Below are 57,671 nucleotides of genomic sequence, written 5' to 3' on the forward strand. Positions count from 1 at the left end.
CCGATTCTTTGCTATTGACTTGGCCCTTGATTCCTTTCTTATAAGCCCAGTGTGCCGCAACCCCGTACTCAGCAACCTCGTGCATTTCCTTGGTACGGATCTGGAACTCGATGGGACCTTTTGGTCCGTAAACAGTGGTATGGATGGACTGGTAACCATTGGCCTTGCGATTGGCGATGTAGTCCTTGAAACGGCCTGGCATAGGCTTCCACAACTCGTGGATATAGCCCAGCATGGCATAGACGTCACTTGGTGATTCTAGGATACAGCGAATGGCAATCAAATCATAGATTTCATCAAAGCGCTTCTTCTTATCCTGCATCTTGCGGTAGATGGAGTAGATATGCTTAGGACGACCATAGATTTTCCCGTAGAGGTGGCGTTCTGCCGCATAGGACTCGATCTTTTGGACAACTTCTTCTACCAAGGCTTCCCGCTCGCGACGCTTCTCCTTCATCATATGGGAAATTTTATAGAACTCGACTTCATTCAGATAACGGAAGGATAGATCTTCCAATTCCCACTTGACGCTGGAAATCCCGAGACGGTGGGCTAGCGGCGCATAGATTTCCATGGTCTCCTGGGAAATCCGTTCTTGCTTGTCCTTGCGTAAATGCTTCAAAGTCCGCATGTTGTGCAAGCGGTCTGCTAGCTTGACCAAGATGACACGGATATCCTGAGACATGGCCATGAGCATCTTGCGGTGGTTCTCTGCCAGCTGCTCTTCATGGGACTTGTATTTGACCTTCCCGAGCTTGGTCACTCCATCAACAATCACTCGGACATCGTGCCCAAATTCACGTTCTAGATCATCTAGGGTCGCGTTTGTATCCTCGACAACGTCGTGCAAAAAACCACAAGCAACCGTCACAGCATCCAACTTCAATTTTGCCAAAATGCCGGCAACTTGAATAGGGTGGATGATATAGGGTTCACCTGATTTACGGAATTGCCCACTATGGCAGTCGACTGCATAAAGGAGAGCTTTTTCTACAAATGCAACATCCTCTCCCGACAAGTATTTTTTGGTAAGGGCAATAACCTGGCCCCCTGTTAAAGGTTCTTCTTTCGGCATCTAGTTTTCTCCACTTTCTTGCCTTCTATTCTATCACTTTTAGCTCTATATGAAAACTAGTCCGATTGACTTTCATGCTATTTGAAGAGCTTTCCAGCACTATCAGCCAGAAATCCCGAACTTAGGTTCCCTTTTTATACAAATACTCCATTTTTTATAAAAAATTCATTAATTTGTAATATATAAAAAATAATAAAACGAATAAATTCTGAATAAAATAAGATATAAAAGAAACGCGTGAAGATCTACCTTCACGCGTTTTTCATTAATTCTGTGACAACACTCACTGCGCTAAGGGCATAGAGTGGGGCGGTTTCTGCACGGAGAATCCGAGGACCAAGGCCTGCAAGGACTGCTCCTTTAGCTTCAAAACTTTCAATTTCAGCAGGTGAGAGACCTCCTTCTGGACCAAAGATAAAGAGAACCTTGCTCCCTTTTTCAAGACCACTTACAACTTGTACAAGAGCAGCGCTTTCGCCTTCTTTGGCCGACTCTTCATAGGCCACCACGATGCGGTCAAACTGGTCGAGTTGGGCTAGAAAGTCTGCCTTTTTCTCAAAAAGGGCAATGCTTGGAACAAGATTCCGCTTGCTTTGCTCTGCTGCTCCAAGGGCAATTTTTTCTAGTTTTTCAACCTTTTTACCCAATTTCTTGCCATCCCACTTGGAGACGGACCAATCGGCAGGAAAGGCCCAAATTTGACTAGCACCCAGCTCTGTTACTTTTTGAGTGATAAACTCCAGCTTGTCTCCCTTGGGAAAGCCTGAAGCGATGGTCACTTGAATAGGTAGTTCCACATTGTCAGCTAATTCTTTGATTAGCTCCAACTGACGAGTCTCTACATTTACCACGCGCGCCAAGCGCTTAATCCCATCATCAAAAACTAAGGTAACCTCGTCATCCTCCTTCAGGCGCATGACCTGAAACATGTGCTTGCTGGTCTCCTTGTCCTCGATAGTGACAGGTGAGCTAGCCAAACCTTTTACAAAATACTGTTGCATGCTAGCCTCCAATCACACCAGAGATATCCTTAGTTTTTTTGAAGACACAGGCATTCCATTCCCCTTGGATCATATGGGTTTCAAGGAAAAATCCAGCTGCTTCTGCTGACTCACGGACCATGTCCCACTTGTCCTTGATAATGCCACTCATGATCAGATAGCCTTCATCCTTGACCAAGCGATAAGCATCATCCGTCAGATGAATGAGGATATCCGCCAAGATATTGGCCACGATGACATCTGCCTCAACCTCAACACCCTTAAGCAAGTCTCCTGCTGCTACATGGATGTTTTCCATACCAGGATTAAGTTCAATATTTTCCTGAGCGACACGAACCGCCACATCATCCAGGTCATAGGCAAAAATTTCTTTAGCACCAAGTAGCGAGCTGGCAATAGAGAGAACCCCTGAACCAGTCCCCACATCCAGCACCGTTTCCCCACCACGAAGAACCTGCTCCAAAGCAAAAAGGCTCATCTTAGTGGTTGGATGCGTTCCAGTCCCAAAGGCCATACCTGGATCCAGCTTGATAATCTTTTCTCCAGCAGTCGCCTCATAGTCTGTCCAAGACGGCACGATGGTCAAATCATGAGTAATACGAGCTGGCTCATAGTATTTCTTCCAATTGTCCGCCCAATCTTCCTCAGCCAAGGCAGTTGTACCCATCTTGACCTCTCCCAAATCCATGAAGTCTGTCAATTCTGCTATGCGAGCCTGCAAGTCCGCTTCAACTGCTGCTACATCAACCGTTTCAGGGTAGTAGGCTGTCACCACGATTTCTTCCTCTTGCTCAACCTCTGGGAAAATCTCGCCAAAGCGATCGACATTTCCCACATAGTCCATGCTATCTTCAATTGCTACCCCTTGGGCGCCCAGCTCAATCAAGAGATTGGAAACTAATTCCTCTCCCTCACGCTTCACTGTAACTTTTAACTCTTGCCATGTTTCCATTTTATTAATACTCCTCGTCATATTCTAATCCAAGTTCCTGAAATATGTAGAAACGTAATACCTCTTGACACAATGTACGAAGGTCATACATTTCATTGAAGTCTGTCACTAGATTTTTATATTTTGATTTCTCATCTCCATGAATATAGTAGTTACGACTGTCATACAACTTTTGAACAATACTAGAAATGGAGGCCTCAGTAAGTTTATTCTTCCCTATTTTTCCTGGGACATTAGTAAATAAATCCAGTAATTTCTTTCTCAAGTCATTATCCTGTCTCTGATATTTTAACCTATTTCTAAAGATATTTTTAAAACGATCATCAATATTTTTATTAATAAAATCAAAAACTCTTTGTTTATTTATTTCTTCTTCTTTAGAAACATCAGCTCGTTGTTCACCGCGAAAATTTCTAGCGAATACTTCTAAATTACGAATAGAATCAATAAAACTATCTTCAAGATAGGGAGCCCCATGCAAATTGGCAGTAAAACTTCGAACAATAAATTCTAATTGCTCACTTTTATCGAACCAATTATTTATTATAACTTCAAAATTATCATCAAGTTTATTCAATGAAATTTTGTGTAGTTTATGCTTATCCCATTTAATGTTTTTTCTTGAATGTTGTACAAAATATTTCCCTTTAATTATAGGCCAGTTGTTATCCTTACGTTGTTTACATAGAAATTCAATGGTTAGAAAAGACAAAGGCTTTTCAGACAATATCTCGACTAATTCTCTAATTCTTCTCGAAGCCTCATAGCATTTCTGCAAAGAGACCTTTTCATTTTTAGCAGAGGATAAACGAATTTTATAAAATTGTTCTAAGCTTAATGCGTCATATGAAAAGGTATAGCTTGCTACATCTTCAAACTTTAAATTTTCTGATTTTATCAAAATTTCCGTAGATTTATATCCAGAAACATTTACAGCAATATTAAAATTTTGCTGTTCGAAATCACGTTCCGCGCTTATAATTGATTTGCCAATCCAATCTTCTAAATGATCAAAAGAGAATTGATAATACTGGACTTTGGTATCTTCCAATTCGTCAATCAATTCAACTATCAACTCTTTGAAATTATTCTTAATTGGAAGCCATTGATATTTTATTTCAAAAATTTTAAAATTCTTTATCCTATATTTTTTCATTGGGAATCCCGAACTACTATCTGTCCCATACGGACTGCCATAAGATTCCAAAATTAATAGATTCCCTGAGGAATCAAATCCATATATTTTATCAACAGGATTACCAAAATTAATGGATATAGCCTCATCATTTGGAAATTCACCAAAAATTTCTAATATAATTTCATTTGGTGAATATGTCAAAATTCCACTATTTGCTTCATGGTCAACTACTTTTGATTTATCATCGGAAAAATAACCTTTAATTTCAAATTCTTTATCCCACGAATATGATTTATATGATAGTTTACTCATATCTTGTAGTTACTCTTTCCTTCCACATAATCGCGCACTCGTTCTTGCAATTTGGGAACGACCTGATCTAAAGTAAGAAATTCCTCAATATTCATTAATTTGAAGCTCTGCCCCTCATCTCCAAAGACAATACTGTCAAACTGTTCCTTCGTCAACTGCCCAACTAAAAAGACGGAGTTTTTGTTCTCATCTAACATGCTGGGGTAGATCCAAGACCAAACTATATCATCTTTCAATAGTTGGATGCTCAATTCTTCATAGACTTCACGCGCTACACACTCAAAAGGACTCTCGTCCCCTTCGCGGCCACCACCTGGCAACTCCCACAGATTAGGCCAAGGAATGGTTGGTTTGTCATCGCGTAAGATGGTCAAAATTCGCCCATCACAAATCAAAGCAATCTTACAACCCGTAAAATCCAAGTGTTTATCCAATAATTCCATGATGATGACCTTTTCTTATCATAACTACTACTCTATAGAAAACCCCTAGCTAGCTTTCTTCGATTACTTTTTTGCACTCTGCATCCCAGTATGCTTGCCATCTGCCATGTTTTTTCGCAAAATAAACCGTAAACTCATCGTTTACATAATCTGCAACATAGCGAAGATTAGGCGGGTTTTCCTCACCACTTAATATCCAAGGATGGAAGTAAAAGGTTTTCTCCCACCTCTTCTGAGTATAGCCGAGATCCTTGGCATACTGAGGGATGGGTTGTTGCATCTCACTTTCCAAATAGGACTGAATAGCATTGTCAATACTATTTAAACGAGCTAATAGTTGCTTAAACTGGTCTTCCTCTTCCGTATTAAAACCAACTAGAAATTCAAATTCCGCAAAGGCTTCAGGAAATTCAAGTTCTGTGACTGTACCATCTTTTGCATAGCGCCCCTCCTCATCGACAAGGCGACGAGTTCCAGACTTCAATATTCGCTCGAAATCTAGATCCGCAAAGCGATTGCGGGGAAGAATATCAACTGACGGCTCAGTTTTAGCTGACCTTCTCCTGAAAAACTGTTTGACTTTTTCTAGCATAGTCTCCCCCCTTCTCCTTGAATTCATTATTTAAAAATGTCCACTTAGAATCTTTTCTAATACCTCGGATAAGGATAAAAAGTGCTCTCTTCCAGACCGACTTTCCCTTCTTCAAAGACTTCTTGGTTCCAGACGATCTCAAAGCTCTCTGCTTCTTCGTCTGCTAAAAAATCCATAAGGTCATCCAAGGCTAGCTCGGCTGTATCTTTGAGGAAGGTCGCAAAATAAGCTAGAAACTCTCGAGACAAGCCTTTTTTCGGCTCATATGGAAGGGCTGTTAAATAGGCATCTTCTTCCACATGCGACTTGGCTGGATTGTAGAAGATGACGGCTTCTTCAAAGAAGATATCCTCGTCAGACTCCTCCCCCGACTCATCGACTAGGGCTACCCCTCCTGTGTTTTGCACTTCCAAGAGAAAAGCCACTTCTACCGCATGGTTCTTCTTATCCCAATTGATCTCAAAGTCAAAGGGAAAGACCTTTTCCATTTCCTCTTCCAAAACATCCAAAAATCCATATTTAGACATCGTGTCCTCTTTCTAATTTCCCACTCTTAGAGCGGAATATGATACAATAGTTACTACAATCTTACCATAAAAACTGCCTCATTTAAAGGAGACAAAGCTAGAAAGGAGACCCTCATGCCGGACAATCTCGCCTTACGCATGCGTCCCAAAACCATCGATCAGGTCATCGGACAAGAGCATCTCATCGGGGAGGGGAAAATCATCCGCCGCATGGTGGAGGCTAATCGTCTCTCGTCCATGATTCTCTTTGGCCCACCAGGGATTGGCAAGACCAGTATTGCTTCTGCCATCGCTGGTACAACCAAGTATGCCTTTCGAACCTTCAATGCGACTGTCGATAGTAAAAAACGCCTCCAAGAAATCGCAGAGGAAGCCAAGTTTTCAGGCGGCTTAGTCCTGCTTTTGGATGAGATCCATCGCCTCGATAAAACCAAGCAAGATTTCCTCCTGCCTTTGCTCGAAAGCGGTCTGGTCATCATGATCGGCGCAACGACTGAGAATCCTTTCTTCTCCGTGACGCCTGCCATTCGCAGTCGGGTACAGATTTTTGAGCTGGAACCCTTGACCAATGAACAGGTCAAAGAGGCTATCCAGTTGGCGCTGAGCGATCCAGAGCGGGGCTTTGACTTTCCTGTTACCCTCGACGAGGATGCCTTAGATTTCATCGCTACTTCGACCAATGGAGACCTTCGTTCCGCCTATAATTCTCTCGATTTAGCCGTCCTCTCTACCAAGGAAGGCGAGGATGGCGTCCGCCACATCAATCTCGGAATCATGGAAAATAGCCTCCAGCGGAGCTATATCACCATGGACAAGGATGGAGACGGCCACTACGATGTCCTCTCTGCTCTTCAAAAATCTATCCGCGGATCCGATGTCGATGCTAGTCTCCACTATGCGGCTCGTTTGATTGAAGCCGGCGATCTACCCAGCTTAGCTCGTCGCTTGACGGTCATTGCCTACGAAGATATCGGCCTAGCCAATCCAGATGCCCAGATCCATACGGTGACAGCTCTCCAAGCAGCGGATCGGATCGGCTTCCCCGAAGCCCGCATCCTCATCGCCAACATCGTCATCGACCTGGCCCTTTCACCTAAGTCCAACTCGGCCTACGTCGCCATGGACAAGGCCTTGGCTGACCTTCGGAAGTCGGGCAACCTTCCCATCCCTCGCCATTTACGGGATGGCCACTATGCCGGAAGCAAGACCTTGGGGAATGCCCAAGATTACAAATACCCCCACAATTATCCTGGCAATTGGGTCCAACAGGACTATTTACCAGACAAGCTTAAGGGTGTCTCCTATTTCACTCCTAATGAAAATGGCAAATACGAGCGAGCCCTAGGAGCGACAAAAGAGAAGATTGATCAACTCAAGAAAAGGTGATATCGGTTCCAAAAATTTGAGATTTTCTCTTGAAATTTTTTTGAAATATGGTATCATATACATATAGAAACGCTGTGGTGTACGACTTCACACTTAAGTGTTGACCGACTATTTTTTGTATTATTAGGGAAACAAAGGACTTCTAACAGCATGCAGGCCGTATCACGCGGAAGCAGCTACAGTTAGAGCAAGTTGCCCACCTGCTTAATTGCGCGGGTTCAATACAAACCGTGAAGTTTCGGCACCAATACAGCTTTTTTTTGCCTCCTTAGCTCAGTTGGTAGAGCAACGCACTCGTAACGCGTAGGTCACAGGTTCGATCCCTGCAGGGGGCATCTAAATCAACAGGAAAAAGCCTTGATTTTAAGGCTTTTTTTGCTTGTCATTTTGTTTTTTGTACCAAATTTTGCACCAAATAATTTATATTCACAAAATAAGTGAGTCTCATCCAAAGACTCGCTATTTATCCAACATATCGTTTTCATCGAAAAAACCACCGCGAGGGTGGTTCTTTTTTATCAATCGTCAAACACTCCGCCTGTAAGTTGGTACATAAGGTAGATGTGCTCCAAGGTTTTTACTTTCTCCATGTGATCTACATCTTTAAAGCCTCCCAAAGCTAGCAAAGGAACAAAACCGAAACATTCATCGTAGGCCAATTCACCATGTTTGGCAACAGCTTTTTTGTAGAGTGGAATATCGAAATATCTTAAAACATATTCATCATCCAAAAAATTCAAAAAATGTGACAGACGCTTAATTATAATGTTACAATCCTGAATATTATATTGGACAATCAATACATAGGCGTTCTCCTCCCAAGTAATAACATCTCCAAATGCTGTTACGAACATAGGAAAAGCGATATCTCCTCTGAAATAACTATCTTGGAGAAGCTCTAGATAATCGTCTGGATTGATGACTTTTAGATAACCATCTAAGAATGTTCCTAGGCCATCCTCTTTCCAAATTTGAATCAGCTCAGCAGGGACTTGGTCCTTGTATTTTTCAATTACTTCTTGGGGCATATCTGCCACTTTTACAAAGTTTTCTAGCATGTTTTCCTCCGATTTAATTTCCTATTCACGTTTCACCCTGCCTCTAGTATACCACATTCCATATGTATCAGAGTCTACTTAACAAGAAGAATAACAGTCTCATAGGCATTTAAGTATCTAAAGGAAAGATAATAAGAATAATGTTTTTGAAACACTCTACCAAATATCAGCCTCCTATTATCCTCCCACTTGTGGTATGATGGTATAATATGTTTAGGTGCCAAGCTACTTGAGCACCTCCGTGCCAAAAGGAGAACGAATATGAAAATCGCATGGAATGAAATCAAATACCAACCTAAGAAGTTTATCCTGATTGAACTCCTCATTACCATCCTCATGTTTATGGTGGTGTTTTTGTCCGGACTGACAAATGGACTGGGGCGTTCGGTATCGGCCCAAATCGATAACTATGGGGCCCTGCACTACATCCTTTCGACGGATTCAGAAGGGATTATCCCCTTTTCAACCATTACGGCGAAAGATTTAGAAGAGATCCAAAAGATAGAGGGAATGGACTATTCTGGCTTGTCGATCCAGCGGGCAACTATCTCAAAAACAGAGGATTCCAATACTCTGGACATCACCTACTTCGCAACCGACCACAATGAAGAAGAGATCCTCAATCCAATCATGGAAGATACAGACCTCAAGATCTCCGACTTAAAGAAAAACGAGGTCATTCTGGACCATTCTTTCAAAGAGGATGAGGGAATCCAAGTCGGCGATCAAGTGATCGATAAAACTTCTAAGCAAAAACTCAAGGTCGTGGCCTTTGCGACAAATGCTAAATACGGCTATAGTGAGATTGGCTTTATCAGCTCGGAGACCTACACAGGCATGCGGCAAAAAACAGATCCAAGCTATCAATGGCAAGCTCAAACCCTTGTGACCAAGAAAAGCATCACTTCTAGCAATCTAGCCAGTAACTTAATGGTGGCAGATAAGAAGCAAGTGATCGATAAAATCCCTGGCTACAAGGCTCAAAACCTGACGCTACGGATGATTACTTGGGTGATGCTACTCGCTTCTTCTGCTATCCTTGGGGTCTTCTTCTATATCCTCACCCTGCAGAAGTTGAAACAATTCGGCGTCTTAAAGGCCATTGGCATGTCCATGAGCCAGATCACCTATGTCCAACTATCTCAGCTCACCATCATCTCCCTCATCGGAGTACTGCTGGGGCTTGGCCTGGCAACTATGATGGCGCCATTTTTACCCAATAGCGTCCCTTCCTTTATGACCCTGAAAGACAACCTCACCATCTCGGTTAGCTTTATCCTGACCTCTATCTTGTGTGGTGCCTTGTCCCTTGTCAAAATCAAAAAAGTAGATCCAATCGAAGTCATTGGTGGAAATGGAGAATAAGATGGCCATTATCGCATTAGAAAATATCAGAAAATCCTACGCCGATGGCAGCCAGATGCACCATGTCCTCAATCAACTGAATTTAAGCGTCGAACCCAACGAATTTGTCGCGATCTTGGGCCCTTCAGGATCCGGTAAATCCACTCTCTTAGCTATCGCTGGTTTACTCTTATCAGCGGACGAGGGGCGGATTTCTATCGCTGGCCAAGACCTAACCGGCCTCAACCAAGGCCAGTGGACGCAAAAACGTCTGGAATTGCTCGGCTTTATCTTTCAAGATCACCAGCTCCTCTCCTATATGAAAATCGGTGACCAGTTAGAACTGGTAGCCAAATTGAAGGGGGAAAAGGACAAGAAAAAACGCCAAGAAGAAGTCAAAGCCTTGTTGGCAGATCTGGGCATCGAAGCTTGTTACCACCAATACCCGAATCAGATGTCCGGTGGGCAAAAACAACGGGCAGCCATCGCTCGGGCCTTCATCGGAAATCCGCAGGTCATTTTAGCCGATGAACCAACCGCTAGCCTAGACCCAGATAGAGGGAAAGAAATCGCCCAGTTGATCCAGAAAGAAGTCAAATCCAAAAACAAGAGCGCCATCATGGTGACCCATGACCGCTCCATCCTGACCTATGTGGATACCATTTATGAATTAAAACACGGCCAATTACTAAAGGTCGAAAAAGTTGATTAAATACAAAAAGAGGCTGGGACAAAAGTCCTAGCCTCTCAATTGTCTTTGCATTGTCGAGCAAGACGCAGTGGTTGAGTGGGTTCTACTACGCTGATTTCATCAGCTTTTATAGCCCTACTCAACTATGCGGAGGTGGGACGACGAAATCGAATTCTAACGAATTACCGATTTCTGTCCCTCTCTCTATTTTTTTATTCTTGAGGATCTTTGGGCAGTTCCATACGGAAGCGCAAGCCCATAGCCGTTTTATCAAATTGGTAGGCCAGTTCTTCATGGTCTAGCAAGTGTTGGACCACGAAGAGTCCCAAGCCGCCTTCCTTCTTCTGGCGACTAGCGGTCATTGGAATTTCAGCGGTCTCTACCATTTCCTGGCTGGTATTTTCAACCGCCAAGTGCGTCCCTTCTTCTTCGAGACGGAGCTGGATCTCTCCACCGGCATCCGAATGCTTGACGGCATTACTAATGACATTTGAGAGGACCAATTTCAGAATGGCTGGGTCCATATAAACTGCTTTGTCAGGGATTTGATTGTCAATCGTGAGCGCGCGGGATTGAGCCAAGACCTTGTACTGGTCGAGGATCTGCTCTAAGACTTGATCCAGCTGGATCCACTCCTTGTCTCCGGCTAGTTCTTGGACAGAGGACAGAGATAGAATTTCCAGGACAATCTGGTTCATCTCATCGACGATATCGAGAGAGACCGACAGATAGCGGTCCCGATCCTTGTAGCGGCCGATCTTATCCCGCATATTTTCTAGGATAATCTTCAAGCTGGCCAGAGGAGTCTTGAGCTCATGCGAAGCCCCTCTTAGAAATTCGACCTTCATCTGCTCCAACTTCAGATTTTCCTGTTTCTGCTGCTCTAGATTGTCGATCACCTCTAAAAGATGGTGATAGAGGTCGTTGATCTGTTGCTTGAGAACGCCGATCTCATCCTGCGAATGAATGGGAAGACTAGCTGTCCGATCCAGCCGTTTCATTCGTTTGGTCATCTGCTTGATCTCCAGGATCGGAGCAGAAATAAGGCGGGCATAGAGATAGGAGGCAATCAGTGACAGAACAAAGGAAGCAAGGAGACTATAGGGAAGAAAGCCCAGACTGATGTCCCGCGCTTCCTTTTGCGAATCGACGGTCGCGAAGAATTGCAAGGTTAAGTCTTTCCCTTCCTTGGTCTGAATCTTTCGCTCTTCAATGACCAGGGAATTGTTCTGGCTATCAGGGTTCAGGAGCAGGTCATCCTTGACCTCTAGGGCATTTTGTTTTTGCTTTCCTTTGATAGACACCTTGATATCATTGGTCTTGGAATAAAGGTCGATGACTGACTCAATGGTCCCTTCTTCCTGGCCCTGGAAACTCTTAGCCAGGGCTTGTGATTTCTTCAAAATCGTCTGGCGCTGGGACTCGATATAGGTCGATGGAAAAATAAAGTAAACCGAAGCATGTAGAAGGATGACTAAGCTACTAAAAAGGGCAAAGGTAATCAGAAAGATTTTTGCAAAGATACTCCGTTTGGTCATGGTCTCTCCAATTTATAGCCGACATTGCGTACCGTAACGATACAGTCCAGCTCCAGTTTTTTTCGTAGTTCCTTGATATAGACATCGATCACCCGGTCAAAAGGAATCTCCTCCGTCTCCTTCCAGACGGCATCGAGGATTTGAGAGCGGGTCCGGGCCTTGCCCTCATGCTGGAGCAAGTATTCCAAGATTTCCAACTCCTTGGCATTCATGGAAATGGCTTGGCCTGCTAGGCTGGCTGTGTAGCTCTCAAAATCCACCCGTGCCTCTCCATAGGTGAAGACCCGGGAAGGTTGAAGCTTTTTAAAAATAGCTTCGATACGGACCTTCAAGAGGGACAAGGAGAAGGGTTTTTCCAGGTAGCCATCTGCCAACTCTCCAAAGGCTGTCAACTTATAGTCTTCGTCATGGAAGGCCGTCAGCATAAGGACAGGGACTGAGCTGGTCTTCCGGATGATCTTGAGCACTTCCAAGCCATTGAGGATAGGGAGCTGGATGTCCAGCAAGACCAGATCTGGTATCTCTCTGAGAAAGAGGTCCAGGGCCTCCTGCCCATCACCTGCTTCAAAGACCTCATAGCCACATTCCATGAGATAGTCGCTCATCCCTTCGCGGATCAGGACTTCATCTTCTACGATTAGTATCTTCATACACTTTCCTTTTATCTAAGAAACTTCTTCTACCTCCTATTATACCCTATTTCTATTTTAGGAAACAATCTCTTATTCGACATCCACCAAGAGTTCCTTTGGTTTCTTATGCAAGAGCCATTGAGAAGAAAGGATGGAAACCAGGATCAAGAGGAGCCCACCGACCAAGACAATCACCAACAATTGGCTCGGTTGGATATCCATATGGATATCAGTCAGGGTCTTACTGAAGCTTTCTGCCTCAGCTCCTCCACCAAGGTTGGCTGCAGAGGATTCTTGAGCCATTTGTTTAGCAATGCCACTGGTTACGTTCTTAAGCACCGTATCTCCGACTCCTTTGGCAAGAAGTCCTGCAACTCCATAGGAGAGGAGGAAGGCTGGGATGGAAATCATGACTAATTCTGCCACGAATTGTCCCGCAATCTGCACCTTAGAAAGTCCTAAAGCCAGCAAGATACCCACTTCTCTGCGACGGGCATTGAGCCACAAGACGAGGAGAAGGGTGAGAAGCAAGCTAGCAAAGATGAGGCTACCGATAAACAAGTAGTCCGCCACTTGGAACATGCTGCTGATCGATTTTTGCAAGGCTGGGTAGTTGGAAGAGCTCTTAACCAAGTCAAAGTAATTCCATGGGATATCCAAGGCTTTGATTTTTTCGATTAATTTATCGAGGTCTTGATCCCCTTTGGCAAAGAAGGTCGCATCCTCATAGGTAGCTGTTTGGACAGTATTGCCATAGAGCTTGGCAGCTGTATCTAGGTCAGAAATGAGGGTATCTTCATACAATTCTTGGGCGTAAGTTAGAGGAGCTTGGTTCTTCCCTGAGAACAGACCTTTAATGGTTACTTCGACAGTTTCATTAGCCCCTTTTTCATTGTCAGCATCGTAGAGATTGGACTTGAGACGCACCTTATCGCCCACCTTGAGACCATTCTTTTTCGCCAAATCTTCGTGCATGAGGATTTGGTTTTTGTCCTTGTCTGTCAGGTGCTCTCCTTGGACCAGCTTGTAGGCTCCAGAGACAAACTTATCTTCTTTAGAAGAGTCATTGACCCCTGTCACCATCAAGGTGTTCTTAAAGTGCTTGGCCCGCTCTGGAGATTGATTTTGCAGGGTTTCTTCAGTCTCAATAATCTCGTGGTCTAGGATATCTGCGATGGCATTGATCCGCTTGATGGAGGAGGTGATCCCCTCTACCTGGCTGATTTTTTCGATATCCTCTCCTCTGAGATTCCCTGCTCCCCGAGGGGTTCCTGGATTGGTCCTGCGGTTAATTTGCATGGAGAAGCTATTGGTGATGGATCCCAGGCTTTCCGATGAAGCTTGTTGGGTCGCTCCTTTCATGGAGAGTCCAATCAAGCTCAAGGTCCCCATGAGGAGAATGATGGCAAAGAGCAAGAGAGACTTGGGCCATTTACGTGTGATATAAGCAAAAGCATTGCGCAACATAGCATTCCCTCCTTACTTGCTCTTCTCAACGAGGCTACGGCGACTCAATTCCAAGACCACATCGGAGGCCTCTGCCACTTCCTTACTGTGGGTGACGACAATGACACATTTTTGGCGTTCCTTGGCCAACTTCTTCAAAATGGCAATAATGTCACCGGCTGTCTGTTCATCTAAGTTTCCTGTCGGCTCATCTGCCAAGATGACAGGTGCTTCTGAAACGAGCGCACGCGCAATGGCCACCCGCTGTTGTTGTCCTCCAGATAATTGCAGGACATTGCGTTTGATTTGCGTTTCGTCCAATCCCAATTCCAAGAGAATCTCTTTCCCAGCCTGTTTGTTAACCAGACGGACATTTTCCAGTGGCGTCAAATAATCGATTAGATTGTAATTCTGGAAGACCAGGGAGACATGGTGCTTGCGGTGGTAGCTAGACCCTTTGGTCTGGATGTCCTCCCCATCAAAGAGAACCTGACCCTTCTTGGGATTGTCCAGACCAGCCAAGAGGGAGAGGAGGGTTGATTTCCCAGTTCCTGACTGACCAATAATACTGTAAAATGTCCCATTTTCGAACTGATAGTTCACATTTGAGAGGATATCTTCACTATAGCTTTGGTAACTATAGGCTACATTCTTGAGTTCTAACATATGTGTCATTTCTCCTTAACTCATTTTTGTTAATATTTCTTTTGGGGTCTTGCGCCAGATCATGCTGGTCGTTACACCGAGCGACAGAAGGATCAAGCACAAGAGGCTAGCATAGGCGATTCCTAAGGAAAGGCCTTGAGGGACTTGGTTGAGCAAGTCTAGGGTCTGCTGTTGACCCGTCTGTCCGACAAACTGCTCTAAGAAACGATGGCTGACCATCCGCCCGATGAGAAAGGCTGGGATCACTGCTAATAAGGATACCAGCACCACTTCCAAGAGGAACTGTCTAAAGATCCGGCCCTTGCTCTTCCCAATGGATAAGAGGACTCCGATTTCATGGATCCGCTCCCGTGTCCAGAGACTGAGTAAGAGCGATAGGGCACCGGCTCCCGTCACCAGGAGGACGATCATCATGATCCGCACCAGGCCTTCTAGGGTCTGAGAGGATTCCTTCATCTGGTCAAAGGCCTTGCGATCTTCGACCACGCGTAGAGACTGCCAATCCAGATCCAAGCTTTTGACCTGCTTCAAGAGGGCATCGATTTTCTCAGGATCTTTGACCCCAAAGGTGACCTGGGTCACTTCTTGCTGACTGAGACCAAGGAGCTTGGTCGCATCCTCATAAGGGAGGTAGACTTGATTTTCACTCAAATCAGAGGTCATTCCTGTGAATTTTTCCTGTTTCTTACCCGAAAAGATCCCTACGATTTCAAATGTTTGCTCTTTGGCGGGAGTCTCTCCCATCTGAAAGCTGGATAAGGTCAAGGAATCTCCGACCTTTAGCTTGTTCTTCTTAGCCAACTCTTGGTGGATCAAGATCTGGCCGCGAGCCTGATCGGATAAGTGCTTGCCTTGCACCAGTTGGAAACTGCTACTCCGGAAATCCAGGTGCTGGTCTGTCTTCTGGGTGAAAACAGCGCCTAGCGCTTGCTTGGCTTCCTGACCCAAATCATCCCGCTCCACCGACTGCTGTCCCGTCACCGCTTCTTTACCAAGAATGCGAACGGGACTTTCATATTGAGGAACCATGCCTCCCACCCCAGCTAGTCGCTGCACCTTTTCAGCCTCCTTCAGCGCAAAGGGAGTATTCCCCTGCTTACTGGTCAGGGCAAAACTGGTCCCAGCCGACTGTTTGATATGTTCCTCCAGCCTTCCTCCTACTTGCATCAGTGAAAAACAGAAATACAAGCAAGAGAGGATCAAGAGGAGAATCAGAAAGAGAACCAGATTCCTCGTTCTTTTTCGAGTAATATAGGCAATTGCCTGTTGTAAGAGCATGAACTCACCCTCCATTTCAAAGCCCACAGCAATACAAAATGGGCGCTTTCATCATTTGTTATAGTTATTATAGAAAAGAAATGTGAAATGTTTATGAAATAGAAAAAAACTCCCCCAGAAAAATCTGGAAGAGCCTTAGCAAGGGGTGGATGAAAAAGTTTAATATGAAAAAGGTCGATAAAAATTAAGAATCAAAAAGTTTTAATTTATTCGATCAAGTTTTTGTCTTTAGACATGTATGTGGGAAGTATTCCCCCCTTGCTCTAGTGTAGAACATTTATCTACTTCCTATATTTTAACGCATCTTTGTTACAAAATAAAGGAATTTGTATTGCATTTTTGTTCCAAATATCGAACAGGCAGGTCACTTCAAAATACCAACTATCTATCCACCAGCTTCAAAGGTTATTCTTCCCTTAACATCACTATATGTAAACAAAAATCCGCACCTCAAATAACTGCTCTGATCCTCATCGGATTGATCTTAGTTTCTTCAAGAAAGGAAACCGAACTGTAGAAAAAACAGGCTTCAGCCAAATTTATTTCACAAACTTTCGTAATATATATAAATATGCATCCTTCTGCCACAAAGAAAAGATTAGAATAATCAGTTCATCCAATGATTGATTGAGGATTGGAGACTTGCCAACCTCTTTGAGCTAGTAAGATGATTAGGCACTTTAGTACCAATCTTTTACACAGGTTACGACGCGAAAAAGGGAGGAACGATACTTTCCTCCCTTTGAGCTAGTAAGACGTTTAGCCAAACCGCCTGATAGCGGTTGGCGTCAAATGATTAGAGGCATAGTCTCAATCAAACACACAGATTACGACAGAAAATAAAGAAGGCCGATAATGCCTTCTTTGTTTTCTTAGTAAGATGATTAGGTAGACCGCGACATAGCGGCTACCGTCCAATGATTCGGTGCTTTAGCACCAATCATTGGTATCAGATTACATCATCCCACCCATCATGCTTGGATCCATAGCTGGTGCTGCTGGAGCTGGTTCTGGTTTGTTGGCTACCACTGCTTCGGTCGTCAAGATAAGGCTCGCTACGGAAGCCGCATTTTGAAGGGCTGAACGGCTCACCTTCACTGGGTCGATAATTCCTGCTTCAATCATGTTGACCCATTCACCTGTTGCAGCATTGAAGCCTGTTCCGACTTCTGCATGTTTCAAGCGATCGATAACGATTGATCCTTCATAGCCTGCATTGTGAGCGATTTGACGTACAGGCTCTTCCAAGGCGCGAAGCACAATGTTGCGTCCTGTCGCTTCGTCCCCTTCCAATTCAAGGGTTGCAACTGCAGAAATAACATTGGCAAGGGCCGTACCACCACCGGCAACAATTCCTTCTTCAACCGCTGCGCGTGTCGCATTGAGGGCGTCTTCGATACGGAGTTTCATTTCTTTCAACTCTGTTTCGGTTGCAGCTCCGACCTTGATGACTGCAACGCCACCAGACAATTTTGCCAAGCGTTCTTGGAGTTTTTCACGGTCAAATTCTGAAGTTGTGGTTTCGATTTGTGATTTGATCACAGCCACACGGTTAGCGATAGCTTCAGGATTTCCTGCACCTTCTACAATGACTGTGCTATCTTTGTCCACTGTCACCTTACTTGCTTGACCGAGCGCCTCGATGGTCGCATCTTTCAACTCAAGACCAAGATCTTCTGTGATAACAGTACCACCTGTCAAGATCGCGATGTCTTCTAGCATAGCTTTGCGACGGTCTCCAAATCCTGGTGCCTTAACAGCTACGACATTGAAAGTTCCACGAATCTTGTTCAAGACAAGCGTTGGGAGGGCTTCTCCATCCACATCATCCGCAATGATCAAGAGTGGACGGTTGCTTTGAAGGATACTTTCAAGCAATGGCAAGATTTCCTGGATGTTTGATACCTTCTTGTCGGTGATCAAGATATAAGGATTTTCAAGGTCTGCCACCATTTTTTCATTATCAGTGACCATGTATTGAGAGAGGTAACCACGGTCAAACTGCATTCCTTCAACGACTTCTAACTCGGTTTCCATTCCACGAGATTCTTCAATCGTGATCACCCCATCGTTACCCACTTTTTCCATGGCTTCTGAGATGTATTCACCGACTTTTTCAGAGCGAGAAGAGACAGCTGCAACCTGGGCGATAGCCTCTTTATTGGCAACTGGAATGGCATTGTTTTTCAAGGCTTCAACAGCAGTCGCAACCGCTGCTTCAATCCCTCGACGGATACCAATTGGATTCGCACCCGCTGTAACGTTCTTGATCCCTTCACGGACGATAGCTTGGGTCAAGACAGTCGCAGTGGTTGTTCCGTCTCCAGCGATATCGTTGGTCTTAGAAGCAACTTCTGATACCAATTTGGCACCCATATTTTCGAAGTGGTCTTCCAATTCGATTTCCTTAGCGATAGTCACCCCATCATTGGTGATCAAGGGTGACCCAAATGATTTTTCAAGAACCACATTGCGCCCTTTAGGTCCTAAGGTCACCTTAACGGTATCTGCTAGGATATCCACCCCACGGACCATGGCTGCACGAGCATCTGATGAAAATTTAATTTCTTTTGACATACATCTTTCTCCTTTCTGATTCTTTAGGCTTCAACAATGGCAAGAATACTTGCAGTCCCAACAATCGTGTACTTCTCATCGCCGTCTTTCACTTCAACGCCTGCATGATTTTCCACCAAGACCGTATCACCGACTTTGACACTTGGTGCTACCAACTCGCCACTGAGGGTCCGAACTCCCTCACCTACAGCGATAACTTCTGCTGTTTTAGTTTCAGCTTGACTTGCTCCTGCGATGACAAAGCCACCGACTGTTTGTTCTTTTTCTTCTACTTTCAAGACCACTCGGTCTCCTAATGGTTTTAACATGTCATTCCTCCGTTCTTGTATTTTAGCACTCTTCAGCAACGAGTGCTAACTCATGCTTCTATTGTATCACTTGGTCAAAAATAGTCAAGAAAAAAACACCTCAATCTCTTCGAAGTGTTTTCGATTTCTAGCCAACCAAATTTAGTTTTTGTTGGTAAGCTTGGATGACTTTTTGTAAGTTGGCTCGACCACGATACATCCCATACCCCACTAGCAACATCCCTGCTATTCCAATCAGGGCAATCAAGCTACCTAAGATCAAAAATAGGAGGGAAGTCTTGTGAAAGAAATAAATCAGCAGTCCACCAATACTGGCCATGAGAAAGAGCACACTAAACCAGCGACCCAAGTTTTCCAACATATGGCGTTGGTAGCGAATTTCCGTCTCATACCCTTTTATTAATTCTTGTCTGGTGTGCATAGATGCCTCCTTCAATAAAAATTGAGAATGAAGTATTCGTAAAGGAGGTCACGTACTTCATTCTCAATGCTCCGGTTGCAATAAACTGTTTCCAGTTTTCTCTTAGTATTTGAGACCTGGGTCAAAGATTCCAAGAGCTACCCCAGCTAAGGCGATGATGACTAAGAGAAGCATGACCTTGTTTGGTGAGACTTTCTTCTTCGCCATGAGCCACCAGCAAAGCGTGATAAAGGCAGCAGTCAAGAGACCTGGATAGACGCCATCAATCTTTTCTTGGATTTTAAGGAAGGCTTCTCCATCAGCATTTTTGAATTCGAGGGCTGTTGTAACAGAGACCCAAGTCGCTGCTACAGCACCGATGACCATACCACCGACCACACTAATTGCTTTACGAAGGGCTTGTCCTTTTGGTCCTACAAGGAATTCAACAGCCTTGTCCCCTAAGTGATAGCCTTTGAAGAAGGCGAAACGCATGCCTAAGTAGACCAAGAGGTTCCAAACGACGATATAGAAGAGAGCTCCTGCAATGTTTCCGCCTTTAGAAAGACCAAGGGCAATCCCGAGAAGTACAGGAATTAAGGTCCCAACAACCAAGGAGTCCCCAATCCCAGCGATTGGACCCATCAAACCAGCACGCATCCCGTTGATGGTTTCGCCATCTACTGCTTCTCCATTGGCACGCGCTTCTTCCAAACCAGCTGTGATCCCTACAACCAATGATCCCAATTGTGGTTCCGTGTTGAAGAAGGCTGTATAGGTTTGCATGGCTTCTTTTTGTTCTTCTTTGGAATCATACATTTCTTCCACGATTGGAAGCATTGAAGTCAAATACCCAAAGGTTTGCATGTGTTCTTGAGAAAAACAAGTCAAGTGACCATAATACCAATGATGGAATGCTTTGGTTAGCGTTTTCTTTGAAATTTTCTTTTTATCAGCCATCTTAGATATCCTCCTCATCATCGTCAAAGTCATTTACTCCAGCAGGGACGACTTTCATTGTTTTAATCACTTCAAGTTCATAGTAGATCACTGCAAAGATCAATGAAACTACCGCACTCGCTACCAAGTTCAAGCCAAGAGATTTTGCCAAGGTAAATCCAACAAAGAATGGAATGAAGTCTCTTACTTCTGTAACGATTTGCTTCAAGAGGATGGCAATACCGACACATGGAAGAAGGGCACCGACTGTAAAGAGGGCTTTCATCCAGTAACCATCCATTGGAAGGTATTGTTTCATCAAATCCACCATGTTTTCACCGTATTTGGTGATAATCATGGTTGGAAGGAAGGAGAAGAGGAAGTGAGAAATCCATGGGTAAACCCAATCAACTGCGTAGAGTTTTTTGAAGTTTCCTTCTTCAACGGCTTTCCAACCGATATGTTGCCAAAGCAAGTTCATGGTTGCAGTACCGTAGAAAAGAACGGTACCGATAGTCCCAACGGCTGCACCGATTGGGGCTGCTGCCGCTGCAATTGCTGCCTCACCCGTGATATTGTTAGCATGAACAAATAAGATAGAAAGGGGAATTCCGATATAAGAAATAGCCCGTACATCAGCAGATACAGTTCCACCAGGTGTTACCAAGGCGATATAAACGACCTGAAGGGCAACCCCGACCATGATACCGGTTGTCACATCTCCAAGGATTAACCCTGAGATCAACCCACCAACTAGGGGACGACCAAGTGTATAGTTCCCGATACTGGAACCACCCATACCAGGCATTGAAGACAAGCTGGCGAAAATACCAAGCAAGATTGCTTGAATCCATGAAATTGTCATAACAAACGCTCCTTTTGTTTGTAAGTATAGTTTAGTGACGAAGAGCTAGGATGCTCCCCTCTCTAGAATCCGAATTTTGATTTAAAATCATCCCAGTAACCGATGGATACATCTGGAAGCAACTGGAATTTCACCTTGTAGCCTGCAGCCTGAATGGCTTCGATGGCTTCTGCTTCTTCCTGGGTGATGGATTGGTTATTTCCCAATTTCACAGCACCCGGACGGTCATTTGCAGGACCGACAATGATTTCTTTGACATCGCCTGGGACAAACCCTTGGTCTACCAAAATTTCTTTCATATCGATGGGGTTCTTAGTAATCAAGAAATAGCGAGTTTCTGATTCCGTTACTTTGGCAGATTTTTCTTTGAAAGCTTCCTTGGTCCAAACAAAGGTTTTCTTATCTGAAGCCCCTTTATAGGCTTGAATCAAGACCTTGTTGGAAGCTGCTGCGTCGTTGACGGCGATCAAGCCATCACAAGGCTTTTCTTTAGCCCATCGAGTTACTGTTTGACCGTGGATCATACGGTCGTCAATCCGTACAAATGATACTACCATTTTCTAACCTCCCTTAGTTAAATATCATCTTCTTCATCATCGTCACCCTCTACCGGGGCAAGGGTAAATTCTTGCAAGGCTGTGGAAGCTTCGGATAAAATCACCTGGGCTAAATCAGCCCCCTCCATCATGTCCTTCATCACAACTGCTGTCAGCGCCATGGTCAAGTTCATTCCACCTAAGATCAAGGCTGTACTCAGCTTTCCTTGCTCCTCTAGCACTGTCGTTGCCGTTGTCAAAGGACTGCCACCTACAATGTCTGCTAGAACTAAGACAGAGTCCTCATCTGTTAAATGGGAAATCGCCTGACGAAAATCATGAGCAAAATCATCTACCGATTTGCCTTCTTTCAGTCCGACCGCAATCACCTGATCTATCTTATCCCCAGCAAACATTGCCAGCGAACTTTTCAGACCTTCTGCCAGTCCACCATGACTGACCAATACCAGATACTTCATCCTTTCTCCTCCTTTATGATGACCTTATTGTATTGTTTTTAAAAGCGTTTTACTATTGTCATTTGTCACAAAGAAAAGTTGACATCTGTCAATAAAAAAATGACATCTGTCACTTGACAGATGCCTAGTTGCTCTTAACGAAACTTCTCCCGAAGCATTTCCTCAATAATCTTTTGAATTTGAGGCAATTGATTATCAATATCCTTTGCTTTTAGAGCATTATGAATCAAATAATCCAATCGATCCCAGATATCATCGGGTAGGTTGCCAGGAGTACTTAGGACAGCCTTTTTCATAATCTGGTCCAGGGTCCGATTCGTCAAGGAATCAACCCCGAAATCATCCGCTTTAAGAAGGTCCCGACTTTCCGAACTATTGACCACCGAAGGGAGGACAGAGGTCCCCTGCGACTGCCGGAAGAGTTCCTGCTGGACCTGCTGGTCCTGGGTCAAAAATTCCATGAATTCCTTGGCCTCCTTGCTAGCACTGGCCCGAGAAGACAGAGCAAACAAGGACGTATCCACTAAGGTTGACGGAGTTGATCCAGAAGCCCCGGGCATAGGGATACAGGTCCAAGTGAAATTTGAATATTTGGCAACATGATAGGGATAAGGTTTATAAGTTCGGTACTGGGCCAAGGTCATCGGATAAAAAGCGACCTTGCCTTCATCAAAATCCTTAGAAGTAACATTGAAATTCCCATGAAGGGCTTCGAGTTTTTCGACAAAATAGAGCGAGCGCTTCATTTCTTTACTCGTCAGATTAATGTTATCCTGACTGAAAAGCTGGCCACCATGGGCTGCCAAGGCCTCCCTCCAGGTATAATCTGTACTTCCAAACTGATCTAGCTCACCATCTCCATCTGTATCCCGCGTCACTTTTTGACAAATCGTATAAAATTCCTCCAAAGTCCACCCCTCTTTCGGAATAGCAATCCCTTCCTTTTCCAATAAATTTTTATTGACACACATCAAAACAGGATTGCTCTCAAATGGGAGGGCATACTGACGGTTCTTGTATTTACCTGCTTCTAGGGCAACTGGATAAAAATGAGAAGGATCGACCTGTTTGTCCATCAAGGGGGTCAAATCTTCTACCGCCCCACGCGCAGCTAACACCGGGAGCTCAGTACTGGATACCATATATAGATCTGGCTCCTGTCCATGGAGGATCTGATTGGCTAACCAGCTCGCATACTGATTCTTCGGAATTCCGCTTTCGTAGACAATCTTTACCCCTGGATGCGTTTTTTCGAAACGAGCAATCGCTTGGTCCAAGACTTTTTCTTCCGTTTGGGTGGGCACATCCCAGCTAGATCCAGCGTAGACCCCCAAGCGGACAAGCTTAGGCTGACGCTGCCACCAAATCCCTCCAGCAAGTAAAAAAAGAAAAAGCAAGCCTAGAAACAATCTGGAGCCTCGAATCTTACGTATTTTCTTCATCGGCTATCACTTTCTGTTCCAAAATCCTTAGTGGTCACACCTTTTTGAACAGACCAAATAGCCAACTGGGTCCGATCCCGCAGGTTCAACTTAGACAAAATGGTTGACAGGTAATTCCGAATCGTTCCCTCAGACAGGAAAAGTTTGGCTGCGATTTCCTTATTAGACTCCCCAAAACCAACCTGCTGGATAATCCGCCATTCAGTCAGGGATAAGTCGCTCACATATTCTTCAGAAACAGAAATTGTGTAATTACTCTGAGCCATCTGAGAAAAAATCTGGAAAACCTTACTAGCAATATTCGGGTTAATCATGGCTCCCCCATGATAGACAATTTGAATGGCTTGGTAGAGTTCCTCAGTTGAAGCCCCTTTAAGCAAATACCCTGAAGCTCCATATTTCAAAGCACGAAAGATGAAATCATCATCATCAAAAGTGGTTAGAATGATGATTTTAACCTCAGGGAAGCGTTCCTTGACTTCTTTTGTCGCCATCACGCCATCCATCTTGGGCATACGAATATCCATCAATACGACATCAGGTCGATCCTGAGGGATTCTCTCTAGCACCTCATGACCGTCTGCCACTGCAGAAGTCACCTGAATATCTTGATGAGCAGACAAAATAATTTGGAGCGACTCGCGAATCAGTGCCTGGTCATCCGCAATCATTACTTTGATCATAAGACCTTTCCTCCTTTTTCTTTGGGTAATTCAATTCGTGTATAAAATCCATTTCGATTGGCAAATTCTATCCTTCCTCCCAAGATAGAGACCCGCTCTCGCATTTGTTTCAAACCATAGCCGACCTGCAGTTGGTCAAAGCCGACTCCATTATCTTGAAGGATCATGACATAGGCATCTTCCACCAAAAAAGAGATCTTCAGATGGCTCGCATGACCATGGCGGACAGAATTGGTCATGGACTCCTGAATCACTCGAAAGACGGTATCCTCCACCATGACATCTAGATCAACCTCATCCCAGTCATAGCTTAGCTCGACTTGTAGGTGGGAAATAGCTTGGTATTCGTGAACCAATTTCAAAACCGCATCCCTCAAGGTATGATCCTCCAGGGCACCTGGCCGAAGCTTGTTCAAAGAGCCTCGGACGTCCTTAATTCCATCTCGTACCACCGTAGAGACCGATTGAAGCTGGGTCTTGGCACGACCAGGGTCAATATCAATCAGAACCCCAACTGCATCAATCCCCGCCGAAATACCCGTCAAGGCATGGCCCAGAGTATCATGAATTTCCCGTGCTATCCGCTTGCGCTCCCGATCCTCCGCAATCTTTTCCGAAAGGGCCATGTAGCTATTTAATTCCGTATTGACCTGCGAAACCATTTCTAACTCTTTTTCGATCCGATGGTGCTCTGCCACTACCGATAAAATGTAAAAGAGAAGAGAAATAATAAAGACAACCATATTTAAGGAAGCTAGCGCATTTTTAGCAAATAGAATGAGCATCCGAATTGATGAAGGATAGAAGGCGATATAGGTATCTAGCGAAGGCAACTGCACGACTAGAGAAAGGATGTCATAATTGGTCACAAGGAGGACTATGAAACTTAGAAGGATAAAGGCAAACCAGTAGCGTCTGTCCTTGGAACTACTAAACTCTTTCGAACCGTAAAAGATATCGGCAAATACCAAGAGGATGATCCCATTGTAGGAGAAGCTGAGGGCCATCATGACGCCTAGCATCAGCAGTATTTCTAGAATATTCCATTTGTCAAAAACCGACCACTCCTGTGTCCCTTGGCACATCCGATAAAAGGTAATGAGAAGAATCCCTCCAAAGAGAAGGATGGAGAGCCAAAAATTCTTAGCTGGTGAACTCGGTATTTCTCTTAATTGCTCCAATAATTGATAACCCTGCCCCTTGGCAATGATGTAATTGGTCGCATGTAGGTAGAGTGAACTGCTAAATAAAATGGCGATGAAATTAATAATTTTTAATAAAATCAAACTATAACGAATGCCACGAAGCTTGGTCATTACTGCCACCCGTTGACATCGTATCGGTCAACATTATCCTTATCAATCATCTCTACTGGAATCTTATATTGCTCCTTGTAGGATTTACCTGTCCTCATGCACTCAATCACTTGCATCACCTGTCTCCCCATTTTAAGAGGAGATTGAGCAACCGTCCCTTCGATATCATCCGTCGTTGAGAGCAAGACCTTCATATCTGGAGAGCCATCAATTCCATAGATAGAAATCGGCGTAGCTAGTTGATTTTCCTTGATTGCTGCTAGAGCTCCGATGGCCGCTCGATCATTTAAGGCTACGACGGTGTCAAAATCAAGACCGCCTTGAATAACTTGGGAAACAGCTGGCAAGGCCAATTCTGTTTGACCACGAGTCTCTTCTCTCCCAACCACGTGATAGGCAGGCTCCGACTGAATCGTATCTAAGAACCCTTGAATCCGTTGCTCTGCCGATACCGTCCCCTTATGCTCTAAGAGAAGGATTTTCGCCTCATTTTTCTGCTTCATCAGGCGCTGGGCTACCAAGACCCCTGCTTGGTAATTATCTGACACCACACTGGCATCCACCTTGAAGTGGCTGAGCTGACTATCCACTGCAATGATTTTAATCCCTGCCTGTTGGGCCCTCTTCAGGGAAGCAATGATTTTAGGGCTATCTCCTTTTACAGGATTAATCACAATCACATTAACCTTTTGTTGACGAAAATAATCAATCTGTTGACTTTGTTTTTCTTCGTCTAACTCTGGATTACGAACTAGAAGCAAGTCCCCTTTTTCGTCAGCCACTCGTTCAATTTCTGCATTAAGTGTTTGATAGAATTCATTGTTCATGGTCATGTAGGTCACGCCAATCCGCATCTGACCACGTACAGGCTTTAGTTGACTCGCATTCAAGTAGATGACCACTACCACAAAAACCAGGCTCCAAAATATCGTATAGATCATCGCTCGATTGCGCTTCTTTTGAACAGCTTCCTCTTCCAACCCCATCTCTTCTCCTCTTAAAAACGAATTATTTTACAACACCAAACCTTTTCGTTCGTATTTAATATCTTTTATTATAGCATTTTTCACCAAGAGCTTGAAGGACTTACGGAAATGAATGCGTTTTACTCCTCTATCTAGACGATAACTTTTCCCTGCAACTTCAGCGAGACATTTCGAAAAAGAAAAAACGACACAGCTTAGCAACTGCACCGTTTTCTTCTTTTAAAATGGAAGTTCTTCCTCTTCCAGGATGAGATCCGCTAGATCCCCTCCCGCTCCATTGGCTCGCATCGCTCGTTGAGCACGACTTTCTAAGAGCTGGAAGCCTTGACAGAGCACTTCTGTCACATATTGGGTCGTCCCATTCTTCTCATAACGTCTGGTTCGAAGTTCTCCATCCACAGAGAGCAAGCTCCCTTTATTGGCATAGGATACAAGGGTCTCTGCTAATTTCCCCCAGACTACTAGAGTGATAAAATCCGCCTCACGGTCGCCATTTTGATCCTTGTAACGCCGATTGACAGCCAGCGTTGCACGGGCAACGGACTTGTCCGTACTGGTCTTATGAAGCTCTGGGTCTGCCACAAGGCGCCCGATTAAAATTACTTTATTGTACATATTTTTTCCTCCTACTTATATAATTCGTAGTTTTTTAGTCATTTGGAGAAAGAAAATAAAAAAGAAGCTGGGACAAAAGTCCTAACCTCTCAATTGTTTTTGGATTTTCGAGCAAGACGCAGTGGTTGAGTGGGCTCTACTACGCTGATTTCATCAGCTTTTATAGCTCTACTCAACTGCGCGGAGGTGGGACGACGAAATCGAATTCTAACGAATGACCGATTTCTGTCCCACTCTCTATCCTTGCCAGTGACGGGCGGGGTCAAATGGAGTTCCCACCTCTTCTGTATCTTGCAATTCAATAATCCCACGTTTTTGTGGAGCATTTGGTAAGTGCAGTTCGCGTGGGCTACACATCATCCCAAAGCTCTTTTCTCCACGAAGGGCCCCTGGGAAAATCAAGCTCCCATCTGGCATCATCGCACCTGGTAGAGCCACGATTGTCTTCAATCCTTCACGCGCATTTGGCGCACCTGCTACGATCTGAACCGTCTTGTCTGGTCCGACAGCCACTTGGCAGATGTTGAGGTGGTCACTATCTGGATGAGCGACCATTTCAAGGATTTGTCCCACGACAAACTTAGGCTCCTTGTCATTGACCAAGACCTCTGCAAATCCTTCCGCTTGCAACTCTTGATTGAGGCGTGCAACTTGCTCATCACTCAAGAAAATTTGCCCCTTTCCTTCAAGTGCAAATAAAGTCGAAGCCTCAAAAATATTCCAGGCCACTGTTTCTTGCTTGTCTTCACGGTAGACACGAGCTACTTTGCCTTTGCGTTCTACTGCTAACTTGGCATCCCCACTGTTTTTCAAGGTGAGCATTAAGACATCGCCGACTTGTTCTTTATTATAGGTTACAATCATTCTTTCTCTTTCTCCTACTTCAATCTTGCTAAAAATTCTGAAATTTGAGCCTTGGTTTTGCGATCGCGATTGACGAAACGGCCCAGTTCCCGATCCTTGTCTAGAACCACTAAACTCGGAATGCCATAGATATCCCAAAGCTTAGCCAGGTCTAGATACTGGTCACGGTCGACCAAAACGAAGGTAAATTCAGGGTTTTCCGCTTCAATCTCTGGCAAAAAAGGCTGGATATACCGGCAATCACCACACCAATCCGCTGAAAAGAAGAAAACCTTCTTTCCTTCTTGTTCGACATAGCTAGCTAATTCCTCTAAGGACTGTGGTATGATCATAGTTTTTCCTCTTCATACTGAAGGAGACCCTCTTCATAGACAAAGCGATAGTGGCGCTCATCCTCAAAGACAAGCCCTCCGACCAGGCGTTCTTCGCTTGATTCATAGAGTTCCACATAAAGGGTCGCAATCTTCCCCATATTCTCCATCTGCTCACGGACTTCTGCGACTAACTCTTCTTGCGTCCGCAAACGTTTTTGATCTTTGGCAATTTTATAGGCCCCAAGGGCAAGAGCACTTGCACTAGCTGCTGCAAGGCTGGATAAAATGATTTTTTTAGCTTTCATACCTCATATTGTAACACAAAATACAAGCTGGGACAACGAAAGGAGAATGCTACTATCAACAATTACGTTCTACTTTCATTCCCTTCAACTGCCACTACCATCTCGACTGAAAAAGTGATAAAATAACAATCAGAAAGAAGGTAACTTATGACTGATTTATTTTCTAAAATCAAAGAAGTAACAGAACTTCCTGCCATCTCTGGCCACGAAGCGCCTGTTCGCGATTATCTACGCAAACAGATCACTCCACATGTGGATGAAGTGGTCACAGACGGCTTGGGAAGCATCTTTGGGGTACGCCACTCAGAAGCGGCTCATGCTCCTCGCATCATGGTCGCAGGCCATATGGATGAAGTTGGCTTTATGGTCAGTGAGATCAAGGCAGACGGCACCTTCCGTGTGGTTGAAATCGGTGGTTGGAACCCTATGGTGGTCAGCAGCCAACGTTTCACCCTTTTGACACGCGATGGCCGGTCCTATCCTGTCATTTCCGGCTCTGTTCCCCCTCATTTGACCCGTGGCGCAAATGGTCCTGCTCTTCCAGCAATTGGGGATATTGTATTTGACGGTGGCTTTGCCAACAAAGAAGAAGCAGAAAGCTTTGGGATCCGTCCGGGCGACACCTTGGTCCCTGAAAGCACTGCAATCTTGACAGCCAATCAGAAAAACATTATTTCCAAAGCTTGGGACAACCGTTATGGTGTCTTGATGGTCAGCGAATTGGCACAAGCCCTCTCTGGACAAGCCCTAGCAAACGAACTCTATGTCGGAGCAACTGTCCAAGAAGAAGTCGGACTGCGTGGTGCAGGGACTTCTGTGACCAAGTTTGACCCAGAAATCTTCCTGGCTGTTGACTGTTCTCCAGCGGCAGATGTCTACGGAGGTCAAGGGGCCATTGGTGAGGGTACCCTCCTTCGTTTCTTTGACCCAGGTCACCTCATGTTGCCAAATATGAAAGACTTCCTCCTAACCACTGCTGAAGAAGCTGGTATCAAGTACCAATACTACTGTGGAAAAGGCGGAACGGATGCTGGAGTGGCCCACTTACGAAGTGGTGGAGTACCATCCACTACCATCGGAGTCTGCGCGCGCTACATCCACTCTCACCAAACCCTTTATGCCATGGATGACTTCCTTCAAGCCCAAGCCTTCCTTCAAGCCTTGGTTAAAAAATTGGATCGTTCAACCGTTGATTTAATTAAGAATTATTAATATTTTTCCAAAATAATTGTTTTAAATCCCCATTTTGGGGTTTTTTTGATATAATACTGAATGAATATTGCAACGGGTGTTCTTTTGCACTCCCCTTTCCCTATGTGAAAGGCGGAGCACCGCTAAAGATCACCCTCGCTTCTTTATTGGAGGTTTAAATGAAGAAACAAGCTTTTAGTTCCGAAAAGTATTTGAATTTGCAGCGCGATCACATCCTCGAGCGCATCAACCAATTTGATGGCAAACTCTACCTAGAGTTTGGAGGAAAAATGTTGGAAGATTTCCACGCAGCTCGTGTCCTTCCTGGTTATGAACCAGATAACAAAATTAAGCTTCTCCAAGAACTTCGTGACCAAGTGGAGATTGTGATTGCTATTAATGCCAATAACATTGAGCATTCAAAAGCGCGTGGTGACCTAGGGATTTCTTACGACCAAGAGGTCTTCCGCTTGATCGATAAATTCAACGAATTGGGCATCTATGTTGGCTCTGTCGTCATCACTCAGTATGCTGGTCAACCAGCCGCAGATGTTTTCCGTAAACAGTTGGAAAAGAATGGCATCGCTTCTTATCTCCACTACCCAATCAAGGGCTACCCAACGGATATGGATCACATCATTTCTCCTGAGGGAATGGGGAAAAACGACTACATTCAGACTAGCCGCAACCTCGTTGTCGTGACAGCCCCTGGTCCTGGTTCTGGTAAATTGGCTACTTGTATGTCCAATATGTACCATGACCAACTGAATGGCATCAAATCTGGTTATGCTAAGTTCGAGACTTTCCCAGTTTGGAACTTGCCATTGCACCACCCTGTGAATTTGGCCTATGAAGCAGCGACAGCAGACCTAGACGATGTCAATATGATTGACCCATTCCACCTCCAAACCTATGGCGAAACAACGGTCAACTACAACCGAGATATCGAAATCTTCCCTGTCTTGAAGCGGATGTTGGAACGCATCCTCGGAGAATCTCCTTACGCTTCCCCAACGGATATGGGGGTAAACATGGTCGGCTTTGCCATCGTGGACAATGACGCAGCGATTGAAGCCTCTAAGCAAGAAATTATCCGCCGTTACTACCAAACTATTCTGGATGTGAAAGCGGAGCGTGTTGGCAGCGGGGCTATTAAGAAAATTGAACTCTTGATGAATGACTTAGGTATTTCACCAAAAGATCGCCAAGTCACCATCCTTGCCCGCCAAAAAGAAGAAGAAACAGGGGATCCTGCCTTGGCCCTGGAATTACCGAACGGAGAAACCGTGACAGGTAAGACCTCTGACTTATTTGGTCCAACGGCAGCTGTTCTCATCAACGCCATCAAGAAATTGGCCAATATTGATAAAGAAACCAAGTTGATTGAGCCAGAATATGTGAAACCAATCCAAGGCTTGAAGATCAACCACTTGGGCAGTCGCAACCCTCGCCTCCATTCAAATGAAATCCTCATCGCCCTAGCCATTACAGCCATGAACCATCCAGAGGCGAATCTTGCCATGCAAGAATTGGGTCGATTGAAAGGAAGCGAAGCCCATTCAACAGTGATGTTGACGGACGAAGATAAAAACGTCCTTCGCAAACTGGGTATCCATGTGACCATGGATCCAGTCTACCAATACGATCGCTTGTACCGCAAATAAAGAAAAACAAGGCTAGACCGTTGGTCCTAGCTCCATATACAAAAAATCCCTTGGATGCCTGAAACAGTTGGCACCCCGGGGATTTTTCATATGTTCGTTGGATGGAGAATTACTTTTCCTTAAAAAGATAGAGGCCTACAACCAGCATCAGGACAAGGAGGATTGGATACACTTCTTTTGGCAGTAGGTCTGTTTCCAAACTCAACCAAAGGAAAAGAACAGCTAAGACAATCGCGATCAACCATTTTATAAGATAAGATTTCATCAGTCCCACCTTCTCTTCATCGAATCAAGCTCAGTATACTCCTGCTCAAACAACTTGTCAAGGTGAAAAAAGGTAGTTGACCCTTGGATCAGCTACCTCTGATTGAATACAAAGTAATCTTAGAAACTTTCCTTAGGTGAGTACGGACGTCAGCGAACTTCGAAGAAGTTCCATGACTTAGTTTTGGATCTAAGGTTCCAAAACTCCCGAGTGCTAGAAACACTATTGTTTCTAGCACTTTTTTCACCGCGGAAAGTTCCTGTACATGTTTGAATAAACCTAATAGTATAGAGCATTTGCTTCTTTTCAATATCAGTTAGGTTGTTTTATATCAAGAAACAGTTTATGTATCTTTTGTTTCTTTCACAGCCTCCCACAGTTGTCGGATCTGTCTTCTTTGGACAGGATCCACAAAGTAAGGAGCAATTTCGTTTAAGGATTCTAGGACAAATGCCCGTTCTGCCACATAAGGATGAGGGAGAATCAAATCTGGACTATAGAGGATCAGATCCTCCATATAAAGGAGATCTAAATCGATGACACGTGGTCCCCATTTCACCTCACGGACCCGGCCCATTTCTCGTTCGATTCCGAGTAGCGTTTCAATGAGATCTTGAGGCGTAAACCAAGTTTCGACCTCTACGACTTGGTTAAGGAAGCTATCCTGCTCGACTCCTCCCCAAGGCGCTGTCTCAATCTGAGAAGAGGTTTGGAGAATAGTGATCCCCTTTTCTTCTAGTTTAGATAAGGCCGTCGCCAACTGGTGTCCCTTATCGCCCATATTGGTTCCCAGCCCAATAAAGGCCCGTCTTTTTTCTCGTTCAATCGTGACCGAACAAGTATCCAAAGGCAGAGGGACTGGAGCCCAAGGTTTTTTCAACTCGAGTCGAACCTTTCTGACAAAGTCATAGGTCGCAAAAATCTTCTCCACTAGCTGAAAAGCCACTGTCTCAATCAAATCGATCTTCTCAACTTGAACCCAGTCTGTCAGTTGCTCAGCTAAGATTCCATAATGGATCGAAGCCGTCAAATCACCCGTCCGTGCAGACTTTGTCATCTCATAATCGACACAGACATCCAGGACAAAACGCTGCCCCAATTCCTTTTCAGCGGAAAAAACACCATGATAGGCATAGATTTCCAAATCTTTGATCCGTAATTGATCCACGATAGTCACCTCAGTTCATCTAGGGGTTAGTGGCCCATCAGTTTATAGGCTTCGTTTTTCAGGTCTTTATCTGTCTCTAACAAGCCACGCGCCGCTGTCGTCACAGTAGCCGTTCCTGGTTTCCGCACTCCACGCATGTTCATACACATGTGCTCTGCCTCTACCCAAACAAGGGCTCCCTGCGCTCCCAGATACTCCATCAAGGCATCCGCGATTTCCACTGTCAAGCGCTCCTGTATTTGAGGTTTTTTGGCGTAAACTTCCACCGTCCGAGCTAGCTTAGAAAGGCCCGCTACGCGCCCGTTAGGGATATAGGCAATGTGGGCCTTGCCATAGAAGGGCAAGAAATGGTGTTCACACATAGAGTGGAAGAAGATATCCTTTTCCACCACCATATTATTGTCCACAATCTCAAAAGATTTTGATAGATGGACTTCCGCAGTTTGGTTGAGACCTGCAAAAATCTCTTGGTACATCTTGGCAATGCGTTCTGGAGTTTCTTGCAAGCCCTCACGGCTTCCGTCTTCACCGACTGCGTCGATAATCATCTTCACGGCTTCTTGAATTTTCTTTGTATCCATGTCATCTCCTACTGATTTCTTCGATTAGAAAGGCTCTCACTTGAGCCAAAAAGTACAAGGATCCCGTCACTAAGAGGAGATCAGCTTGTTGCGATTTTCTTTCTAGATAATGGGTTAAAAATAACTTCCATTCTTGATAAGGCAGGCCTTGTTGATGGGCTATTTCCTGCATTTCTTTTGTGGAATAAGCCCGTGGATCTTCAAAGGTCGTCAAGGTCAACGAACTCTTTTCCAGTCCACTCCACAGTTCCAGCATCTCCTCAATCGCCTTGGTCTGGATACAGGTAAACAAGACTTGTTTGTCCAACTGTCCATAACGTTCTTTCATGGTGGTTATAAGAGGGGCTACTGCATGCGGATTATGGGCGCCATCTAGAATGATGAGAGGCTGGCTAGAAATAACCTCTAAGCGTCCCGGCCACTGGACGCCCTCCCAAGCTTGGAGGATTTCTTCTTGGCTCAAGAGGGAGAGTCCCTTTTCTTGACAGAAGGTATCACAGAGAGCCAAGGCCAGACCAGCATTGTCGACTTGATAAAGCCCTAAGAGCCCTGTCTTCAATTGCAGTTCTTCCCGATACTGACTCCGATAGCAAAAGACTTCTCCATCAGCCAAAGACTCTTGGTAGCCAACTAAAAAATCCTGTCCTAGCAACTCTACTGGTGCTGATAAGCGATGGGCCTGTTGTACAATGACTTCTTGGGCTTCTAGTTCCATCCGACCTAGCAAGACTGGGATCTTTTCCTTGATGATTCCTGCCTTCTCTCTAGCGATAGAGGCCAAATTCGGTCCTAAAAGAGCCACATGATCGAGGCCAATCGTCGTGATGGCTGTCAAAATAGGCTGACAAACATTGGTACTATCGAGACGACCGCCCATCCCCACTTCCATCACGACCACATCCGGTTTTTTTGCTGCAAAATAATCAAAGGCCATGACCGTCATCAACTCGAACTCGGTCAAGCCACGTAATGTCTGGTCAGAACTATTTTTTGCAAGCAGCTCCTGATAGAGGGATAGATAAGTCTCCACATTTCGGTCCGAAATGGGAATCCCATCGATACTGATTTGCTCATTAAAGGAAACTAGATAGGGGGAGGAAAAAACACCAACCCGCAAGCCTTTAGCCTCTAGCAAAGACCGTAAATGAGCTAAGGTTGATCCTTTCCCATTGGTCCCAGCTAGATGGATTACAGGACAGGCGAGGTGAGGATTCCCCCTCAAGGCTAGCAGGGCCTCCATTCGCTCCAAGCCAAAATGGGGCTCGGAAGAACGATACCTAGCTAACCAACTGAGATCTACTGACATATCTCTTCTCTTTTCTTTAGCGATATTGTTTTAAATGAAGGTCCTGCGCTTGATCGGCTTGGTAGATTGCACTACCAATAGCTACTGCCATCTTATGGAGAGGGATATCATGGACGCGAACGATTTCTACCCCTTGACTGGCAGCCATACTCGTTAAATGGCTAGAGGCCAAATCCCGATTGTAGAATCCTTCTTTCGTTTCAGGGTCGGTCTCAAATCCCTCTTCTTCCAGAATATTGACCACAAAGCGCTTACGAGAGACTCCTAAAAAGATTGGATAGCCTTTGGCATGAATGGTTTTTAAGTCCTGCAAGAGTTGAAGGTTTTCCCGCTTGGTCAAGCCAAAACCAATCCCCGGATCTAAGAAGAGTTGATCCTGACTCAATCCTGCTCCCGCCGCCCTCTCAAGACTCTTGTCAAAGAAGGCCCACATACAGTCTTGGATAGAAAGGCCTTCAAACTGCGCCAGCTCTTCCGATGAAAAGGCCGGCTCAAAACCAAAGGTTGGAAAAATCACGGAACTTGGATGATGAGGACGAGCCATGACTGGATTAAACATAAGAATGGCTCCAGCACTAGCTTCTGCAATCACCCTCGCCATTTGTGGATCCCCAAGCAGGCCTGTAATATCATTGACCAAGTCTGCGCCAGCTTCTAGAGCTGCTAGGGCCACCTCTGACTTCCAAGTATCAACCGAAATCAAGATATCACTCTCTGCTCGAATCGCTTCAATCACTGGTACGACCCGCTGGATCTCTTCTTGGATCTCTACGAAGTGGCTCCCTGGACGTGTGGACTCCCCACCAATATCCAGCATCCTTGCTCCTTCTGCAATTAGCTTTCGCGCTTGTTCTAGAGCTCTTTCTACCGTTTGGTAACGCCCCCCATCTGAAAAGGAGTCGGGGGTGACATTGAGGATGCCACATAGAAGGGTCCGATCCTTTCCTAGTTGTCTCCATTCGCTCTTTGACATATCTTCCTTCATCTTTCTAAGAAAAGCCAACCAAGCATAGAAAAGAGGTTAGAATGATTCCAACCTCTGAGTTTGTCTCTATCTGCGCCTAGATGCTTCTTTGGTAGCTTACCAAAGCTTCTGAATAAAACCCATTGGTCCTATCATTCTACCATATTTTAAGCGGGAAGAAAAGAAACCAGAACAGTTATCAGAAAGGCAAAAGCATTCATGGTAAAGTGCAATAAAATCGAATATTCTACTCGTTTGTAGCGGTAGGCAACCCAAGTCAAGATGAGGGACATGCCACCATAGATGACCCAGGAACCAAGATTACTTGGCGAGTGTAAATAGGCAAACACCACAGCCCCAACCAAATAGCCAATTTTTTCATATCCCTTAAAGATTAGGCGGGGAATAACAGCCCGACAGATAATTTCTTCTCCTAAAGGCGCCACTACGACAATGAGCAAACCCATTGCTAGCTGTGGGGCCACCGAAGAAAGCCCCTGAATTGTTTCCTGATTGGCTGTAGTGGTCTCTCCTATATTCCGAAGCACTGTAGCCCCCACAATATTATTTGCTAGTAGAAGCAAAAAGAAAAGGAAATTTCTTCCAATATCTCTGCCTGTAATCCGTGAAAAATCTAGTGAATCAAGTGGACTCCATTTCATAAACCACCAAAGCAAATAGACGAGGAGCATGGTAACTCCAAGGACCAGGCTATTGATTGTCCAATTTGACCAAGCATTTTCAATCCCCAAGATCAAAGCGACCATCGGTAGTTGAGTTGCAAACAATAGCGGTATTCCGATTAGGAACCATAAACCATTCGAAACCCATTTTTTCTCCATCCAATTTTCCATTATTTTACCTCGATTATCAAACTATTTTTCTAGTATAGCATAGATGGGCAACAGGAGCAAGCCCAAGCAGAAATCACAAAACAGAAAAAAGAGGCGTTTCGAATCAGCCTCTTCTTTCTTCTTTCTTTAGAATAAAAGTCTTATCCCTTGTTTTTAAAGCGTTCGACATCACGGGCAATGACTAACTCTTCATCCGTTGGGATGACCAAGACTCTCACTTTCGCATCTGGTGTTGAAATATCCCCTTCTGCACCAAAGACATTCTTTTCTGGATCCACAGCACAGCCAAACCAAGTCATCCCGTTAATGACTTGTCCACGGATTGTTTTAGAGTTTTCCCCGATACCAGCTGTAAAGATGATGGCGTCTGCTCCATTCAAGACAGCAAAGTATTGACCGATGTATTTCTTAATACGATCAACAAAAATATCGTTTGCCAAAAGTGCCTTATCATTCCCATTGCGCATGGCTTCGTGAATATCACGCATATCACTAGAAAGTTCAGACACTCCTAGAAGACCAGATTCACGGTTCAAGATACGACTGATATCTTCTGGATTTTTGAAATCTTCTGTGTGCTCCATTAAGTAAGGAATAATGGCAGGATCAATATCCCCTGTACGTGTTCCCATCATGATTCCACCAAGTGGTGTGAAGCCCATAGAAGTATCTACTGAAATTCCTTTGTCTACCGCTGTAATAGAAGCCCCGTTCCCAATGTGGCAGGTGATCAATTTCAACTCTTCGATTGGTTTCCCAAGAAGCTTGGCCGCTTCGTGGGCTACATACTCATGACTGGTTCCATGGGCTCCATATTTACGAACCTTGTTTTCAGTATAATATTTAGTCGGAAGAGGATAACGATAAGCTTTTTCAGGCATTGTTGTATGGAAAGAGGTGTCAAATACAACAACGCTAGTAATATCTGGTAGCAATTCTTTGAAGGCACGGATCCCAGCAGCGTTAGCAGGGTTGTGCAATGGCGCCAACAAAGAAAGTTCCTCAACCTTTTGAAGCACTTCTTCATCTACAAGAGCAGACTCTTTGAAGTACTCACCACCTGCAACGACACGGTGTCCTACTCCAGTGATTTCATCGTAGGAAGCAATAATATTAAAACGAATCAAATCATCTAGAAGAATTTTAACCGCTTGTGTGTGGTTCTCAATATCTAAAACCTGTTTCTCTGCTCGACCATCAAATTTTACTGTAGAAATGGAATCTTTGAGTCCAATTCTCTCAATGAGCCCTTTTGCCAAAACTGTTTCTTCTGGCATTTGGTATAATTGCCATTTCAAACTTGAACTACCTGCATTAATTGCAATTGTTTTCGTCATTTTTTTACCTCTTTAAGCGTTTTCACTCCTATTATAGCAAAATTTTGTTTAAATTTCACTTTCTTTATTCCAGTTTTGAAAACTTTCACGGAATTTCATGACGTCTTCCTGATCTTGCAAATCGGTCAAGGGATAGACAAATGGTTGGACCACCGCTTCTTCTTGCTTGCGCAAAACAAAGATGGTTTTTGCTAGATTGGCTGATCGAAAGAGGTTCTCTGGCAAGGTAACCATGGCCAAGACCTGAGCATGATCCTGCATCCATTTTTTCAACAGAGGGCTCTGCTCGCTTGTCAACAAATCATTCGGAGCTAGAAAAATTGCGACCCCACCCGGTTTTAAGTATTTTAGCGATTGTTCGATCAATAAATGATGGGCATAGGTATGGCCCTGAAGGGAAGCGACCTGATAACGACTCGCAATGGCATCATCTGGATAATAACCGACAGGTAAATCACTGATAATCACATCACTCTCTTTCAAAACCTGTGGACGAACGGCATCACCTTGGGCGAAATTCACATCCGCCTTCATCACTTCTGCCATACTGGCCGCAAGATCAATCAAAAGATCATCGATTTCCAAGCCCAAATAATCTAAGGAGCGCTGGCAGTTGTTCATTAAGGTTTGGGCTAAGTTTCCTGTTCCACTTCCAATTTCTAGCACATCTACTTTGTCAGAACTAGCCAACTGATCCACTAGAAAGACCAGAAGAAATCCAATCCCATCTGGTGTAAATTGGTGATTGGCCTGTAGGGGCTCTGTTTGGGCCGCCTTCATCAAAAGATATTGGAAAGAGCGACGCCACTCTTCTTTGTTCAAGTTCAAGTCCTTCAGCCGCTGGTTGTTTTCCTTCACTAGAGTCAACTCTGTCTGCCCATCCAGATAGATTGCATTCTGCTCCACTAAAGCATCATAAAAGTTGGTCTGCAAATCATTTTGGATGGTTTGGGTATTTTCTAATAGATAGCCATAGGCTTTCTCAATTTTTTCGAAATTCATGCTTTCCTCCATCTCTTAATCATATCAAATTTTAAGAGTTTTCGCTATGCTTTTCGAAGACTTCCTCACTCGATTCCTCTCTTGTAGTTGGGAGGTCTGTAGCCGAATCAGGAGCTTGCTTCTCCTTTTTCTTCTTGTCGGTTTTTTTCTTCTCACTTGAGGAAAGAGCAAAGGTGAAATGGTAGGTCGTGCCATCCTGTAAGTGACTGCTGACGTTGGCAAAACCAGATTTTTCTTCCAGATCGACTCGCCCTGTTGAGAAGGTCATTGTCTTCTCTTTCCGATCCCAAGTATCAACAGCCAATTGGGCTTGCGCATAGGCTTGGATACGTTTTTGACTAGCAAGGAGGATTTGTCTCTCTGCTACTTGTCTATTCAGATAAAACTGAAGCAAGAGACTAAAAACTGCTGACATAAAAAGGGCATAAAGGAGAATTCCTGCCTCAATCCGCTTCTTTTTTATCCTTTTCCACCACACGGTAGACCACCTGCCTTTCTAATCCTTCTGCAAAGCGAAGTTGAATAGACACCAAATCCCCTCTTTTTTCAATCAAGGCGGATTCGACTCCGTCTATCATCGGTTGATAGCCACGACCCGTCGCATCTGTCTTTCGGATATCTCCCCCTTTAGCCAATCCAATGGCTATGGGTTTCTGATCCTGAACAAGATAGAGTTTATTGTCTCTGACCCCTTCAAATTGGCTACGAGATAATTCAATGTCCAGTTGGTCCTGAAAAAGCAACCACTCTTCTTGCTTGATTTGACTTTGGTACTGGAGTTCTTGACGCAAGAGGCTTGTCAATCCTTGAAACACCAATAAACCACCGCTAATGACGAGCAGGGCAACCAGGGCCTCCAGTAAAGTAAAGGCTGGAACTTTATTTCTTTTCAACAGCAATCACAACCTTTCCTTCTTGGTAGACCTTTAAGGACTTAGCCGATTTCTCCACTTGAACACTGACCTGATTGATGGTTAATTGATCCTGCCTTGTCTGGATGGCCATTTTTGCGACTCTCAAGACTTCTGCTTGCCTCAATTCTTCTAAGCGTTGCTGTCGTGACTGGCCCAGCTCTCCCAGCACAAGGGTCGTGAGGACGCCGAACATCGCTAAGGCGATTAGTCCTTCTAACAAGAGACTAGCGGGGAGCCGTCGATTTCTTAATTTTTCCATTCCCAATTGCCAACTGATAGGTCACCACCTCTTTCTCTGTCTGAAATTGAATCTTGGTCAAGCTTGAATTGCCTCCTGCTGGATCAAACGTCAGTTGCTTCTCTTTAATCAGTTCCACCCCTTTTGGAAGTGGCAGTTCTTGATAGGGACTATGAACCCCAAGATGGTCGATGGAAAGGGAAGTTCTCTCCTCTTTTGCAATACTCATCTTTTGTGTCTCTTGATAGACCCGTTCAAATTCTGAGAAAAACAATGTTTCTTCCACCTGCCCAAAGGCTTGATGGACGGACCCAGCTAGTAGCCAGCATAGAAGGCTGACGACACCTAGAGTTAGTAAGCTCTCTAGAAGGGTGAAAGCCTTAATCTGCAACCGCACGGTGATCACCTGCATTCTTCACATAGTGAGCACGGTAGGCTTCTGCTTGTTTTTGAGTGATTTGTCCTTCTGCGACAAGCTTAGAAAGACTGGCTTTTTCATTCTGATGATTAAGTTCATAGAGCTCAGCCTGGCTCTCCACCACTTTGACAACTGCTCGATTTCCTGTATCCGTTACCGAATCTTTCTGCTTGGTCAAGTTCGGAACAAAGAGCAAGAGGAGAACACTGATAATGAGCAAAACAACTAACATTTCAATCAGCGTAAAAGCTTTTACTTTGAGTGTACGCAATGATTTCATAAAGGAACCTCCAAATTTTCATAAATAGGCAGCAACATGGCTGCATAGAGTAAAACAATCATAAGGGCGACAAAGACAAAGACCAGTGGTTGGACGACATTCATGGCCTTGTTCAAGCGATGGAAAAAGCCTGCCCAGGTCTTGTCTGCATAGATCTCCAGCTCACTACCGAGCTTGGACTTGGCCTCCCCATATTCAATCATGAGGGCCAACTCTCGCTTAAAGAAAGGATAGGTCTGAATATGGTCAGAAAAGGAAGTCCCCCGAGCCAAGGCTACTTCCAAATCCTGTCCAATCTCTCGAAACAGACGAGAACGTTGCCCCTGCATCATAGGAAAAATTTGATTCAGCTCCAACCCTTGGGCAATCATACTCCCCCATTCTCGAGCATAAAAAGCCGTCAGATAATCCTGTAAGAAGGGACGAAGAAAAGGAAGGGTAGCCAAAAATGAAACAAGGGCCAGACGCTTGGCTCGACGACCTAGGAAGAGGAGAATCAAGACTCCAACCGCTAGCAACACACTTCCTACCAAAACATACTGGGGAAAGACACTGATCAATCGTGTCGCACCATTTTGACTCTCCAACTGAGGCAAAAGATAGTTTTTCAGACCCAGCATAATGGCCATCAAAAATCCCAACAATAGCACTGGATAGGTCGCTACCTCAACGAGTTTCTTTCGAACCTGGGTCAGATTTTCCAGGTAGCTACGGATTTTTTCTAAACTTAAGGTGACATTTCCATGCTGCTCTGCCAGTGCTAATTGAGTCGTTACCTGATCGGAGAAGCCTAGATCAGAGAGAATGGCTGACAGGGGCTTGCCGTTGGCAAGTCCGACTTGCATTCTTTCAACAAAATCTGCCTCTACCAAATGACTCCGACGTAGAAAGTCGATGACCTCTGATAGATGAAAGCCACTACTGTAAAGATTGTGAAAGAGCTCAATGACATGCTCTTGCTTAGCAATCGATAATTTTTTCGGCTTGCGCCTGATCCAGCTCAATATGTCCCGCTTCATAAAGCGCGTCCATTTGCTGGTTCCACTTTTGACTGGAGTGGTTTTGGTAATCTTGGATGGCAAAGTCAGTGACACCTCCTCCCTTTATCAAACGCTGGTAACATATCCCTTGAAGGACAATCCGTAACTCCTCCTCACTCACCCCCAACTCCAACAGGCGTTCATAGACCCCAGGAACGCTCTTGGCATGGATGGTAGAAAAGACCGTCACACCTGTCAGACTAGCCCGAATAACTGCACGAGCTGTCTCCGTGTCACGGATTTCTCCGATGAGGAGAAGATCCGGGCGATGACGCAGAGACAGTTTAATCAAGCTATCATAGGTCATGCCAATCGCTTCATTGAGCTGCAGTTGCAGCATCTCTTCCTGCTTAATTTCTACGGGATCTTCAATCGACATGACTTGTTGCCCCGAAAATTTCTTCTTGGCTAGGGCATGCATCAGTGTCGTCTTCCCCGATCCGACTGGACCTGCAAATAAGTAGAGCCCCCGCTTACTCACCTTCTCTTCTAGCTCTTGAAGTTGGTCGAACCAGAAACGGAGCTCCCGGTCCTCATTGTGGAGCAGGCGAATGACCAAACTCTCATATCCCCTATAGTCTCCCACAGTAGACAAGCGTAAGGACAAGACCTTATCCCCTAGAGAATAGTCACAGGAGCCCAATTGACTCCGGCGCCTTTCCCCCACATTCATCCCTGCCATAAACTTAAAATGGCTGACGACCGCTACCATTTGTTCTTGTGAATAGGTCTCGATAAAGCGTCGCTCATCCCTAACCCTTAAAAAGAGCTGATAGTCTGACGATCGAGGAACAAAATAAATATCCTGAGCTTCGGCATTCGATGCCATTCGAATTATGGATTGTGCAATTTCTTGAACCATATTTCCTCCTTTCACTATATAATTCGCAAATAATTGGCCAACTAACGCTGAATTTAGAAAAAAGAGCAAAAAAAAAGAAACTCAACTGCATATTGAATTTCTCTTCCTATAGATTATTGCTCTCGTAGTCTAGCTTACAAGAGCGATGAGCCGTGTGGGCATTCTCTTTTTCGTAGCCTGGACGGCGCTTGCTTCTCGGTATCTTCTGATCGTTTTCTAGCAAGGCGACTGAATGATATTGTTGCACGTATTCCGCACATTCTTCACACCAGCGCTGATCCTCAGGATCCCAAAAAATCGTCATTAAATCACTTCTACTTTTAAATAATGGAGATTGCTCTCTTAAAAGTAACCATTGGCGTTTGTAGTATTTTAGGGCTTCATAATAGTCATCAAAACTCTGACTAGTGACAATGTCCTTCTCCCAATCTTCTAAAAACCACCAGGGTTCGTAATCCCCATACATTTCAATTACTTGATACATATTTCTCTCCGTCCTTTGTATCCAATATTATATATAAAATCCTTTGATAATAAAAGAATTCTGCTTATGAAAGAAAAATACAGTGAATTTTCCGAACGTTTTCTCCATTTTATTTCAAAATATACCCCGACGAAGGAAAGTCAGGCTATTTTTTGACACAAATAAAAAGAAGCCCTACTGATAATCAGTAAAGCTTCTTTTAGGATTAATTTTCTTCCACTACAGTTGCTTCAACCATTTCGGTTGCTTCTTCTGTAACAGGAATTTCTTCGATAATTTCGACTTCATTGACTGCTTGTGGTTCCAAGTTACGGTAACGAGCCATACCTGTACCAGCAGGAATAATCTTACCAATGATAACATTTTCCTTAAGTCCAAGGAGATGGTCTTTCTTACCACGAATCGCTGCGTCAGTAAGGACACGAGTTGTTTCCTGGAAGGAAGCCGCTGACAAGAAACTATTGGTTTCAAGAGAAGCTTTGGTGATTCCCATAAGGACAGGACGAGCCGTCGCAGGAACCCCACCAGAAATAACCACATCACGGTTGGCATCTGTAAAGTCTGTGATATCCATGAGGGTACCCATGAGAAGGTCTGTATCTCCTGGATCCATAACGCGAACCTTACGAATCATTTGACGCACCATTACCTCGATGTGTTTGTCGCCGATTTCTACCCCTTGGCTACGGTATACTTTTTGTACTTCCGCAAGGAGGTAAGTTTCAACTGACAAGACATCACGAACGGCAAGGAGACGTTTTGGTTGGATAGATCCTTCTGTAAGAGCCGCACCACGAGAGACTTGATCTCCCACTTCGACTTTCATGCGGGCTGTGTAAGGGACAACGTATTCTCCCTCTCCAGTCGCACCACGAACAAAGACTTTCTTGGTCCGTGTAGAAGCATCTTCTTCAATAGCTGTGACTTCCCCTTTGACCTCAGTGATGACCGCTTCCCCTTTCGGATTGCGGGCTTCAAAGATTTCTTGGACACGAGGAAGACCTTGCGTGATATCGGTATTTGAGGCAACCCCACCCGTGTGGAAGGTACGCATGGTCAACTGTGTACCAGGTTCCCCGATCGATTGGGCAGCAATGGTTCCGACTGCTTCACCAACTTCAACCGCATCACCAGTCGCCAAGTTGATACCATAACAGTGACGGCAGACACCATGACGAGTGTTACATGTGAAGACAGAACGGATGGTCACTGCTTCAACACCTGCATTGACGATGTCACGAGCGATATCTTCTGTAATCAAGGTATCTGGACCAACGATGACTTCTCCTGTTTCAGGATGTTTAACAGATTTCTTGGTATAACGACCTGTCAAACGCTCTTCCAATGGTTCAATCATTTCTTTACCATCTGTAATAGAGGTAATCAGAAGTCCACGGTCGGTTCCACAGTCATCTTCACGAATGATCACGTCTTGGGCAACGTCAACCAAACGACGAGTCAAGTAACCTGAGTCGGCTGTCTTAAGGGCCGTATCGGTCATCCCTTTACGCGCACCGTGAGTAGAGAAGAACATTTCGAGTACTGACAAACCTTCGCGGAAGTTTGAAAGGATCGGCAATTCCATGATCCGTCCGTTTGGAGCGGCCATCAAACCACGCATACCGGCAAGCTGTGAGAAGTTTGAGATGTTACCACGGGCTCCAGAATCCATCATCATAACGATTGGGTTCTTCGGATCTTGGTTATCAATCAGACGTTTTTCCAATTTCTCACGGGCCGCACGCCATTCAGCTGTAACCGCATTGTAGCGCTCATCATCTGTAATCATCCCTTTACGGAACTGTTTGGTGATTTGTTCTACACGTTTGTGAGATTCTTCAATGATTTCAGCCTTGTCTTCAACAACTGGAATATCGGCAATCCCCACTGTCAAACCAGCAAGGGTTGAGTGGTGGTAACCTAAGTCTTTCAAGCGGTCCAAGAAAGCAGATGTTTCTGTTGTACGGAAGCGTTTGAAGATTTCCGCGATAATATTTCCAAGGTTTTTCTTCTTGAATGGAACATTTAATTCCAATTTCTCAATCGCCGCTTTGACATCTTGACCAGGCTCCAAGAAGTACTTAGCTGGAACGCCTTCTGTCAAGTTAGCATTATTTGGCTCTTGAAGATATGGAAGTTCTGCAGGCATGATATCGTTAAAGAGAATCTTACCAACAGTTGTCAAGAGAATCTTGTGCTGTTGCGCTTCTGTCCATGGCTTGTTCAAGCTATCCGTTGCAATTCCGACACGAGTATGCAAGTGAACATAACCATTGCGAAGAGCCATGACCGCTTCATCACGGTCTTTGAAGACCATGCCTTCGCCTTCACGACCAGCTTCTTCCATAGTGAGGTAGTAGTTCCCCAATACCATATCCTGAGATGGGGTAACGACTGGCTTCCCGTCTTTCGGATTCAAGATGTGCTCAGCAGCCAGCATCAAGATACGAGCTTCTGCTTGGGCTTCTTCTGAAAGCGGTACGTGGATAGCCATTTGGTCCCCGTCAAAGTCGGCATTGTAGGCTTCACAGACAAGTGGGTGCAAGCGAAGAGCTTTCCCGTCAATCAAGACAGGTTCAAAGGCTTGGATCCCCAAACGGTGAAGGGTCGGTGCGCGGTTCAAGAGAACTGGGTGTTCTTTGATGACTTCTTCCAAGATATCCCAGATGCGTTCATCTCCGCGTTCGACCAAGCGTTTTGCAGCCTTGACGTTTTGCACGATGTCACGGGCAACGATTTCACGCATCACGAATGGTTTGAAGAGCTCGATGGCCATTTCACGTGGCACACCACATTGGTACATCTTAAGAGTCGGACCAACGGCGATAACGGAACGTCCTGAGAAGTCCACCCGTTTACCGAGCAAGTTTTGACGGAAGCGTCCTTGTTTCCCTTTAAGCATGTGGCTCAATGATTTCAGTGGACGGCTACCTGGTCCTGTGATCGGACGACCACGACGACCGTTGTCGATCAAAGCATCAACGGCTTCTTGGAGCATCCGTTTTTCGTTTTGCACGATGATACCAGGGGCATTCAACTCAAGCAAACGCGCCAAACGGTTGTTCCGGTTGATCACACGACGGTAAAGGTCATTCAAGTCAGAGGCGGCAAAACGGCCACCATCCAATTGGACCATCGGACGAAGATCTGGTGGAATAACCGGAAGGATGTTGAGAACCATCCACTCTGGCTTGTTGCCAGATTTGTAGAAGGCATCTAAGACATCCAAACGGCGAACAGCCTTCACACGTTTTTGACCAGTTGCAGTCTTCAATTCTTCTTTCAAGACAGCAATTTCAGCTTCCAAATCCACTTGTTTCAAGAGGTCTTGGATCGCTTCTGCCCCCATCTTAGCGACAAAAGAACCTGGTCCGTATTCGCGCAAGCGTTCACGGTATTCACGTTCTGTCATGATGGACTTGTGCTCAAGCGGTGTATCTTTTGGATCGATCACCACGTAAGCTGCGAAGTAGATGACTTCTTCAAGGGCACGAGGACTCATGTCCAAGGTCAACCCCATACGAGAAGGGATGCCTTTGAAGTACCAGATGTGTGACACAGGTGCTTTCAATTCGATGTGTCCCATGCGTTCACGACGAACCTTGGCACGTGTTACTTCCACACCACAGCGGTCACAAACGATCCCTTTGTAACGGATTCGTTTGTATTTTCCACACGCACATTCCCAGTCTTTTGTCGGTCCAAAGATGACTTCATCAAAGAGACCTTCACGTTCTGGTTTCAATGTACGGTAGTTGATTGTTTCAGGTTTCTTGACCTCTCCATAAGACCATGAACGGACCTTGCTTGGAGAAGCTAGGGTGATTTGCATACTTTTAAAACGATTTACATCAACCACTATTTCTTACCTTTCTTTATGTTCATTATCGATTGTATGTTCTTCTGCTTTTTGGTGAAGGAGAGAAGGAACTTCCTTCACACCTTCAAGCCTAAAGCTTGGGGATAGAGAACCTTCTCAAGTTCCCCCCTCTTGAACTACATATTTTATTAATCTTCTTTCCCTTCAGCTTCAAAAGCTGCGCGAGCTTCCTTGGCTGCTTTTTCACGTGCTTTTTCTAGATCATCTACGTGGATGACATCGTCGTCTTCCCCTTCGTCAAGATCGCGAAGTTCGACTTCTTTGTCATCTTCATCTAGGACACGCATATCCAATCCAAGTGATTGCAATTCTTTCACGAGTACTCGGAAGGACTCTGGCACACCTGGTTTTGGAATTGGTTTTCCTTTGGTAATCGCTTCATAAGCTTTCAAACGCCCGTTGACATCGTCTGACTTGTAGGTCAAGATTTCTTGAAGGACATTAGACGCACCATAAGCCTCAAGGGCCCAAACTTCCATTTCCCCGAAACGTTGTCCACCAAACTGAGCTTTACCTCCGAGTGGTTGTTGGGTAACCATTGAGTATGGTCCGACAGAACGAGCGTGGAGTTTATCATCAACCATGTGGTGAAGCTTGATCATGTACATGACACCGACAGAGACACGGTTATCAAATGGCTCACCTGTACGACCATCATAAAGAATGGTCTTGGCATCGCTATCCATACCTGCTTCACGAACAGTATCCCAGAGGTCTTCTGAGCTTGCTCCGTCAAAGACTGGTGTTGCGATGTGGATGCCCAAGTTACGAGCTGCCATACCAAGGTGAAGTTCCATAACCTGACCGATATTCATACGTGATGGCACCCCAAGTGGGTTCAACATGATATCAACCGGTGTACCATCTGGAAGGTAAGGCATGTCTTCAACAGGAACAATACGGGATACAACCCCTTTGTTTCCGTGACGACCAGCCATCTTATCTCCGACGCGGATCTTGCGTTTTTGTGCGATGTAAACACGAACCAACATGTTCACACCCGATTGCAATTCATCTCCGTTTGCACGCGTAAAGATCTTGACATCGCGAACAACACCATCTCCACCGTGAGGTACACGAAGAGAAGTATCACGCACTTCACGAGATTTATCTCCAAAAATAGCGTGGAGGAGACGTTCTTCAGCAGAAAGGTCTTTTTCACCCTTCGGTGTCACCTTACCAACTAAGATGTCGCCTTCTTTTACTTCCGCACCGATACGGATAATACCCATTTCGTCAAGGTTTCTGAGAGCATCTTCCCCAACGTTTGGAATTTCACGAGTGATTTCTTCAGGGCCTAACTTAGTGTCGCGCGTTTCTGATTCGAATTCTTCCAAGTGAACAGATGTGTAGACATCTTCTTTCACCAAGCGTTCGCTCATGATAACGGCATCCTCAAAGTTGTAACCTTCCCATGTCATGTAAGCGACGATTGGGTTTTGACCAAGGGCCATTTCCCCTTTTTCCATCGATGGACCGTCTGCGATAAAGTCTCCTTTTTCAACAACGTCACCAACTTTTACAAGAGTACGTTGGTTGTATGCAGTACCTGAGTTTGAACGACGGAATTTTTGGATGTGGTAGACATCAAGAGATCCATCTTTACGACGAACTTCTACCTTATCCGCATCTGCATAGCTAACTTTACCATCATGTTGCGCAATGACTGCAGCTCCTGAGTCATGAGCTGCTTGATATTCCATACCAGTACCCACGTAAGGCGCTTTTGGATCGATCAATGGCACAGCCTGACGTTGCATGTTGGCACCCATGAGGGCACGGTTGGAGTCATCGTTTTCCAAGAACGGAATACATGCTGTCGCAACAGCAACTACTTGTTTTGGAGATACGTCCATGTAGTCCACTTGATCAGATGGGAACTCTTGGTTGTTACCACGGTGACGTCCCATTACGATTGGCTCAGCAAAACCACCTTTTTCGTTCAACTTAGAGTTGGACTGGGCTACGATGTACTCATCTTCTTCATCAGCTGTCAACCAAACGATTTCGTTGGTGACCACACCTTTTTCACGGTCTACTTTACGGTATGGCGTTTGGATGAAACCATACTTGTTCAAGTGTCCGTAGGATGACAAGTTGTTAATCAAACCGATGTTTGGTCCTTCAGGTGTTTCAATCGGACACATACGGCCATAGTGGGTGTAGTGCACGTCACGCACTTCATATCCAGCACGGTCACGCGTCAAACCACCAGGTCCTAAGGCAGACAAACGACGTTTGTGAGACAACTCAGAAAGCGGGTTGTGTTGGTCCATGAACTGGGACAACTGTGAAGATCCAAAGAATTCTTTAATCGCTGCAGTTACTGGACGAATGTTGATAATTTGTTGAGGTGTCAAGACTTCATTATCTTGAACAGACATGCGTTCACGAACATTACGTTCCATCCGTGAAAGGCCAAGACGCACTTGGTTGGCAAGCAATTCACCAACGGCACGAATACGACGGTTTCCAAGGTGGTCGATATCATCCACGCGTCCAAGACCTTCAGCCAAGTTAAGGAAGTAGCTCATCTCAGCAAGGATATCAGCTGGAGTGATGGTACGAACCTTATCATCTGGATTAGCATTGCCGATGATAGTGACAACGCGGTCTGGATCCGTTGGTGCCACAACCTTGAATTTTTGAAGAACGACTGGTTCTGTCAATACTGCTGAATCATTTGGAGTGTAGACAATCTTGTTCAAATCACCGTCCAAATGTTCTGAGATGCTGTCGATGACATCGCGTGTCATCACGGTACCAGCTTCTACAAGGATTTCTCCTGTTTCAGCATCTACCAATGGTTCTGCGATCGTTTGGTTCAACAAACGGTTCTTGATGTTGAGTTTCTTGTTGATCTTGTAGCGACCAACTGGGGCCAAGTCATAACGACGTGGGTCAAAGAAACGGGCTACCAACAAGCTACGTGAGCTTTCCGCTGTTTTTGGCTCACCTGGACGAAGACGCTCATAAATTTCTTTAAGGGCTTCATCTGTACGAGAATCCATTGGATTTTTGTGGATATCTTTTTCAACAGTGTTGCGAACTAATTCACTATCCCCAAAGATATCAAAAATCTCGTCATCCCCAGAGAAACCAAGGGCACGAACTAAGGTCGTAAATGGAATCTTACGCGTACGGTCGATACGAGTATAAGCAATATCTTTTGAGTCTGTTTCAAGCTCTAGCCAAGCTCCACGGTTCGGAATAACCGTTGATCCATAGCCAACCTTACCGTTCTTGTCCACCTTATCATTGAAGTAGACACCTGGTGAACGTACGAGCTGAGATACGATGATCCGCTCTCCACCATTGATGATGAAGGTTCCCATCTCAGTCATGATTGGGAAATCACCAAAGAAGACTTCTTGAGTTTTGATTTCGCCTGTTTCCTTGTTAACCAAGCGGAAGGTTACAAAGATTGGGGCAGAATAGCTCGCATCATGGATACGTGCTTCTTCCAAGGTATACTTTGGTTCTCTGATTTCATAGCCGACGAATTCCAACTCCATTGTGTCTGTGAAGTTCGAAATTGGCAATACATCTTCGAAAACTTCTTTCAAACCATGATCCAGAAAATCTTTAAATGAATCCGTTTGGATTTCAATCAAATTTGGTAAATCAAGAACTTCTTTGATTCTTGAAAAACTACGACGGGTCCGATGTTTCCCGTATTGAACGTCATGTCCTGCCAAAGTTTTAACTCCTTTTCTATACTAGGATACCAGCTAGGGGAAGGCCCTCTCTGAAAATCCGGTTTCTAGATCGCTTCTGACCACATCAGAATAGTTCTGATCCAGTCGAAACGATGTTATGAAGGGGGTGTGATCTACATCACGTGAGAAGAAATCTCCTCCGTATCATTCATCCTTTTTGGAATTTTTAGAAAGATTAAGTTTGTATGACAAATCTGTTTGTTTCTAAAAATAGGCACAAAAAGAGCAGCTAAATCGACTTTTATAAAGTTTGATTTAACTGCTGTAAGCTTCTATTTGGACAATATTTCAAATAAAGCACACGACAAATTACTTGTCCTTATTATATCGTATTTTCACAAAAAACACAAGGTTTTCTCTAGACATGAAAACGATTTTATGGTATTGTCCCTGATAATTTTTACCGGTTTTGTCCACTCGATGATGAACTGCTTGGCGTACTAGTATTGCCTGTCCGATTGCTATTGCGATTCCCATTGGAAGTCCCCGCTGAACCTCCTAGCATTCCAGCCCAAGCACTAGCATAATCATTATCTGATCCACCAATAGCAAAACGGTAGGTCGTTTGTGGAGCACCATTTTTAGCCCAATAGCTGGTAACTGTCGCACCCGACACATCGATGTCACGACCATTGACATTGACACGACCAGGTCGTTGTCCTGTAGCTTTCAGAACAGTCGATGAAATGACACTACTATCTAGGGTGAAGCGGTCTTGCACTCCCCAAGCATTTGGATCCGCCTGGTAGATAGCATTGGCTAAATAGGCCATGTAGCTTGCGTTGTTGTTGTAACCTGTCAATGGAGCCATAGAAGCATTGTTATCGTGTCCAATCCAGCCACCTAAGGTGAGATTTGGAGTAGACAGCATGAGCCACATATCTCCATTCTCATTGGTAGTTCCGGTTTTCCCGATCCAATCGGCATTAGCAAGGGTTGGGTTGACCTGGCTGATCCGGCTCTTGAAGGTCGTTGTTGCACCGGAGCTGATGACACCTCTTAACAGATCCTGCATGATAGTCGCAGTTGCTGCTGAGTATACTCGAGTTGGTTTGCTTTCGTGCTGGTAAACAACTTTTCCGTTTTGGTCCATGATTTTTTCAATCATGTAGCGTTTTTGGTAATTCCCATTATTGGCAAGGGTTTGATAACCGTTTGTATGTTGGGCAACGCTTACTTCGATCCCGCCTCCCATTGGCAGACTTTCAATGCCGTACTCAGCGATATCGTAGCTCATTTTTTCCATATAGCCAGGTACATCGACACCCTTTTCACGGAGAGTACGATAGGTCCAATAAGCTGGGATATTCCATGAGGTATTGAGGGCCTCTCGGAGGTCCATCATACCAGTTCCTCGGTTATCCACGTGCATAATTGGCTCTCCACTAGAGAAGTTGGTTGGGTAATTGGAGACGATGCTATTGCTTCCCATCAAGCCTTGGTCAATGGCGATTCCATAAGCCAGCAAGGGTTTAATGGTAGAACCTGGAGAACGCTTTGTATCAAAGGCATGGTTATTTTGATTCCCGTCAAAATTCCGTCCCCCAACAAAGCCAAGAATCGCTCCTGTTCGGTTGTCCATAAGGACATTCCCAACTTCCACCGTACCTGTTCCATCATCCAAGATACCACCATAATTGGCAACTGCTTCTTGCATGGCATTGTAGATAGCTTTGTTGATAGTGGTTTGGACCGTATAGCCACCCTCTCTCAATTCTTTCTTCGCTAACTCTTGATAAGACTTAACCGTTGAATTGTTTTTTAGGTCGTGACTAGAAACGTTGTCTCTCTTGATTAGATACTCATACATAGCATCTTCCGCTTCACTAACAGCTTGGAAATACAAGTAGTCGTGTGGTGTCTTCTCGATGCCATTTGAAGGAAGGAAATCCTTGCTTAGATCATATTGACTATATTGGTCGTACTCTTCCTTGCTGATAGCACCCGTCCGATACATATTGTACAAGACATCCTTGGCACGATCCAAGCCTAAAGCTTGATTTTCCGGAGTCTTGAGGCTGCCATCAGAAGCGTAAGGTGAGTAGACAATTGGACTCTGTGGCAAACCAGCAATAAATGCCGCCTGTGGGATGGTCAAGTCTTTGGCAGAAACACCAAAAATCCCTTGAGCTGCAGCTTCCACTCCTGCGATATTTTGTCCCCGGTTGTTTCGACCAAATGGAGAGACATTGAGGTAGGTCGTTAAAATTTCGTCCTTATCCATTACCCGCTCCAGAGCAAGGGCATCGATAATCTCAGCGGCCTTCCGTGAGAAGGTCGGTGCATCTCCCACAACTTGTTGTTTGATCAACTGTTGGGTCAGAGTCGAACCACCACTAGAGGACCCTACTCCAGCAACTGAACCCAAGGTAGCCCGGATTACCGCTTTCGGAACAACCCCGTTATGGCTATTAAAATTTTCGTCCTCAGTTGCAATAACAGCCTTTTTGACATTGTCCGAAATCGCATCCTTTTGGACAGGAATCCGAATCAAGTCACTGTCAATATCAGAAATGATGCTTCCATCTGAGTAGGAAATCTTTGAAACGCTCGAAATATTTCGCACTTGTTGAACCAATTGGGTCGGATCCGGTGTCTCTGTCTCATTAAATAGGCTGGCTGCATAGCCAATTGCAATCCCTACACCAAACAAGAGACCACCTATAGCAAACACCAATAACACATCCCAAAGGAGTTTCATCGTCCGGAGAATGGTTGCTAGGAAATCTCCTAGTGACCAGCCCTCCTTGTCTTCTTTCTCATCGACCTCAACAGTCATCTTGGCAAAGAAGTCTTTTATTTTCTTCCCGCACTTTGTAAAAAATTCTCTCATTTGACTCACTCTATTTCTCCTTGTCCTTCCTATTATACCAAATGGACCACTTCCTTTTCAATTCCTAAAGTTGAGAACACTGCTTCCGATTGGATTTTTTTCGTCCTTTCATTGCTATTTCAAGTCATTATGGTAAAATAGAGAGAAACCATACAGATACTGGACTGTTTTCATCGATCCGGCCAGTAGCTTAGAAAAGGAGAGAACGATGCACATTTTTGATGAGCTAAAAGAACGTGGTTTGATTTTCCAAACGACTGACGAAGATGCTTTGCGTAAAGCCCTAGAAGAAGGACAAGTATCGTATTATACTGGCTACGATCCAACTGCTGATAGTTTGCACCTTGGGCACCTTGTTGCAATCTTGACTAGTCGTCGCTTACAATTGGCAGGCCACAAACCTTATGCGCTTGTCGGTGGTGCGACCGGACTCATTGGAGACCCTTCTTTCAAAGATGCCGAGCGCAGTTTACAAACTAAGGAGACTGTAGACGGTTGGGTCACTTCTATCCAAGGGCAATTGTCTCGTTTCTTAGATTTTGAAAATGGGGAAAATAAGGCTGTCATGGTCAATAACTATGACTGGTTTGGCAGCATCAGCTTCATTGACTTCCTTCGCGACATCGGAAAATACTTTACTGTTAACTACATGATGAGCAAGGAATCTGTGAAAAAGCGGATTGAAACAGGGATTTCTTACACTGAATTTGCCTACCAAATCATGCAAGGCTACGACTTCTTTGTTTTGAACCAAGAACACAATGTCACTTTGCAAATCGGTGGTTCTGACCAGTGGGGAAATATGACAGCTGGTACAGAGTTGCTTCGTCGGAAGGCTGACAAGACCGGTCACGTCATCACTGTTCCCCTCATTACAGATGCGACTGGTAAGAAATTTGGTAAATCTGAAGGGAATGCGGTCTGGCTCAACCCTGAAAAGACTTCTCCATACGAAATGTACCAATTCTGGATGAATGTCATGGACGCTGACGCTGTTCGCTTCTTGAAAATCTTTACTTTCTTGTCACTGGACGAAATCGAAGAGATCCGCAAACAGTTTGAAGCTGCGCCACACGAACGCTTGGCTCAAAAAGTCTTGGCTCGTGAAGTCGTAACACTTGTTCATGGTGAAGAAGCCTACAAGGAAGCCCTTAACATCACTGAGCAACTCTTTGCAGGGAATATCAAAAACCTTTCTGTTAAAGAACTTAAACAAGGCCTTCGTGGTGTGCCAAACTACCAAGTCCAAGCAGAAGACAACCTCAACATTGTTGAACTCTTGGTCACAGCTGGCGTGGTCAACTCCAAACGCCAAGCCCGTGAAGATGTTCAAAATGGAGCTATCTACGTCAACGGCGACCGCATCCAAGACCTTGACTATGTCTTGAGCGATAGCGATAAATTAGAAAATGAATTGACCGTTATCCGTCGCGGTAAGAAAAAATACTTTGTTTTGACTTATTAAAAAGAAGACCTCTGAAGCTATGACTTTCAGAGGTTTTTTGGTACACTAGATGTATCATGACGATCAAACCAAAATTACAACGATTTCAGACAGCCACTGCTTTTGCCTGTCCCATCTGTCAAGAAGCCCTCGACCTAGTCCAACAAAGCTTGGCCTGCACGAACCGCCACTCCTTTGACCTTGCTAAGTTTGGCTATGTGAACTTGGCTCCACAAGTGAAGGCTTCGAAGGACTATGACAAGGAGAATTTTCAAAACCGGCAACTCGTTTTAGAGAACGGTTTTTACGACCATATCCTCACTAGCCTATCAGAATGCTTGTCTCCACTGGACCATCCAGCCAACATTTTAGATATTGGTTGCGGAGAAGGCTACTATTCGCGCAGCTTGCAAGAACGGTATCCAGACCATTCCTTTTACGCCTTTGATTTATCTAAGGAATCGATCCAACTGGCTGCCAAAAGCGACCAGGAATGGAAGGTCAAGTGGTTTGTCGGAGATCTGGCTCGTCTCCCTCTTTTAGACCAGAGCATGGACCTTCTCCTAGATATCTTTTCACCAGCAAATTATCAGGAATTCAAACGAGTCCTAGCCCCAGACGGTCGCCTTATCAAGATCATCCCAACAGCCGCCCATCTGCAAGAGATTCGTCAGAAGGTGAAGGACCTCCTGGATCAGGCCGATTATTCCAATGAGCAGATTATTCAACATTTCTCTGATCATTTTACGATTGAAAACACCATCCATTGCCAGGAAACCTTCGAGCTCACACCAGCATTGCGGGAGGCTCTTCTGAGCATGACGCCTCTCCTCTTTCACGTCGATCCAGCTCAAATTGACTGGAACGATCTAACTCAGGTCACCATTTCTGCTACGATTTTAATCGGAAGAAGCAACTAAAAAACACCCTCCATTTTTTAATCAATGGAGGGTATTTTTCATGTTTACAGATTAGTCACTTTCCTCTACGCCGATTTGTTGACGGTAGGCTTTAGGAGACTTGCCACACAACTTGCGGAATACTTTATAAAAGTAACCGACATTGCTGTAGCCAACTTCATAGCAAATATCTTCAATGCTTTCCGTTGTGGATAAAAGCAACTGTTGGGCAGCTTTGATCCGTTGTTTATTCAAGAGCTCTGCAAAGGTGGAATTGGTCTCACGTTTGATCAATTGCCCTAAATAAACAGGATTGATATAGAGATCTTTGCTGATATCCTTGAGCGACAGTTCCTTCCGATAGTCGCGTCCAATTACTTCTAAGACGGTCGCCACATTATTGTTCATCCGATATTGAGAGAAGAAGGTCTCCAATTGATTCCGAACGCAGGTAACAAGATCCTCGAAAGTCGTTGTCTCATGAACGGCTTTCACAACTTCTGTCAGGTTATCTCCCTGCAGGTGTTCAAACAAATGAAAGACATCCATAATGAACTGAATAAAGAGTTGCTTGGCTATCGCCACTTTTGGGGTATGGCTTCTCACGGTTTCTTCCAACCAGTTCAACTCCTCCAAAATCTGTTGGATATTTCCCTGAATGATGACACGGTAGATGGGTTCGTAGTAATTAAAGACACCATCTTCTTCCTCCAAAGGGAGATCCCCATAAAACAGACTTCGTTCAACAAGCTCTTTAAATTGTTGAAAATGTTCCTTATAAGGTGCTTGGAAACGGCGCTGTAGGAAAGCTCCTTCATCCTCATCGGAAAGATAGAGTTGAAGATTTTTTCCTAAGACCTGATAAGACGAACTGGCAAAGCCCTTCCTTTCCTTATCCACTCCAATCCAGAGTTGTTTTCTTCCTCGGATGGCTTGTTCGAACTCTTCTTCTGACCAATCTTCATGAAGGAGCCGATTGGCCGTTTCTTGGTCTGGTTTTTTTAGAGTTTGAGATAACTTTTCTAGGATATTCCCCAGCTCCACCTTATTGACAGGCTTTAACAGGTAGTCTGCCACCCGGAGGTTTAAGGCTTTTTTTACATAAGCAAAATCCTGGTAGCCCGACATAATGATATAAGCCGCATGGGGAAGAATGGACTGCATTTGATCAATCATTTCTAGACCAGTTTTTCCTGGCATATTGACATCCGTAATCACGATATCCACTGGATAATCCGCAACATAGGCCAAGGCTTGATCTGCATCCTCTGCTGTGTAAACAACCTCCATGTCCCATTTTTCAAAGGGAATCAGTTTTTTCAACCCCTCAGTAATCATATATTCATCGTCAACCAATAAGACTTTATACACGATTCTTTCCTCTTAAGTGTCCTCGATGGTAATCGTATAGAGAACACCTTTTCCTTTTTCTGATGTAATTTGAATGTGGTAACGATCCCCAAAGTAGAGAAGGAAACGCTCGTGGACATTGACAATCCCAATCGATTGTCGCCCCTTACTCTCTTCTACTTCTTCTCGTGGATCCCTATGACTCAATATTTGTTGGATCCGTTGCAGTTGGCTCGGTCCCAGTCCTCTCCCATTGTCTTGAACCCGAAT

General features: G+C 44.7%; 56 protein-coding genes, 1 tRNA gene and 1 other RNA gene (2 of these 58 cut by a window edge). 9 read left to right on the top strand and 49 right to left on the bottom strand.

Translation table 11 applies throughout. The features are described from left to right. The 7 genes from H8S88_RS07340 to H8S88_RS07370 all read right to left on the bottom strand — a co-directional run. A protein-coding gene (locus H8S88_RS07340) for a RelA/SpoT family protein (RefSeq protein ID WP_135783201.1) crosses the window boundary here: on the bottom strand, nucleotides 1-1,075 show its start. Its footprint begins 1,145 nt before the window's first position; the window shows 1,075 of its 2,220 coding nt (coding positions 1-1,075); its start codon is at nucleotides 1,073-1,075; the stop codon falls past the left edge of the window. A 251-nt stretch (nucleotides 1,076-1,326) separates the two neighbouring features. Further along, on the bottom strand, nucleotides 1,327-2,076 hold the full coding sequence (locus H8S88_RS07345) for a 16S rRNA (uracil(1498)-N(3))-methyltransferase (RefSeq protein WP_125335727.1): 750 nt from the start codon (nucleotides 2,074-2,076) through the stop codon (nucleotides 1,327-1,329). Between the two features lies 1 nt (nucleotide 2,077). Further along, nucleotides 2,078-3,028, bottom strand: coding sequence for a 50S ribosomal protein L11 methyltransferase (gene prmA / locus H8S88_RS07350; protein ID WP_125335725.1), 951 nt, complete (start codon nucleotides 3,026-3,028; stop codon nucleotides 2,078-2,080). Between the two features lie 4 nt (nucleotides 3,029-3,032). Continuing rightward, nucleotides 3,033-4,478, bottom strand: a complete 1,446-nt coding sequence (locus tag H8S88_RS07355) for a HEPN domain-containing protein (protein ID WP_125335723.1) — start codon at nucleotides 4,476-4,478, stop codon at nucleotides 3,033-3,035. After that, nucleotides 4,475-4,921, bottom strand: coding sequence for an NUDIX hydrolase (locus H8S88_RS07360; protein WP_125335721.1), 447 nt, complete (start codon nucleotides 4,919-4,921; stop codon nucleotides 4,475-4,477). Before H8S88_RS07360 ends, H8S88_RS07355 begins: the two co-directional genes overlap by 4 nt. A gap of 49 nt (nucleotides 4,922-4,970) precedes the next feature. Then, nucleotides 4,971-5,513 (bottom strand): hypothetical protein, encoded by a 543-nt coding sequence (locus H8S88_RS07365; protein ID WP_125335719.1) that lies wholly within the window; start codon nucleotides 5,511-5,513, stop codon nucleotides 4,971-4,973. A 56-nt stretch (nucleotides 5,514-5,569) separates the two neighbouring features. Further along, nucleotides 5,570-6,040: a DUF3013 family protein gene (locus tag H8S88_RS07370; protein ID WP_023027600.1), complete on the bottom strand. Its 471-nt coding sequence runs from the start codon at nucleotides 6,038-6,040 to the stop codon at nucleotides 5,570-5,572. Nucleotides 6,041-6,154: 114 nt separating this feature from the next. Between H8S88_RS07370 and H8S88_RS07375 the strand changes: the two genes are divergently transcribed. The 3 genes from H8S88_RS07375 to H8S88_RS07380 all read left to right on the top strand — a co-directional run bounded on the left by H8S88_RS07375 (nucleotide 6,155) and on the right by H8S88_RS07380 (nucleotide 7,761). Continuing rightward, entirely contained in the window at nucleotides 6,155-7,426 is a 1,272-nt protein-coding gene (locus tag H8S88_RS07375) for a replication-associated recombination protein A (protein ID WP_236128217.1), read from the top strand. 66 nt (nucleotides 7,427-7,492) lie between these two features. Beyond that, nucleotides 7,493-7,686, top strand: a non-coding RNA gene (gene ssrS / locus H8S88_RS09960) — 6S RNA. 2 nt (nucleotides 7,687-7,688) lie between these two features. Beyond that, nucleotides 7,689-7,761, top strand: a tRNA-Thr gene (locus H8S88_RS07380). A 183-nt stretch (nucleotides 7,762-7,944) separates the two neighbouring features. Here H8S88_RS07380 and H8S88_RS07385 read toward each other — a convergent pair. After that, nucleotides 7,945-8,484 (bottom strand): T6SS immunity protein Tdi1 domain-containing protein, encoded by a 540-nt coding sequence (locus H8S88_RS07385; RefSeq protein ID WP_125335705.1) that lies wholly within the window; start codon nucleotides 8,482-8,484, stop codon nucleotides 7,945-7,947. Between the two features lie 261 nt (nucleotides 8,485-8,745). Here H8S88_RS07385 and H8S88_RS07390 point away from each other — a divergent pair, with 261 nt between their 5' ends. Next, nucleotides 8,746-9,849 carry an ABC transporter permease gene (locus H8S88_RS07390; RefSeq protein ID WP_125335703.1) on the top strand — a complete coding sequence of 368 codons (1,104 nt, stop codon included), beginning with the start codon at nucleotides 8,746-8,748 and terminating at the stop codon, nucleotides 9,847-9,849. A gap of 1 nt (nucleotide 9,850) precedes the next feature. Beyond that, nucleotides 9,851-10,540 carry an ABC transporter ATP-binding protein gene (locus H8S88_RS07395; protein ID WP_061564667.1) on the top strand — a complete coding sequence of 230 codons (690 nt, stop codon included), beginning with the start codon at nucleotides 9,851-9,853 and terminating at the stop codon, nucleotides 10,538-10,540. A 191-nt stretch (nucleotides 10,541-10,731) separates the two neighbouring features. Here H8S88_RS07395 and H8S88_RS07400 read toward each other — a convergent pair whose 3' ends face one another. The 20 genes from H8S88_RS07400 to H8S88_RS07495 all read right to left on the bottom strand — a co-directional run bounded on the left by H8S88_RS07400 (nucleotide 10,732) and on the right by H8S88_RS07495 (nucleotide 28,708). Then, nucleotides 10,732-12,057, bottom strand: coding sequence for a sensor histidine kinase (locus H8S88_RS07400; protein ID WP_125335701.1), 1,326 nt, complete (start codon nucleotides 12,055-12,057; stop codon nucleotides 10,732-10,734). Further along, a complete protein-coding gene (locus H8S88_RS07405; RefSeq protein ID WP_125335699.1) occupies nucleotides 12,054-12,707 on the bottom strand; it encodes a response regulator transcription factor in 654 nt (217 codons plus the stop codon). The genes H8S88_RS07400 and H8S88_RS07405 overlap by 4 nt, the downstream gene beginning before the upstream one ends. Nucleotides 12,708-12,779: 72 nt before the next feature. Next, nucleotides 12,780-14,156: an ABC transporter permease gene (locus tag H8S88_RS07410; protein WP_048789497.1), complete on the bottom strand. Its 1,377-nt coding sequence runs from the start codon at nucleotides 14,154-14,156 to the stop codon at nucleotides 12,780-12,782. 12 nt (nucleotides 14,157-14,168) lie between these two features. Then, the gene (locus H8S88_RS07415; RefSeq protein WP_009731296.1) at nucleotides 14,169-14,801 is read right to left on the bottom strand and encodes an ABC transporter ATP-binding protein; all 633 of its coding nucleotides are present in this window, start codon (nucleotides 14,799-14,801) and stop codon (nucleotides 14,169-14,171) included. A 15-nt stretch (nucleotides 14,802-14,816) separates the two neighbouring features. Continuing rightward, nucleotides 14,817-16,079, bottom strand: coding sequence for an ABC transporter permease (locus H8S88_RS07420; RefSeq protein WP_048789496.1), 1,263 nt, complete (start codon nucleotides 16,077-16,079; stop codon nucleotides 14,817-14,819). Between the two features lie 954 nt (nucleotides 16,080-17,033). After that, complete coding sequence (groL, locus tag H8S88_RS07425; protein ID WP_048789495.1) at nucleotides 17,034-18,656, bottom strand: chaperonin GroEL; 1,623 nt, start codon at nucleotides 18,654-18,656, stop codon at nucleotides 17,034-17,036. A gap of 23 nt (nucleotides 18,657-18,679) precedes the next feature. Continuing rightward, complete coding sequence (groES, locus tag H8S88_RS07430; protein WP_048789494.1) at nucleotides 18,680-18,964, bottom strand: co-chaperone GroES; 285 nt, start codon at nucleotides 18,962-18,964, stop codon at nucleotides 18,680-18,682. Nucleotides 18,965-19,091: 127 nt separating this feature from the next. Continuing rightward, the gene (locus H8S88_RS07435) at nucleotides 19,092-19,385 is read right to left on the bottom strand and encodes a hypothetical protein (RefSeq protein ID WP_048789493.1); all 294 of its coding nucleotides are present in this window, start codon (nucleotides 19,383-19,385) and stop codon (nucleotides 19,092-19,094) included. A 102-nt stretch (nucleotides 19,386-19,487) separates the two neighbouring features. Beyond that, the gene (locus tag H8S88_RS07440) at nucleotides 19,488-20,342 is read right to left on the bottom strand and encodes a PTS system mannose/fructose/sorbose family transporter subunit IID (protein WP_042361448.1); all 855 of its coding nucleotides are present in this window, start codon (nucleotides 20,340-20,342) and stop codon (nucleotides 19,488-19,490) included. Then, nucleotides 20,326-21,168 (bottom strand): PTS mannose/fructose/sorbose/N-acetylgalactosamine transporter subunit IIC, encoded by an 843-nt coding sequence (locus H8S88_RS07445; protein ID WP_048789492.1) that lies wholly within the window; start codon nucleotides 21,166-21,168, stop codon nucleotides 20,326-20,328. Before H8S88_RS07445 ends, H8S88_RS07440 begins: the two co-directional genes overlap by 17 nt. Before the next feature lie 62 nt (nucleotides 21,169-21,230). Continuing rightward, entirely contained in the window at nucleotides 21,231-21,725 is a 495-nt protein-coding gene (locus H8S88_RS07450) for a PTS system mannose/fructose/N-acetylgalactosamine-transporter subunit IIB (protein WP_006595112.1), read from the bottom strand. 17 nt (nucleotides 21,726-21,742) lie between these two features. Next, nucleotides 21,743-22,183, bottom strand: a complete 441-nt coding sequence (locus H8S88_RS07455; protein ID WP_048789491.1) for a PTS sugar transporter subunit IIA — start codon at nucleotides 22,181-22,183, stop codon at nucleotides 21,743-21,745. Between the two features lie 134 nt (nucleotides 22,184-22,317). Next, nucleotides 22,318-23,625: an ABC transporter substrate-binding protein gene (locus H8S88_RS07460; RefSeq protein WP_061564661.1), complete on the bottom strand. Its 1,308-nt coding sequence runs from the start codon at nucleotides 23,623-23,625 to the stop codon at nucleotides 22,318-22,320. Continuing rightward, on the bottom strand, nucleotides 23,622-24,308 hold the full coding sequence (locus H8S88_RS07465) for a response regulator transcription factor (RefSeq protein WP_006595115.1): 687 nt from the start codon (nucleotides 24,306-24,308) through the stop codon (nucleotides 23,622-23,624). Before H8S88_RS07465 ends, H8S88_RS07460 begins: the two co-directional genes overlap by 4 nt. After that, nucleotides 24,305-25,624: a sensor histidine kinase gene (locus H8S88_RS07470; protein WP_125335697.1), complete on the bottom strand. Its 1,320-nt coding sequence runs from the start codon at nucleotides 25,622-25,624 to the stop codon at nucleotides 24,305-24,307. The genes H8S88_RS07465 and H8S88_RS07470 overlap by 4 nt, the downstream gene beginning before the upstream one ends. Next, nucleotides 25,624-26,610 (bottom strand): substrate-binding domain-containing protein, encoded by a 987-nt coding sequence (locus H8S88_RS07475; RefSeq protein WP_125335695.1) that lies wholly within the window; start codon nucleotides 26,608-26,610, stop codon nucleotides 25,624-25,626. The genes H8S88_RS07470 and H8S88_RS07475 overlap by 1 nt, the downstream gene beginning before the upstream one ends. A 219-nt stretch (nucleotides 26,611-26,829) precedes the next feature. Next, a complete protein-coding gene (locus H8S88_RS07480) occupies nucleotides 26,830-27,225 on the bottom strand; it encodes a single-stranded DNA-binding protein (protein WP_125335693.1) in 396 nt (131 codons plus the stop codon). A gap of 237 nt (nucleotides 27,226-27,462) precedes the next feature. Beyond that, a complete protein-coding gene (gene ytpR / locus H8S88_RS07485) occupies nucleotides 27,463-28,089 on the bottom strand; it encodes a YtpR family tRNA-binding protein (protein ID WP_125335691.1) in 627 nt (208 codons plus the stop codon). A gap of 14 nt (nucleotides 28,090-28,103) precedes the next feature. Continuing rightward, on the bottom strand, nucleotides 28,104-28,421 hold the full coding sequence (locus H8S88_RS07490; RefSeq protein WP_125335689.1) for a thioredoxin family protein: 318 nt from the start codon (nucleotides 28,419-28,421) through the stop codon (nucleotides 28,104-28,106). Then, entirely contained in the window at nucleotides 28,418-28,708 is a 291-nt protein-coding gene (locus H8S88_RS07495; protein WP_023022087.1) for a DUF4651 domain-containing protein, read from the bottom strand. Before H8S88_RS07495 ends, H8S88_RS07490 begins: the two co-directional genes overlap by 4 nt. Before the next feature lie 147 nt (nucleotides 28,709-28,855). Between H8S88_RS07495 and pepA the strand changes: the two genes are divergently transcribed. Both pepA and H8S88_RS07505 read left to right on the top strand, forming a co-directional pair. Continuing rightward, nucleotides 28,856-29,920: a glutamyl aminopeptidase gene (gene pepA, locus H8S88_RS07500; RefSeq protein WP_125335687.1), complete on the top strand. Its 1,065-nt coding sequence runs from the start codon at nucleotides 28,856-28,858 to the stop codon at nucleotides 29,918-29,920. Between the two features lie 158 nt (nucleotides 29,921-30,078). After that, a complete protein-coding gene (locus H8S88_RS07505; protein ID WP_125335685.1) occupies nucleotides 30,079-31,563 on the top strand; it encodes a DUF1846 domain-containing protein in 1,485 nt (494 codons plus the stop codon). Nucleotides 31,564-31,672: 109 nt separating this feature from the next. Here the strand turns inward: H8S88_RS07505 and H8S88_RS07510 are convergent, their stop codons facing one another. From H8S88_RS07510 to pbp1b, 19 genes are all read right to left on the bottom strand, one after another. Beyond that, nucleotides 31,673-31,828 (bottom strand): hypothetical protein, encoded by a 156-nt coding sequence (locus H8S88_RS07510; protein WP_185761522.1) that lies wholly within the window; start codon nucleotides 31,826-31,828, stop codon nucleotides 31,673-31,675. Nucleotides 31,829-32,171: 343 nt separating this feature from the next. Then, nucleotides 32,172-32,996: a 2-amino-4-hydroxy-6-hydroxymethyldihydropteridine diphosphokinase gene (gene folK / locus H8S88_RS07515; RefSeq protein ID WP_125335684.1), complete on the bottom strand. Its 825-nt coding sequence runs from the start codon at nucleotides 32,994-32,996 to the stop codon at nucleotides 32,172-32,174. Between the two features lie 26 nt (nucleotides 32,997-33,022). After that, on the bottom strand, nucleotides 33,023-33,577 hold the full coding sequence (gene folE, locus H8S88_RS07520; protein ID WP_125335682.1) for a GTP cyclohydrolase I FolE: 555 nt from the start codon (nucleotides 33,575-33,577) through the stop codon (nucleotides 33,023-33,025). Between the two features lies 1 nt (nucleotide 33,578). Beyond that, nucleotides 33,579-34,883, bottom strand: coding sequence for a bifunctional folylpolyglutamate synthase/dihydrofolate synthase (locus H8S88_RS07525; protein WP_125335680.1), 1,305 nt, complete (start codon nucleotides 34,881-34,883; stop codon nucleotides 33,579-33,581). 16 nt (nucleotides 34,884-34,899) lie between these two features. Further along, nucleotides 34,900-35,856 (bottom strand): dihydropteroate synthase, encoded by a 957-nt coding sequence (gene folP, locus H8S88_RS07530; protein ID WP_236128218.1) that lies wholly within the window; start codon nucleotides 35,854-35,856, stop codon nucleotides 34,900-34,902. A gap of 158 nt (nucleotides 35,857-36,014) precedes the next feature. After that, a complete protein-coding gene (locus H8S88_RS07535; RefSeq protein ID WP_236128219.1) occupies nucleotides 36,015-36,689 on the bottom strand; it encodes a CPBP family intramembrane glutamic endopeptidase in 675 nt (224 codons plus the stop codon). A 152-nt stretch (nucleotides 36,690-36,841) separates the two neighbouring features. After that, complete coding sequence (locus tag H8S88_RS07540) at nucleotides 36,842-38,038, bottom strand: acetate kinase (RefSeq protein ID WP_125335673.1); 1,197 nt, start codon at nucleotides 38,036-38,038, stop codon at nucleotides 36,842-36,844. A gap of 48 nt (nucleotides 38,039-38,086) precedes the next feature. Further along, a complete protein-coding gene (locus tag H8S88_RS07545) occupies nucleotides 38,087-39,040 on the bottom strand; it encodes a class I SAM-dependent methyltransferase (protein ID WP_125335671.1) in 954 nt (317 codons plus the stop codon). Between the two features lie 31 nt (nucleotides 39,041-39,071). Continuing rightward, a complete protein-coding gene (comGG, locus tag H8S88_RS07550; RefSeq protein WP_125335669.1) occupies nucleotides 39,072-39,518 on the bottom strand; it encodes a competence type IV pilus minor pilin ComGG in 447 nt (148 codons plus the stop codon). Next, nucleotides 39,484-39,936, bottom strand: coding sequence for a competence type IV pilus minor pilin ComGF (comGF, locus tag H8S88_RS07555; RefSeq protein ID WP_185761527.1), 453 nt, complete (start codon nucleotides 39,934-39,936; stop codon nucleotides 39,484-39,486). Before comGF ends, comGG begins: the two co-directional genes overlap by 35 nt. Beyond that, nucleotides 39,920-40,213, bottom strand: a complete 294-nt coding sequence (gene comGE, locus H8S88_RS07560) for a competence type IV pilus minor pilin ComGE (protein WP_125335665.1) — start codon at nucleotides 40,211-40,213, stop codon at nucleotides 39,920-39,922. The genes comGF and comGE overlap by 17 nt, the downstream gene beginning before the upstream one ends. Beyond that, nucleotides 40,179-40,583: a competence type IV pilus minor pilin ComGD gene (gene comGD / locus H8S88_RS07565; RefSeq protein ID WP_125335848.1), complete on the bottom strand. Its 405-nt coding sequence runs from the start codon at nucleotides 40,581-40,583 to the stop codon at nucleotides 40,179-40,181. The genes comGE and comGD overlap by 35 nt, the downstream gene beginning before the upstream one ends. Then, complete coding sequence (comGC, locus tag H8S88_RS07570) at nucleotides 40,573-40,890, bottom strand: competence type IV pilus major pilin ComGC (RefSeq protein WP_023022076.1); 318 nt, start codon at nucleotides 40,888-40,890, stop codon at nucleotides 40,573-40,575. The genes comGD and comGC overlap by 11 nt, the downstream gene beginning before the upstream one ends. Continuing rightward, on the bottom strand, nucleotides 40,887-41,909 hold the full coding sequence (gene comGB, locus H8S88_RS07575; RefSeq protein ID WP_125335663.1) for a competence type IV pilus assembly protein ComGB: 1,023 nt from the start codon (nucleotides 41,907-41,909) through the stop codon (nucleotides 40,887-40,889). Before comGB ends, comGC begins: the two co-directional genes overlap by 4 nt. Next, the gene (gene comGA, locus H8S88_RS07580; RefSeq protein ID WP_125335661.1) at nucleotides 41,851-42,792 is read right to left on the bottom strand and encodes a competence type IV pilus ATPase ComGA; all 942 of its coding nucleotides are present in this window, start codon (nucleotides 42,790-42,792) and stop codon (nucleotides 41,851-41,853) included. The genes comGB and comGA overlap by 59 nt, the downstream gene beginning before the upstream one ends. Nucleotides 42,793-42,898: 106 nt before the next feature. Then, entirely contained in the window at nucleotides 42,899-43,276 is a 378-nt protein-coding gene (locus tag H8S88_RS07585; protein ID WP_006595139.1) for a DUF1033 family protein, read from the bottom strand. A gap of 205 nt (nucleotides 43,277-43,481) precedes the next feature. Continuing rightward, nucleotides 43,482-47,135 carry a DNA-directed RNA polymerase subunit beta' gene (rpoC, locus tag H8S88_RS07590; RefSeq protein WP_125335659.1) on the bottom strand — a complete coding sequence of 1,218 codons (3,654 nt, stop codon included), beginning with the start codon at nucleotides 47,133-47,135 and terminating at the stop codon, nucleotides 43,482-43,484. Between the two features lie 149 nt (nucleotides 47,136-47,284). Next, on the bottom strand, nucleotides 47,285-50,854 hold the full coding sequence (gene rpoB, locus H8S88_RS07595; RefSeq protein ID WP_125335657.1) for a DNA-directed RNA polymerase subunit beta: 3,570 nt from the start codon (nucleotides 50,852-50,854) through the stop codon (nucleotides 47,285-47,287). Between the two features lie 421 nt (nucleotides 50,855-51,275). Next, complete coding sequence (pbp1b, locus tag H8S88_RS07600; protein ID WP_443032522.1) at nucleotides 51,276-53,717, bottom strand: penicillin-binding protein PBP1B; 2,442 nt, start codon at nucleotides 53,715-53,717, stop codon at nucleotides 51,276-51,278. Nucleotides 53,718-53,916: 199 nt separating this feature from the next. Here pbp1b and tyrS point away from each other — a divergent pair, with 199 nt between their 5' ends. Both tyrS and H8S88_RS07610 read left to right on the top strand, forming a co-directional pair. Further along, nucleotides 53,917-55,173, top strand: coding sequence for a tyrosine--tRNA ligase (tyrS, locus tag H8S88_RS07605; RefSeq protein ID WP_125335653.1), 1,257 nt, complete (start codon nucleotides 53,917-53,919; stop codon nucleotides 55,171-55,173). A 56-nt stretch (nucleotides 55,174-55,229) separates the two neighbouring features. Continuing rightward, nucleotides 55,230-56,072: a methyltransferase domain-containing protein gene (locus H8S88_RS07610; RefSeq protein ID WP_125335651.1), complete on the top strand. Its 843-nt coding sequence runs from the start codon at nucleotides 55,230-55,232 to the stop codon at nucleotides 56,070-56,072. Between the two features lie 51 nt (nucleotides 56,073-56,123). Here the strand turns inward: H8S88_RS07610 and H8S88_RS07615 are convergent, their stop codons facing one another. Together H8S88_RS07615 and H8S88_RS07620 are read right to left on the bottom strand one after the other, a co-directional pair. Continuing rightward, entirely contained in the window at nucleotides 56,124-57,422 is a 1,299-nt protein-coding gene (locus H8S88_RS07615; RefSeq protein WP_048789471.1) for a response regulator transcription factor, read from the bottom strand. Between the two features lie 12 nt (nucleotides 57,423-57,434). Beyond that, nucleotides 57,435-57,671, bottom strand: partial view of a sensor histidine kinase gene (locus H8S88_RS07620; RefSeq protein ID WP_048789470.1) — the 3' end only. Its footprint extends 1,410 nt past the window's final position; 237 of the gene's 1,647 nt are visible here — the last part of the coding sequence; its start codon lies off the right edge, out of view; its stop codon occupies nucleotides 57,435-57,437.

The organism is Streptococcus sp. GS001 (assembly GCF_021595565.1).
GTDB lineage: Bacteria > Bacillota > Bacilli > Lactobacillales > Streptococcaceae > Streptococcus > Streptococcus xiaochunlingii.

Bases quoted from the DNA above. Each gene is read 5' to 3' on its own strand.
- H8S88_RS07345 (WP_125335727.1), bottom strand. From the start codon at position 2,076: ATGCAACAGTATTTTGTAAAAGGTTTGGCTAGCTCACCTGTCACTATC.
- prmA (WP_125335725.1), bottom strand. From the start codon at position 3,028: ATGGAAACATGGCAAGAGTTAAAAGTTACAGTGAAGCGTGAGGGAGAG.
- H8S88_RS07355 (WP_125335723.1), bottom strand. From the start codon at position 4,478: ATGAGTAAACTATCATATAAATCATATTCGTGGGATAAAGAATTTGAA.
- H8S88_RS07360 (WP_125335721.1), bottom strand. From the start codon at position 4,921: ATGGAATTATTGGATAAACACTTGGATTTTACGGGTTGTAAGATTGCT.
- H8S88_RS07365 (WP_125335719.1), bottom strand. From the start codon at position 5,513: ATGCTAGAAAAAGTCAAACAGTTTTTCAGGAGAAGGTCAGCTAAAACT.
- H8S88_RS07370 (WP_023027600.1), bottom strand. From the start codon at position 6,040: ATGTCTAAATATGGATTTTTGGATGTTTTGGAAGAGGAAATGGAAAAG.
- H8S88_RS07375 (WP_236128217.1), top strand. From the start codon at position 6,155: ATGCCGGACAATCTCGCCTTACGCATGCGTCCCAAAACCATCGATCAG.
- H8S88_RS07385 (WP_125335705.1), bottom strand. From the start codon at position 8,484: ATGCTAGAAAACTTTGTAAAAGTGGCAGATATGCCCCAAGAAGTAATT.
- H8S88_RS07390 (WP_125335703.1), top strand. From the start codon at position 8,746: ATGAAAATCGCATGGAATGAAATCAAATACCAACCTAAGAAGTTTATC.
- H8S88_RS07395 (WP_061564667.1), top strand. From the start codon at position 9,851: ATGGCCATTATCGCATTAGAAAATATCAGAAAATCCTACGCCGATGGC.
- H8S88_RS07400 (WP_125335701.1), bottom strand. From the start codon at position 12,057: ATGACCAAACGGAGTATCTTTGCAAAAATCTTTCTGATTACCTTTGCC.
- H8S88_RS07405 (WP_125335699.1), bottom strand. From the start codon at position 12,707: ATGAAGATACTAATCGTAGAAGATGAAGTCCTGATCCGCGAAGGGATG.
- H8S88_RS07410 (WP_048789497.1), bottom strand. From the start codon at position 14,156: ATGTTGCGCAATGCTTTTGCTTATATCACACGTAAATGGCCCAAGTCT.
- H8S88_RS07415 (WP_009731296.1), bottom strand. From the start codon at position 14,801: ATGTTAGAACTCAAGAATGTAGCCTATAGTTACCAAAGCTATAGTGAA.
- H8S88_RS07420 (WP_048789496.1), bottom strand. From the start codon at position 16,079: ATGCTCTTACAACAGGCAATTGCCTATATTACTCGAAAAAGAACGAGG.
- groL (WP_048789495.1), bottom strand. From the start codon at position 18,656: ATGTCAAAAGAAATTAAATTTTCATCAGATGCTCGTGCAGCCATGGTC.
- groES (WP_048789494.1), bottom strand. From the start codon at position 18,964: ATGTTAAAACCATTAGGAGACCGAGTGGTCTTGAAAGTAGAAGAAAAA.
- H8S88_RS07435 (WP_048789493.1), bottom strand. From the start codon at position 19,385: ATGCACACCAGACAAGAATTAATAAAAGGGTATGAGACGGAAATTCGC.
- H8S88_RS07440 (WP_042361448.1), bottom strand. From the start codon at position 20,342: ATGAGGAGGATATCTAAGATGGCTGATAAAAAGAAAATTTCAAAGAAA.
- H8S88_RS07445 (WP_048789492.1), bottom strand. From the start codon at position 21,168: ATGACAATTTCATGGATTCAAGCAATCTTGCTTGGTATTTTCGCCAGC.
- H8S88_RS07450 (WP_006595112.1), bottom strand. From the start codon at position 21,725: ATGGTAGTATCATTTGTACGGATTGACGACCGTATGATCCACGGTCAA.
- H8S88_RS07455 (WP_048789491.1), bottom strand. From the start codon at position 22,183: ATGAAGTATCTGGTATTGGTCAGTCATGGTGGACTGGCAGAAGGTCTG.
- H8S88_RS07460 (WP_061564661.1), bottom strand. From the start codon at position 23,625: ATGAAGAAAATACGTAAGATTCGAGGCTCCAGATTGTTTCTAGGCTTG.
- H8S88_RS07465 (WP_006595115.1), bottom strand. From the start codon at position 24,308: ATGATCAAAGTAATGATTGCGGATGACCAGGCACTGATTCGCGAGTCG.
- H8S88_RS07470 (WP_125335697.1), bottom strand. From the start codon at position 25,624: ATGACCAAGCTTCGTGGCATTCGTTATAGTTTGATTTTATTAAAAATT.
- H8S88_RS07475 (WP_125335695.1), bottom strand. From the start codon at position 26,610: ATGGGGTTGGAAGAGGAAGCTGTTCAAAAGAAGCGCAATCGAGCGATG.
- H8S88_RS07480 (WP_125335693.1), bottom strand. From the start codon at position 27,225: ATGTACAATAAAGTAATTTTAATCGGGCGCCTTGTGGCAGACCCAGAG.
- ytpR (WP_125335691.1), bottom strand. From the start codon at position 28,089: ATGATTGTAACCTATAATAAAGAACAAGTCGGCGATGTCTTAATGCTC.
- H8S88_RS07490 (WP_125335689.1), bottom strand. From the start codon at position 28,421: ATGATCATACCACAGTCCTTAGAGGAATTAGCTAGCTATGTCGAACAA.
- H8S88_RS07495 (WP_023022087.1), bottom strand. From the start codon at position 28,708: ATGAAAGCTAAAAAAATCATTTTATCCAGCCTTGCAGCAGCTAGTGCA.
- pepA (WP_125335687.1), top strand. From the start codon at position 28,856: ATGACTGATTTATTTTCTAAAATCAAAGAAGTAACAGAACTTCCTGCC.
- H8S88_RS07505 (WP_125335685.1), top strand. From the start codon at position 30,079: ATGAAGAAACAAGCTTTTAGTTCCGAAAAGTATTTGAATTTGCAGCGC.
- H8S88_RS07510 (WP_185761522.1), bottom strand. From the start codon at position 31,828: ATGAAATCTTATCTTATAAAATGGTTGATCGCGATTGTCTTAGCTGTT.
- folE (WP_125335682.1), bottom strand. From the start codon at position 33,577: ATGGATACAAAGAAAATTCAAGAAGCCGTGAAGATGATTATCGACGCA.
- H8S88_RS07525 (WP_125335680.1), bottom strand. From the start codon at position 34,883: ATGTCAGTAGATCTCAGTTGGTTAGCTAGGTATCGTTCTTCCGAGCCC.
- folP (WP_236128218.1), bottom strand. From the start codon at position 35,856: ATGTCAAAGAGCGAATGGAGACAACTAGGAAAGGATCGGACCCTTCTA.
- H8S88_RS07535 (WP_236128219.1), bottom strand. From the start codon at position 36,689: ATGGAGAAAAAATGGGTTTCGAATGGTTTATGGTTCCTAATCGGAATA.
- H8S88_RS07540 (WP_125335673.1), bottom strand. From the start codon at position 38,038: ATGACGAAAACAATTGCAATTAATGCAGGTAGTTCAAGTTTGAAATGG.
- H8S88_RS07545 (WP_125335671.1), bottom strand. From the start codon at position 39,040: ATGAATTTCGAAAAAATTGAGAAAGCCTATGGCTATCTATTAGAAAAT.
- comGE (WP_125335665.1), bottom strand. From the start codon at position 40,213: ATGGAAAAATTAAGAAATCGACGGCTCCCCGCTAGTCTCTTGTTAGAA.
- comGC (WP_023022076.1), bottom strand. From the start codon at position 40,890: ATGAAATCATTGCGTACACTCAAAGTAAAAGCTTTTACGCTGATTGAA.
- comGB (WP_125335663.1), bottom strand. From the start codon at position 41,909: ATGAAGCGGGACATATTGAGCTGGATCAGGCGCAAGCCGAAAAAATTA.
- comGA (WP_125335661.1), bottom strand. From the start codon at position 42,792: ATGGTTCAAGAAATTGCACAATCCATAATTCGAATGGCATCGAATGCC.
- H8S88_RS07585 (WP_006595139.1), bottom strand. From the start codon at position 43,276: ATGTATCAAGTAATTGAAATGTATGGGGATTACGAACCCTGGTGGTTT.
- tyrS (WP_125335653.1), top strand. From the start codon at position 53,917: ATGCACATTTTTGATGAGCTAAAAGAACGTGGTTTGATTTTCCAAACG.
- H8S88_RS07610 (WP_125335651.1), top strand. From the start codon at position 55,230: ATGACGATCAAACCAAAATTACAACGATTTCAGACAGCCACTGCTTTT.